Below are 57,671 nucleotides of genomic sequence, written 5' to 3' on the forward strand. Positions count from 1 at the left end.
ACACTCGATGCGCAGGGTTTCGTCGATCTCGGACCGGCCCGGGTCGAACGCCACGGACGGGCGGCGCATCTGCTCAGCAGCAACCCGCGCTATCTGAACGCCGAGGACCAGGGCACCATCGATGCAATGGAAATCGCGGTGGACGTCGCGACGCTGGACCCCGGCACCGATATCGCGGTGCTGCGCGGCCAGCCGGTTGGAAACGCCAAATACGCCGGCCGCCGCATCTTCGGCGCTGGGATCAACCTGACGCACCTGTATCACGGCACCATTCCCTATTTGTGGTACCTGCAGCGCGACCTCGGCTTCGTACACAAATTCCTGCGCGGCATCGCCACCCCCGGTGTGCTGCCCGACGACGTGAACGGCGCCGGCACCGAGAAACCGTGGATCGCAGCCCTCGAGGGTTTCGCGATCGGCGGCCATTGCCAGATCCTGCTGACCATGGACTACGTTCTGGCGGCCGAGGACGCGTTCATGACGTTGCCCGCGCGCAAGGAGGGCATCATCCCGGGCGCCGCCAACCTCCGGCTGCCGCGCTTCACCGGCGAACGGTTGGCAAGGCAACTGATCCACGCGGAACGCCGGCTGCTGTGCGACAGCCCGGAGGGTCGTTTGATTTGCGACGAAATCGTACCGCCGGCCGACATGGACACAGCGATCGAGCGGGCCGTCGCCATGCTGACCAGTGCCGGTTCGGTCGGCGCGATCGGCAACCGGCGCGCGTTCCGGGTCGCCGCCGAACCATTGGACCTTTTCCGCCGCTACTGCGCCGTCTACGCGCGCGAACAGGCCGCGTGCCATTTCAGTCCGGCATTGATACGAAACCTCGAGCAGAACTGGGGTGCCGGCAGCAGGGCAACGTAGCCCGACAATCCCGGCGATACCGTATGATGCGCCGACGCCCGATTCGCGGCCATCGCAAAAGTTCCCATCGCCAAGTTTCCTCGGGGCAGGACCGGAAGCAGAATGATCGCCCAACTGACCGGACGGGTGGACGCGCTATCCGATGGCACCTGCGTCATCGATGTGGGTGGCGTCGGCTATCTTGTGCAGGCATCCTCGCGCACGCTGTCGGCCCTGCCGCAACCTCCGGCCGCCGCCAAGCTGCTGGTCGAAACGCATGTGCGCGAGGACGCCATCGTGCTGTACGGTTTCGCCGATGCGGCCGAACGCGATTGGTTCCGCCTGCTGACCACGGTTCAGGGGGTCGGCGGCCGGGTGGCACTGGCCATCCTGTCGTCGCTGTCGCCGCGTGACCTGATCGCCGCGATCGCCGCCGGCGACAAGGCCAGCCTGACCCGAGCGCAGGGCGTTGGGCCGCGGCTGGCGGTTCGGCTGCTGACAGAATTGAAGGACAAGACCGGCACCATGCCGGCACCGACCGGTGTCGTCTACGCCCCGGTCACCGCTGCGACTCCGGCCGACGACGCGCTGTCGGCATTGCTCAACCTGGGATATCGGCGCGCGGAAGCGCAACAGACCGTTGCCCGCGTGCTAGAAAAGCTGGGCGAAACCGCGACACTGGACGCTCTGATCCGTGACAGCCTGAAGGAACTGGCGCAGAGATCCGCCGGATGAGTGACACCGACGACCGAGAGGTTTCCGCCGCCCGCCAGCCGGACGATGCGCCCGAGGCGTCGCTGCGGCCGCAGACCTTGGCCGATTTCACCGGCCAACAGGCGTCGCGTGAAAACCTGGCGGTGTTCATCCAGGCCGCCAAGGCGCGCGGCGAGTCGCTGGATCACGTGCTGCTGCATGGGCCGCCTGGACTGGGCAAGACCACCTTGGCACAGATCGTGGCGCGCGAACTCGGTGTCGGTTTTCGCGCGACCTCGGGTCCGGTGATCGCCAAGGCCGGCGACCTGGCGGCAATCCTGACCAACCTGCAGCCCAGGGACGTGCTGTTCATCGACGAGATCCACCGGTTGCAGCCGGCGATCGAGGAAGTGCTCTACCCGGCGATGGAGGATTTCCAGCTCGACCTGATCATCGGCGAAGGGCCGGCCGCGCGCAGCGTGCGCATCGATCTGCCGCCGTTCACCCTGGTCGGCGCGACGACACGCTCCGGGCTGCTGGCCACGCCGTTGCGCGACCGCTTCGGCATTCCGCTTCGACTGGTGTTCTACACGCCGGAAGAACTGCGCCAGATCATCGTCCGCGGCGCCCGCCTGCTCGGCCTGCACCTGACGGATGCGGGTGCGGCCGAGATCGCCGGCCGCTCGCGGGGCACGCCGCGCATCGCCGGGCGGTTGCTGCGCCGAGTGCGCGATTTCGCCGTGGTGCAGGGTGATACCCCGGTCGATCGTGCCGTCGCCGATGCCGCGCTGAACCGGCTGGAGGTCGATCGGCTGGGCCTGGATGCGATGGACCGGCGGTATCTGCGCCGGATCGCCGAACATCACAGCGGCGGCCCGGTCGGGGTCGAAACCCTGGCCGCCGCCCTGGCCGAGGCCCGCGATACGCTGGAGGACGTGGTCGAACCCTATCTTATCCAGGAGGGTCTGATACTCCGCACCAGCCGAGGCCGAATGTTGGGGGAACCCGGCTGGAAGCACCTCGACTTGAAGCCACCGCGCTCGGCCACGCCGTTGTTCGATATCCCCGAGAGCTAACCCTTGTCCTGCCGCGCCAGCCCGAGACCAGGCCCAACCGTTCAGGCGTACGCCGGCTCGGCGTCGGCCATCCCGGACGCGGGCTGCTCCGGCGCGTGCAACGGATGCGCCGGGCGGTTCTGGCGCAGCGTGGACGCCCCGTCCGCGACGATTTGCCACACCGCCTGAGCCACCGCCTTGCGATCGCCGAAGCTGGCCGGGTCCAGCGGCGCGTGCAGCAATACCGTCGCGCGTAGCCCGGTGTACTGCGCCAGGCGCCAGAAATGCGAGGCGATGTCCATGTCGCCATACCACGCGAACACCGGACGACAGGCTCGCCCGGCCGGCAATCCGCCCAGCCGGTCATACACCACCGACACCGGCTGGATCATCGGCACGCTGCCAGGATCTTCGCCCGCCGAAGCCGCGGCAACGGCAAAGAACGCGGTGCGGAACGGCAGCACCCGTGACCCGTCCGAACTGGTTCCCTCGGGGAACAGGATCAGGTTGTCGCCTGCCGTCAGCGCCAGCCGCATCGCATCGAGTTCCTTGATGGTGGATGCACGCGATCTCGAAACGAACACGGTCCGCCCAAGCCGCGCGATGGTGCCGATGACCGGCCAGCCCGCGACGTCACCCTTGGCGACAAAGCGCGCCTTCAGCGTGCCACCGAGCACTGGGATGTCGATCCATGACGAGTGGCATGAAACATACATCACGGCGCGGCCGTCGGCCCGGTTAGCGGCGGTGCCGATAACGCGGACCTTGATCCCGATCAGGCGGGCCAGAATCGCCCAAAAGAAACGGGCGAAGGCCACTTTCGCGTGGCCTGGCAACACCAGACACACGGCTTGGATCAACATCGCGGGAAGCGTCCAGACCAAGACCGCCAGGCTGCGTCGAACGCAGCGCACTCGACGGGCAAGCAGCCATCCCTCGCGACCGTTTGGCAGTTGCAGCAGATAACCCGGTATGCGATCTGGATCGGGTAGCAGGCTCGATCGCCGGTCCAGGCGGCTTGGCCGTTCGCTTCGATCAAGCTCCGACTGGTTGACCATGTCGATTGGCATAGCCTCGCGGGGGCGCCGGAACAATGGCGCAGGCGTGACCGACGAACGAAACCCGGCGCGAAGGTTTATGGGGTAGAGCTGGGTTCATGCACCGCCTTCGGATACAGATGCCCGCTGCCGTGCGGTGGCTTGCCCTGTTTGTCGTCATCTCGACCGCGATCGCGGCAACCAGACGCTCTGAAGGCGCCGATCCACAACCTTACACAGTGACGCTGAAGCCGACCGGCGACAGCGCCCTCGACGCCGCGCTGCAGGGCAGTTCGACCCTGATCTCATTGCAGAAATCCGCGCCGGTCGCAGGCTTCGCGCTAACCGAACGGGCCCGTCAGGACGCCGCTCGGTTCGAGACCGCACTGAACAGCTTCGGCTACTACAAGGCCAAGGTCAGCACCACGATCGCGGAGCACCGGTTGGATGATCCAGGGCTCGCCGCAGTGATCGATAGCGCTCCAGCGAAGCCGCCTCTACAGGTAGCGGTGTCCTTCGACCTCGGCCCGCGCTTCAAGCTGGGATCGGTGACGGTTTCCACCAAGGTGCCGCCCGATATTCCGCCACAACTCGATCTCATACCCGGCCAGCCGGCGATGGCGGCGCAGATCCTTGCTGGCCAGGGCCGGCTGCTGGATGCGCTGCGGTCCGACGGTTACCCGCTGGCCAAGGTTCCGGTGCCGATCGCCACCCTGCATCCCGATCAGAATCTGCTGGATGTGGATTTCCGGCCCGACGCCGGTCCCAAAGCCGATATCGGCCCGATCGACTTCAGCGGCCTGAAGCATATGAACGAGTCTTTTGTGCGCAAGCGTCTGTTGCTGCACCAAGGCGATGAGTTCAGCCCGCAGGCGATCGAGCGGGCACGCACCGACCTTTCCTCGATCGGGGTATTCTCGGTGGTGCGGGCCGTACCTGCATCAGCGCTGGATGCCGACGGACAACTGCCGATCAAGTTCGACCTGACCGAGCGGCCGTTGCACGCGGTGGATGCGGGGGTCGCCTACTCGACCGATCTGGGTATCAACTTTTCAGCCGGCTGGCACGACCGCAACCTGTTCGGCAACGCGGAGCAACTCAACCTGACCGCCTCCTACCAGGCGGGCGGCGACGCGATCAAACGGCCGGGCTACGCCGCCGGGGCGCAGTTCCTCAAGCCCGACTTCCTGCGTCGTGACCAGACGCTGGAGATTGACCTGAACGCCATCAAGCAAAGCCTGCAGGCCTACGACCAGACCGCGCTGCTGGAGAAGATCGCCATCAACCGCAAACTCTCGCAGTATTGGACCGCCAGTCTGGGCTTGTCCGGAGAACAGGAGTCGATCCTGCAAGAGGGTGTGACGCAGCACTATAATCTGGTCGGCATCCCGGCCAGCCTGAAATACGACAGCACGAATAACCTGCTGGACCCCACCCAGGGTATCCGCGCCCTGCTGTCGATCACCCCGACCTACTCGATCGGGACGCCGAGCGCGGCGTTCCTGATCGGCCAATTGGCTGGCTCGACCTATCTCGACGTGTTCAACGACGGACGCAGCATTCTGGCCCTGCGCGGCCTGGTTGGCCAGGTAGCCGGCGCCGGCATCTTCGCCGTGCCGGCGGACCAGCGCTTCTACGCCGGCGGTAGCGCAACGGTACGCGGCTACCGCTATCAGACGCTGGGGCCGCAATTTCCCGACCGGATCCCAAGCGGGGGCAACGCCATCTCGACCGGAACCGTAGAGCTGCGGCAGCGTATTCTCAGCAGCTATGGTGTCGTGGGGTTCATGGACGTGGGTCAGGTCAGCGCCAACGGCGCGCCGTTCGCCGGCAACTGGCACGCCGGGGCTGGCGTCGGAGCCCGCTACTACACGCCGATCGGGCCGATCCGGCTGGATTTCGCGGTTCCGCTGAACAAGCTGCCGGGCGGTGACTCCTTCGAGGTCTATATCGGCATCGGACAGGCGTTTTGACCCGCCGCATATTGAAATGGCTGTTCGGAATCGTCCTGGTTCTGCTGGCGCTGCCGGTTGTCCTCGTCGCCCTTGTCCTGCTGATCGCCAACATCGATCCCGGACGTCGGCTGATCGAGAACCAGGCGGCCAGCCTGACCGGCGGCATGGTGCGGCTGCAGGGTCTGGCCGGGCGTTTTCCGGATGCGCTGCGCGTCGGCCAGATCCAGGTGTCGGATGCCAAAGGCCCCTATGTCACGGTTTCGAACGTTGTGCTCGACTGGTCGCCGCTGAAGCTGCTGCAGCGGACCGCTCAGGTCGATCGGCTGCGGGCCGACCGGGTGGACTTCACCCGACTGCCGCAGTCTGAAAGCAAGACCTCCAGCAGCGGTGGCTCGTTCAGTTTGCCGATACGGGTCGATGTGCGCCACTTGCACGTCGATCAAGCGGAGATCGGTGCCCCGGTCGCCGGCGTGGCCGCCACGCTGGCAGTGGACGGGGCGGCCGACCTGCCGACCTTGACGCAGGGCACGGTGCAACTCGATGTCCGGCGGCTGGACAGTCCGGGCCAGTATGCGGTCAACGCATCGGTGACCCCGGACAACATTCGTGCCACGGTCAAAGCCAATGAACCCGCCAAGGGGCTGATTTCCAGCGCCGCGCATCTGCCCGACCTCGGTGCGATCAAGATCGAGGCCTCGGTCAACGGCCCGCGCGATGCCTTGGGCACGCAGGTGGGGATCACCGCCGGGCAGCTTGCCGCATCGGCCTCGGGTACGGTCGATCTGAACCACCAGGCGGCGGATCTGGCGGTCAAGGCGCAGGCTCCAGCGATGGCGCCGGCACCCGGGATTTCATGGCAATCGGTTCTGTTGGACGCGAAGGTGCATGGACCGTTCGCCAAGCCGGACGCGAACGGCACGGTCAAAATCGATGCGCTCGAGGCCGGCGGCGCGCGCATTGGTTCGCTGGCGGCCGATGTCGCCGGCAATGCAGGCGCGGTCGGGCTGCACGCAACGGTGCGGGACTTGCATGTGCCGGGGCCGAAGCCGGACCTGTTCGCGGCGGACCCGGTGGTCCTGGACGCGTCGGCCCGGCTGGATGAGGCGGATCGACCGGTGACGTTCAAAATGCGCCACGCCTTGGTCGCGCTGGACGGAACCGCGAAGACCGCGGGCGCGCAACAGGTTCAGGCGCATCTGGTGCTGCCCGATCTGGCGCCCCTCGCGGCAGCCGCGGGCACCGCTATCGCCGGACACACCGACCTCGATATCCAGGCAGCGATGCAGGGGGGCACCACCACGGCGGCGGTGAAGGGACTGGTCGCAATCACCGGCGGCCAGGCTCCCATACCGGCGCTGGTCGGTGACAACGCCAGCATCGATCTGGCGGCATCGATGCATGGGCAGGACATCACGCTGTCCCGGCTGGCGGTGAACGGCAAGGCGCTGGCGGTGACCGCCCAAGGCGGATTGTCCGATCAGACGCTAAACGCCGACTGGACGGTGGCGCTGGCCGACCTTGATGCTGTCATGCCCAGTGGTGCCACGCCCAGTGGTGCCACGCCCAGTGGTGTCACGCCCAGTCTGGCGGGCCGGGTCGACGCCAAGGGGCATGCCGGCGGAAAGCTCAACGATCTGGCGGTGCAAGCCGATATCGCCGCCGATCTGGCGGCGAAGGGCTACCCGCCGGGGCATATCAGCGCCAAGGTCGATGCGACCGGACTGCCCAGTCGGCCGCATGCCAAGGTGGATGCCGACGGCACGCTGCTGGATGCGCCGTTGACCCTGGCTCTGACCGCCGACGAGGCCAACGGGGCGGCCAAGGTGGACATCGCCAAGGCGTCCTGGAAATCGCTGCAGGCTTCCGGGACCGCCAGCCTGACCCCTCCGGCGGTGGTGCCCACCGGAAACCTCAAGCTGGAGCTCGGCCGGCTGGCAGACCTGCAGCCGCTGCTGGGCCGGAAGCTGACCGGGCAGGCCAACGCGACGCTCGATTCCGACGACAACCGGGCGAAACTGCTGCTGACGGTGCGCGACGCGGCGCTGCCGGGAACGGCGGCGATCAGCCGAGCGATGCTGAACGCCACGGTGATCGATCCGAACGGACATCCGGCCATCGACGGAACGTTCACCGCCGACGGCGTGTCCGCCGGAGCCGCCCGGTCGATGTCGGCGAAAGCCACCGCCAAAGGCCCGATCGACGGGGTCGGCCTCACCCTCGCCGCCGATGCGCCGGACCTGGCTGGCGGTCCGGCGAAACTGACCACCGCCGGCACCCTCGATGCCACCGGCAAGACCCTGGCCCTGGCGCGGATGGAGGCAAGCTGGAAGCAGCAGGCACTGCGGCTGCTCGCTCCGGCGAAATTCGCCTTTGCCGACGGTGTTGCGATCGATCGCCTGCGCCTCGGCTTTCGCCAGGCGGTGTTGACGGTGGCGGGTAGCGCCGGGTCCAAGCTCGACCTGACCGCCTCGCTGCGCAATTTGCCGGCCGATATCGGCACCATCATCGATCCAGCCTATGCCGCCGATGGCGTGATCGCAGCTGATGCCAGAGTGACCGGCACCAGCGCACGCCCGGAAGGCAGCATCAAGCTCACCGCGACCGGCGTGCGGCAGCGCCAGGGGCCCGGGCAGGCGTTGCCGGCCGCTAACCTGTTGGCAAAGGCCGACCTTCGCGGCACTTCGGCTTTGCTCGACACGAAACTGACGGCGGGGCCATCGCACTTCTCGCTCACCGGGTCGGCGCCGTTGGCCCAAAGCGGGGCCCAAGGTGGGGCACAGGGTGGCGCGCTCGATCTGAAGACCGACGGCCATGTCGATCTGGCAATGCTCAATCCGCTGCTGACCGCGCAAGGGCGGCGAGCCCGCGGCGAGATCAATCTGAATGCCACGGTGAGCGGAACCCCGGCCGCGCCACGGGTCAACGGAACCGCCCAACTCAGCAACGGCGACGTAACGGACTATGCGTTGGGCGCCCATGTCACCAACCTGGTGGCGCTGGTTCAGGCGACTGGAGACACCATCCGGCTGAGCCGGTTCAGCGGCAAGGCCGGCCCCGGCACGCTGGGCGGCAACGGCTCGATCAGCCTGGCGGGAGCCATGCCGGTCGATCTGCATTTCACCGCCGATAATGCACGCCCGCTGTCCAGCGATCTGATTACCGCGCTGATCGATGCCAATCTGACAGTGCAGGGCGAGGTCAAAGGCGATCTGCAAGCTGGCGGCACGGTGCATGTCCGGCGCGCCGATATCCGCGTTCCCGACAAGCTGCCACCCAGCGTCGCGGTTCTGCCGGTGCGAGACGCCAATACGCCACCGCCGCCACAGTCGGAAGCCGAATCGCAGTCCAGGATCGCGCTCAACCTGACCTTGGATGCGCCGGAGCAGGTGTTCATCCGTGGCCGCGGCCTGGATGCCGAGCTTGGCGGGGTCATCCACATCCGCGGCACTGCGGCGAAACCGGTTCCTGATGGCGGGCTGCACCTGCGGCGAGGCACGCTGAGCGTGATCGGCACCACGTTGACCTTCACCGAGGGCACCATCGACTTCAGCGGCGACGGCCTCGCCGATCCATCGGTCCATTTCGTGGCGAATTCGACCACCGCGACGATCGTCGCCACCCTCACGGTCAGCGGCACCGCCAAGGATCCGAAAATCACCTTGTCGAGCGTGCCCGACATGCCGCAGGACGAGATCCTGTCGCAGCTTCTGTTCGGTACCAGCACCTCGAAACTAAGCCCGCTGCAGCTTGCCCAGATTGCCGCCGCCTTGGCCTCGCTGTCGGGGGCAGGCTCGGGGTTCGATCCGCTGGAAAGCTTGCGCACCACCTTCGGCCTCGATCGGCTGTCGGTCGGCAGCAGCAGCACCGGAAGCCCGACGCTGGAGGCGGGACGTTATCTCACCCGTGGCGTCTATCTGGGCGCCAAGCAGAGTGCGTCGGGAAGTGGCACGCAGGCGACCGTGCAGGTCGATATCACCAAGGGCCTGAAGCTGGAGACAACGGCGGGTTCCGGTTCGGCTTCGGCGACCGGCGCGACCAGCAGCGCCGATGCCGCCAGCGTCGGGCTGACCTACCAGTTCGAATATTAAATCCGCGGCGACAAACAAAACCCGGGAACAAAGAGAGATCGGCTGCGTTGAGCCGTCATGAGCGAAAACCCAAAACCCACCACCGATCCCGCGACCCCGTCCAACACGGAGAAAGACCCCGATGACTGGACCACGGGGTCGGAGACCATGACCGGCGCGCAGGCCTCTTACTTGAAGACCCTGTGCGAGGAGGCTGGCGCATCGTTCGACCCCGCCCTGAACAAGGCCGAGGCGTCCAAGATGATCGATGCGCTTCAGGCCAAGACGGGTCGGGGCCGCACTCGCTGAGCCAGCGCGGTTGCTGACGCGGCGCGGTTGCTGACTCGGCGCGGTTGCCGTCCCGGCATCGCCAACCGCCGAAACCTGCGCCCCAGTAACCGTCAACTCGGCCAACTGGCGCTATTCGTCCATCCTCGATGGGTAACGTCCAAAGCGCCGGACGCTGGATGATGGGAGAACCAGAGCAACACTAACCAGGAGTGTCCCGGCCCCGACGCAGAGTACTTTTTCCGCTCCGAAGAACTGTGCAGCATAGCCTGACATCGCAAAGCCGATCGGGCCAAGGCCCATGGCAGCAAGACTATAAATTGAAGTGACACGGGACAACACGGCGTTGGGTATGCTCTCCTGTAAAGACGTCTGGACGAGGATGTTGACGACCGCCAGGGCGACGCCGAACACGCCGCTTCCGAAAATAAGCAGCATCACTGACGCGTGAAGCGCCAGAAGTATGAGCGGCGTAGCCAGCAACGCGATCGCAAGCTGGACAACCAGGATCGGCCTTGGAGCATGAACGCGTAAGACCAGCAGGCCACCCACAATGCCGCCCACTCCGGTCGCCGATGCAATAAATCCCCACGTCCGGGCTCCATTATGGACGGAAGCAAATAGCAACGGTCCCAGGACAAAAAACGGCGCGAACGCGAGCAAATTGAGCACGCCCTGCTGAATGGTGACGAGTTGCAGCCAGCGATGGCGGTTGAACTCGCTCCAGCCGAACTTGAGGTCGTCCAGCAATGACGATCGGCGCGCTTCGCTTTGATGCGCGATGCGGACCAGTGAAATACAAGTCGCACTAACCGCGTAAGATGCGGCGTCTAGCCCGATTGCAACTGAGGCTCCGCCAAAGCCAACCAGGACGCCACCGAGCGCAGGGCCGATGATCGCCATCAGCGAGGCTGAAAGGCTCAGAACGCTGTTCGCACGTTTCAGCCGATCCATACCCGCGAGTTGCGGAAGAACGCCGCTCTCCGCCGGTCCGTAGAAGGCTGTCCCGACCCCGCCACAGGCCGCAAGACTGAGAAGAACAGGAAGGCTTGGATGCCCGACGGACAGTAACGCAGCGAGCGTGGATTGTGTGCAGCACCGGAGAAGATCAGCAGCAATCATCAGGTGCCGCCGCGCCCATCGATCCCCGACAACTCCACCAGCCAGCATGAGGAGCACGATCGGCGCGGTCTGTGCGCCGATCACCAGTCCCACGGCGGAAGCTGGGTACCCCGCGCTGAGGAGCGCGAACGTGATGGCGACCGGGATCGTCGCCGTTCCCAGCGTCGAAACGCTGAAGGCGGAGAAGAACAGCAGGAAATTCCGATCTTGCAACAACGGCAACGGGCGATTGGCTGTCGAGCCTTCGCAGGAACCGGCCGAAATTTGCGACATTCGACATCCGTGCAAGCAGGTTGAGGGGCGGGCTAAACCTTGCAACGTTCATACCAGGCCGGCGTTCCAGCCTGTAATCGGGAAGCGGCGCAATGTCGGATACGAAAAGCAAATCACCAGCGCCATCCTCGCCGCGCAGCAGGATGAAGCAGCGCGTCCTCCAACGAATACGCGATTACGCTGACCGCTCTCTCAAAATTCACCAAGACGATGACGACGCGATCCTGACATCTGCAACGGTGGGTGGTGAGGATGCCATGTGGCGCGCTGTCCTACATTCCCCTCGAGAAGGCCGGCTGGTCGAGAAGGCCGGCTGGTCGATAGTGCCTGGGCCTGATCCATAGATTGTGCGTTTAAACCGGTGTCCTCTCCGGCACCTGGGTCCTCCCCCGAGCCCGGCCCGGTTCACTCTTTGCCGCCAGAACATTTGCGCCGCCAGAAAATTAGGCGACCTACTTACGCTACGGAATTGCCATTAACCTCGAGGACAGGCCCCAGTCCTATTTCCGCACGCATACGAGCGGCAAATTTCGACGCGTCACCTGAAAAGGAATCCATTTGCCTTAAGAACGCCGCTTGACGATCCCGCCAATTTCGAACATAACAAGAACATGACGACCTCCCATTCTCTGGCTTCGGCGCTTCCAGTCATGGACAAGCTAGCCATCCTGGCCGACGCGGCGAAATACGACGCCTCTTGCGCGTCGTCGGCCGCGCCGAAGCGAAACTCTCGCGACGGCGCGGGTATGGGATCGAGCACTGGAAACGGTATCTGCCATTCCTATACGCCTGATGGGCGGTGTGTTTCGTTGCTCAAGATTTTGCTGACCAACGCCTGTGTGTATGACTGCGCGTATTGCATCAACCGACGATCCTCGAACGTGCGGCGGACCCGCTTCACCGTAGGCGAGGTCGTCAACCTGACGCTTGCGTTCTATCAGCGTAATTACATCGAAGGCCTGTTTCTCTCGTCCGGGATAATTCGTTCCTCGGATTATACCATGGAAAGTCTGGTCCGTGTCGCTCGAACCCTGCGCGAGACACATTCGTTCCGGGGCTACATTCACCTCAAGACCATCCCGGACGCCAGCGCCGACCTGATCCGACAGGCCGGGCTTTATGCGGATCGGCTGTCGATCAATCTCGAGATGCCGACCACCGACGCTCTGCGGCGCTTCGCACCGGAAAAGCAGGCGCCGTCGATCCACCGCACGATGAACGATCTCAGCCACCAAATCGCCGATGCCAAGATGGAGCCAAGGGCCCCGCGATTTTCGCCGGCGGGCCAAACCACCCAGATCATCGTCGGCGCCGACAACAGCAGCGACGCCGTTGTCCTGACCGCGGCCAACAGCCTGTACGTCAAGTATCGTTTGAAACGTATCTACTATTCCGCATTCTCCCCGATTCCCGATGCCAGCCAGGCGCTGCCTGCCCGCGCGGCACCGCTGGAACGCGAACATCGGCTGTACCAGGCCGATTGGCTCATGCGGTTCTACGGATATTCCGCAGCCGAAATACTGGCCGGAACCAGTGACAACATGCTGGACCAGGACATCGACCCGAAACTCGCATGGGCGTTGCGCAACCGCGACCGTTTCCCGATTGACGTCAACACCGCGGATCGGGAGATGCTGCTGCGGATCCCAGGGCTGGGTGTCCGCTCAGTCGGACGACTGATCAGCGCTAGAGCCCACTGTCGATTGCGCTTGGCCGACCTGAAGCGACTTGCCGGCTCGGTCCAGCGCCTGCTCCCCTTCGTCGTGACCGCCGACCACCGACCGCTACGGCTGCTCGACCGGGCCGGGCTGCCCGCGATCATGGCGGCACGGCCGGCACAGCTTTCGCTGTTCGGATGATCTACCCCGCGATCATTCAGCGCCCCGACGATCTGGACGAATTCCGCACCATCGCGCGGCAGCTTCTGGCCGCCGGAGCCGCACCCGCCGACGTCGCATGGAGCAACGGGCCGACGCAATCGTTGTTTCAGCAGGCACTGCCCCAGGGCGAACGGGTCGCCGCCGTCCCGCGCTCCTTTATTACGCTTGCGTCGGCCGTCATCTGCCATCGCGACGACCAGCGCTGGTCCCTGCTGTATCAGGCGTTGTGGCGTCTGGATCGCGGCGAATCGGCGCTGATGCACCAGGTTGCCGATCCGCTGATGCATCGGCTTGCGCGGATGGCGGACGCGGTCAAGCACGATCAGCACCGGATGACGGCGTTCCTCCGGTTTCGCATGGTGCGGGAAAGCGACGACGAATTGTATATCGCGTGGTATCAGCCGCGGCACCGTATCCTGCGCCGCACCTCGGCCTTCTTCATCGACCGCTTCACCAACATGCGGTTTTCCATTCTGACGCCGGATCTGACGCTGCACTGGGACCGCCACTCCGAGCGCTTCGCACCCGGATTGCGACGCGAGGACGCATCGTCGAAAGACGCGGTGGAGGACTGGTGGCGACGCTATTACGCCGCCATCTTCAACCCGGCGCGGTCGAACGCTCGGCTGTTGCAAAGGCACATGCCCAAGCAGTTCTGGCGCGACCTTCCCGAGGCTTCGCTCATCACGCAATTGATCGCCGAAGCGGGCGGCCGAACCGATCAGATGATCCGAAACTCCGCGGACCAGTCCTTGCCGTAAGCCAATCACGCCGGCGCGGTCTGCGCCATGCCGTGGTTCTGGGCGAACGCCTCATGCCAGGCGGACAACTTCGCATGCCCATTGCGCCATTCGTCGGAAGCAAAACGAAAGTCCAGATACCCAAGCGCGCAGGCGACCGTAATCGATCCGATATCGATGTGTTTGTGCGGCGGATCCGCCTCCAGCGTATCGACCGTTCGGCTGATCGCCTGCTTGTAGCGGGCAATCTGGGCATCACGAGCCGCCTCCCGCGGCCTGCCCTGCTCACCCCGGCACGGCACCGCGGCATCCAGGATGCCGTCGCCCAGCGACTGGAACATCAAGGCTCGCCAGCGCGGAGCACCATGAGCGGGAAACAGCGGCAGTTCCTCACCCAGGCTGTCCAGATATTCGCAGATCACCTGACTGCCAAACAGCGACAATCCGTCATCGGTGATCAGGCAGGGCACCTTCGACAACGGATTGTCCGCGACCAGGTCGGCCGGCGACGCATGCGGATTACTGGTGTGCTTATCGATCCGGCCATCCAAGCCACGGAATATGGCACACGCGACGACTTTCCTGACATATGGACTGGTCGGTGAGTAGTAAAGCTTCACAGCCGATCGACTCCCTAGACGTCCTGCCCACACAATTCGCCGCACCATGCGGCGGACCCAGGCAAAACCCACAGCAACCATCGAGCCGGTGGCGCCGCGCCCGCCCCGACGAACGTCAGACCTGGCCCATTAAAAACTATCCTTCTTCGCTCGTAAGGCCGCGAAACTTGCAGCATCGGGTGCCAGAAGAAAAGGATTTGCCTTCATTTCATCGCCAAGCATCGACGGCACGCTGGGCTGGCCGGCGGCGCGCAACTGCTCCACCTTGGCGACGAAATCGTGCAGCGAGGCGTTGTTCGGATCGACCGCCAGGGCAAACCGAGCATTGCTTTCGGTGTACTCGTGACCGCAGCAGACCTTGGTGTCGGGCGGCAACGCGGCCAGCTTGCGCAGACTGGCATACATCTCCTGCGGCGTGCCCTCGATCAGGCGTCCGCAACCCAGGCTGAACAACGTATCGCCCGACAACAGGATATCGCCGTCCGGGAAAAAGTAATTGATCTGGCCACGCGTGTGGCCCGGTGTATCGATCACTTGCGCGGTGGCATCGCCCAGCCGGACAGTGTCGCCCTCGCGCAGCGCCTCATCCAGTTTCGGCAACCTGTGCTGGTCCGCCGCGGCGCCGACAACCGGGCAGTTGAATTTGGCGCGGACCACATCGACGCCGGCGATGTGGTCGTCGTGATGGTGCGTCAACAGGATCATGTCCAACCGCCCGCCGGCTTTTTCCAGCGCCTCCATGATCGGCCGGGCGTCAGCCGGATCGACGATCGCAGTGGCGCCCGTGCCGCTGTCGCGCAGCAGCCAGGCATAGTTGTCTTTCAGGATGGGGACCGGGGATGCTGTGATTGTCATGCTGAAACCCTAGCACTCGTTCATTCGATCGAAAACCGCTGGACGTGTTATAGTCCGGAGATGACAGCGGATGCACATCTTGCCGCGGAGTTCTACGGCTCAGCCCGTGGCGCGGTCACCGCGCGGGTATTGCGCGAGCGGCTGCTGGCGATGTGGCCGGCCGCTCCGCACGATGCTGTGCTAGGTATCGGATACGCCATGCCTTACCTGCGGCTGTGGCGCGACCAGGCGGCCCGTTGCGTCGCGCTGACGCCGGCGCAAATGGGCGCCGCCCGATGGCCGCCGGGCATGCCCAACCTGTCCTGCGCGGCCGAGGAAGACTGTCTGCCGTTCGGTGACCTGACATTCGACCGGATCTTGCTCGTTCATGGGTTGGAAATGGCCGAGAATGCCCGCCGACTGCTTCGCGAAGCCTGGCGGGTGCTGAAAGACGACGGACGGCTGTTGATCGTGGTGCCGAATCGCAGCGGCATGTGGGCCTACAGGGAAAGCACGCCGTTCGGCCACGGCCTGCCATATTCCACCGGCCAACTCGGCCGCCTGCTGGCCGGCGGCCTGTTCCGGGTCGAACGGCGTGACGCAGCGTTGTGGATGCCGCCATCACGATTGCGTGTGGTCCTCCGGAGCAGCCCGCTGTTCGAGCGCGCCGGGCGGAAAATGGTGCCTGGCTTTGCTGGCGTCACCCTGACCGAGGCGGTCAAGGACGTCTACGCGGCGATGCCCCTGCAAGCGGTGCCGCGCCGGCGATTGGTGCTCGCGGAGGCAGCATAGCCTTAAAACCACCGTCCTTGATCGGAAAGGCTCTGCCCTAATATTTTTTGTTCATGCCAATCTCGCCCGAGCAAATCCGTGCTGCCCGTGCTCTTCTCCTTCTCGAGCAGAACGATCTGGCTCAACGAGCGGAGGTCTCTGTCATCACCATCCGCCGCCTCGAGGCAGCACTCGGAGCTTCGCGCATCACACCGGCTAACCTCGAGGCTGTGCGACAGGTGCTGGAAAATGCCGGAGCGGAATTCATTTCCGACGGAGTTCGCCGACGTCGCGTCGCCCCGCCCGATACGCACACCCTCTATCAGGATCTCCGCGCCATCAGTCTGCGCAGCGGCGCGCGCCTGCGGAAGCAAGAGTAACTGACGGACGCCGATCTATATGACGAGAGCGGATTGCCCGAGGGATTGTCGACAGTTCGGCATTGGTCGCCGTCCTGCGTCGCGAACCGGAGGTGGACGATTTCCTTCGGATTTATCGCCGCGGCCGATGGCTGTCTGTTGTCGTCGGTCAGCTTGCTCGAGACCAGCATGGTGCTGGCTGAGCGCACAGGGGACGCCGCTTCCTGGGCAAATCTTGATGCGCTGATCGCCCGAGCGGCGGTTCAGGTGGTCGCACAGGACGCAAGTCTGGCGAAGCTGGCAAGAGATGCCTTCCCGCGCTATGGCAAGGGTCGCCATGCAGCCGCACTCAACCTCGGTGACTGCGCGTCCTATGCAGTCGCCAAGGGGAATAGCCTGCCGCTGCTGTTCAAGGGCGATGACTTCGCCCAGACCGACCTGATAGCGGCGGCCTGATCCGCTACTGCCCACTTACGTTTCGTCAAGCCGTTTAATCCGGCCGACCCTACCGTGGCCGGATCAGCACGTAGTGCATCGTAAAATTGAAGTCGATCGGCTCCTTGGTGCCGTACGGCAACGCCGGGATCATCTGGTCCCGGAACAAGGACAACAGAGCCAGATCCAACCACATCGACCCCGACTTTCCGATCAGCTCGACCATTTTGACGCGCCCATTTGGATCGGCGACGACGCGGACCTTCGAATCGCCCTCTTCGCCGTCCCGCCGCGCCTCCGTCGGATAATACGCATGTTCGGCGACCCATCGGCTCAGCGCGTTGCGCCAGTCGGCACCCTCGCGATCCTTATCGCGGTCCGAGAACGGCGTGTCGTCGGCCGAACCCCGGGCCGCCGACCCTAGCGACATGTCGATGGTGCCGGGGATGTGCGGTGCCGGGGGCGAGCGACCCGGCGCGCGCAATGCCAACTGCGGCTTGCCGAAACTGAAATTCATCGGCGCCGGAAAATCGGGCGGCTTTTGCGGCGTCGCCTGCCGCGGCGGCGGTCGGACTGGGAGCGCCTTCGGCATCGGCGGCGGCCGGACCGCGGGCGGTGCGGCCGGGGATGGCGGTGCCGGCTCAAGGGCCGGCGGCGATGGAGCCGGAGCCGGTTCAGGCGCTGACTGCGGCGGCGGAACCGGAGGCGTCGGGGCCGGCGGCACGGAAGCAGGCGGCGCCTGGGCCGACGGCGTCGGAACCGCAGACGTCGGTGCCGGAGGCGGTGCCGGCCCAGGCGGTGCCGGCGCAGGCGGCGCAGGCGCCGCAGGTTCCGGCGGCGGCGGCTCCGGAGGCACCGGCAACGGCGGCGGAGATTGCTCAGGAGCCGCGTTCGACGGAGTCGATGGCTTGGCCTGAAGCTGCGGGTTCGGCAGTGTCGGGCCGGTCTTGCGTCCGGTGTCGAACAGCATCGTCACCGCCGCGGGCGGCGGCAGCATTTCCGACTTCTCTTCCCGCCGCACGGTCACCAGCAGCAGCACACCGATCACGACGTGGATCAGCAGCGAGATCAGCACCGCGAGCCGAATGCGCCGAGACCGCCGCCGCGGTGGCCGGGACGCCAGCGCGTCCATTCGCCGCGACCCGATCAGCGGCATACCAAGGTCCCTATCGGTGCCTCAGCAGAAACACGCCCTGCTCCCCGAACAGGTTGGCGAGCCAGGAGAACCGGCGCCACGGCAAGCGCCGCCCACCATCGTCGGCGGCGAGCCAGGCTTCGACGACATAGCCCTCTTCCTCGCACAGCACGAAGAAGTCGCGGATCGTACAGGGGTGGATGTTCGGGGTTTCGTGCCACGGCCGGTCCCAGGTCGCGGTCATCGGCATCCGGCCGGTGGACAGCAACTGCCAGCGCACCAGCCAATGGCCGAAATTCGGGAAGCTGACCACCGCGCGGGTGCCGATGCGCAACATCTGGCCCAACACCGCGCGCGGCTTTTCCACCGCTTGCAACGCCCGCGACAGCACGACGTAGTCGAACAGACCATCGGGATAATGCGCCAAATCTACATCGGCGTCGCCCTGCATCACCGGCAGGCCATGCGCCACCGCGCGGGTCACCTCGGCCATGTCGATCTCGATGCCGCGGGCGTCACAGCCTTTGGTCTGGAACAGATGGTCGATCAGTGTTCCGTCGCCGCAGCCGATGTCCAGCACGCGCGCACCCGGAGCGATCATGCCGGCGATCAGCGCGAGATCGACCCGCATGTTCTTGGCCAGGAACCGAATCGGATCCAGCGTGCTCATTCCGCCGCGGCCAACCCGGCATGGATCGCGCATCCGCGCAGGAAGCCAGCCAGCGTGCGATGGAAGTCCGGCTCCTCCAGCAGGAACGCGTCGTGCCCCTTGTCGGTAGGAAACTCCACGAACGACACGTTGGCGCCGGCGCGGTTCAGCGCCCGCGCCGCGGATCGGCTCTCCTCGGTCGGGAACAGCCAGTCGGAGCTGAACGACGCCAGCAGGAACCGGGTGCGCGACCCTTTGAACGCGGCGGCCAGATCACCGCCGACGTCGGCGCCGAGGTCGAAATAGTCCATCGCTCGGGTAAGCGTCAGATAGCTGTTGGCGTCGAAGCGCTGCACGAAGGTGCTGCCCTGGTGACGCAGGTAGCTCTCGACTTCGAACATCTCGCCGAACAGGTTGATCGCCTCGGTGCTGTCCTTGGGAGCATTCTGCAGTCGGCGGCCGAACTTGCGGCTCAGCGCCTCCTCGGACAGATAGGTGATATGCGCGCACATCCTGGCGACCGCCAGCCCACGAGCAGGAATTTGGCCGGTCCGCCAATATTGCCCGTTCTGCCAGTCCGGATCGGCGAAGATCGCCTGCCGCCCGACCTCATTGAAGGCGATGTTTTGCGCCGAGTGGTAGGATGCGGTGGCGATCGGCAGGGCAGCGAACACCGCATCGGGATACAGCGCCGCCCATTGCAGCACCTGCATGCCGCCCATCGACCCGCCGATTACCGCGAACAGCCGCTCGATCCCCAGATGCTCGATCAGGCGTTTCTGCGCGCGCACCATGTCGCGGATCGTCACCGGGGGGAACTCGGTGCCCCAGGGTTCATCGGCCGCGGTTCCGTCCGCCAGTTCGCGATAGCTCAGCGGCCCGGTGCTGCCCATGCAGCCGCCGAGCACATTGGGGCAGATGACAAACAGGCGGTTGGTGTCCAGCGGCCGCCCGGGACCGACCACGCTATCCCACCAGCCCGGTTTCCCGGTGATCGGATGTTCCTCGGCGACGTATTGGTCCAACGTCAAAGCGTGACACACCAGGACCGCGTTCGAGCGTGCCGCGTTCAGTGTGCCGTAAGTGCGGTAAGCGATAGTATGATGGCGCAGCGTCGTGCCGCACTCCAGCATGATCCCATCATCGAATGTGACGTGGCTGTGACGGGCGGTTTCCGCCGGGTCCGCGCGGGTGGTTGGCTGATCCATCGCGGCGATTGCATAGGACCTGCCGACGCCGCTCGCAACCGGGCACCGGTGGCCGTCGCCGAATGGGTTTGCAGACCGATCCGCATCCGCTAGACCGTCGGCTGCCCGACCGCGCGCGCTGACCCTGGTCCAGCAACATGTTCGATCGCACGATCCTCCGCGCGCACGTTCCGTTCGGCGCGATCGTGCGCTAAGTAGGCCACCCTCCTTAACGGCGAGAATAATGTCCAGTTCCGTATCGACCGCCGATATTTCGCCCGCCGCGTCTGACCCGGCTGCCGCCGACGCCGCGGAACCCGCTCCGGTGGACGGCTGGCGCAGCGGTGATCTGCCGGCACTGCGGGCCGAACTCGACCGTATCGACGACGCGCTGCACGACTTGCTGATGCAGCGCGCCGGGATCGTGGAATACGTCGCCCGCTCGGCCAAACCGGCGGCGTTCCGGCCGGGACGCGAAGCCTCTATCATCCGGCGGTTGCTGGGCCGCCATCATGGCGCACTGCCGTCCGCCGCCGTGGTGCGGATCTGGCGCGAGTTGCTGGCCGGCACAACCGCCATGCAGGGCGGATTCTCGCTTTCCGTCTGCGACGGTGATCAAGCAGCTCAATTGACCCAACTGGCGCGCGAGCACTTCGGCGCGCTAACACCTTTGCGCGCACGCGCAACCGCTGATGAAGCCCTGCAGGATGTCAGCCAGCGGACTGCCTCGGTGGCGGTGCTGCCATATCCGTCCGCAACCGAAACCTGGTGGCTGGCGCTGCTGCATCGGCAATCGCCAGCGCACATCATCGGCCGCCTGCCGTTCTGGGCGCCGCGCCCGGATGGAGCACCCTCGGGGCAAGCCTTGGTGGTAGCCGCGACTCCGGCCGACGCCAGCGGCGCGGATCGCTCTTTTGTCGGCTTGCAATGCGATGACGACCTCACCCCGGCTGGTTTATCCAGCGCAATGTCGAAGGCAGGATTGGCGCAGCGGTCGATGCTGGTGCTCCGCCGCCCAGGATCACCGATCGCCGATGTCCTGGTCGAGGTCGAAGGTTACCTGGGCGACGATGATCCTCGGCTGACGCATTTGCGCCCGCTGCCGCGGCATCCGATCGTGCTCGGATGTTACGCGCTGCCGGTTGGGACACCGGTTCGGTGAACAGCCCAGCCCCGCGCGCGGAAATCCTGCGCATCCAGCCCTATATCGCCGGCGAATCCGAACTGCCGGGCGCCAATCGAACGCTTAAACTGTCATCGAACGAGGGTGCGTTCGGCGTGCCGCCCGCGGCCCAAGCGGCGATCGTCGCTGCGGCGGCCGAGGCCTACCGTTATCCCGATGGGGGCGCCGACTCCCTGCGGGCGGCGCTTGGAAAGAGATGGGGACTGGACCCGGCCAGGATCGTCTGTGGCGCCGGGTCCGACGACCTGTTGTACCAGTTCTGCCTGTCCTATGGCGGTCCGGGACGCGACATCATCATGTCGGCGCATGGCTTTGCCATCTATCACATCGCCGGGACCTACGCCGGCAGCCGAGTGATAAAAGTCCCGGAGCGTAATCTGACCGCCGACCTGGATGCCATGCTGGCCGCGGTCTCCCCGGCGACGCGGTTGATCTTACTGGCCAATCCGAACAATCCGACCGGATCGATGGTGCCGGCCGAGGACGTCGCCCGGTTCCGAGCCGCGCTGCCGCCCGAGGTGTTGCTGGTGCTCGACGCGGCGTACGCCGAATACGTCACCCATCCCGCATACGACGCCGGCATCAAGCTGGTGGACTCCACCGCCAACACGGTGATGACCCGCACGTTCTCAAAGGTTTTCGGCCTGGGTGGGATGCGCATCGGTTGGTGCTACGCGCCGCCGGCCATCGTCGACGTGCTCAACCGGGTGCGGGGACCGTTCAACGTCTCCATCGCCGCGCAGGCCGCCGCGATCGCCGCGCTGGGCGAACCGGGTTGGGTCGAGAAAGGCTGCGCGCACAACGCCGAATACCGGCCGAAACTGGCCGCCGGGATCGAGGCTGCTGGGCTGAAGGTGTGGCCCAGCGAAGCCAATTTCGTCCTGGTCGATCTGGCGACCACCCAGGCCGCGGACGCGGCCGATGCATTCCTGCGCACCAACGGCATCATCGTGCGCAAGGTCGGCGGCTATGGATTGCCCCACTGTCTGCGGGTGACCGTCGGCACCGCCGAGGAAGTCGACCTCGTGGTCGATGCCTTCACCGAATTTACCCGGCAAGCCCGTGGCTGATCCGGTCTTCAAGCGGCTCACATTGCTGGGCGTGGGGCTGATCGGATCCTCGATCGCCCGCATCGCGCGGCTGCGCGGCGACATCGCGGCCGAGATCGTCGTCAACGCCCGCACCCGCCAGACGCTGGACCGGGTGTTGCAGCTTGGCATCGCCGATCGGGTGGAACTGGATCCGGCCGCGGCGGTCCAGGGTGCGGACTGCGTCATGCTGTGCGCTCCGGTCGGCGCCTTCGCCGACCTGGCGGCTCGGATTGCGCCGCATCTGGCGCCGGGGGCGGTGCTGACCGATGTGGGATCGACCAAGCAATCGGTGATCCGCGATGTCGGCCCGCTGGTGCCGGCCGGGGTGCATTTCGTGCCCGCCCACCCGATCGCCGGCACCGAACATTCCGGCCCCGATTCAGGTTTCGTCGAACTGTTCCAGGGCCGCTGGACCTTGCTGACCCCGGTTCCCGGCACCGACGAGGCCGCGATCGCCAGGATCGAGGACCTGTGGCGGCGCTGCGGGGCGCAAACCGAACGGATGGAACCCGCCCACCACGACCGGGTGCTGGCGATCGTTTCGCACCTGCCGCATCTGATCGCATTCACCATCTGCGGCACCGCCGACGATCTGGCGGATGAAAGCCGCCAGGAAGTGGTGAACTTCGCCGCTTCCGGGTTCCGCGACTTCACCCGCATCGCCGCCTCCGACCCGGTGATGTGGCGCGATGTGTTCCTCAACAATCGCGAGGCGCTGCTTGAAATGCTGCAGCGCTTCATGGAGGACGCGCAGGCCATGGCCCGCGCGGTGCGCTGGGGCGATGCCGCCTATATCGAGGACAAGGTCGAACGCGGCCGCAAGATCCGCCGCAGCCTGATCGAGCGCAAGCAGGCCTGACATCCGACCCGCGGCAACGCCAGCCACACCTTGGGACGGTAGTCTGTCATTTTGGATTTCGCTTCCGACCCATACAGGCGATAGCGCACTTGGACAGCAAATGATGGAAACCAGCGTAAGGAAGCTCTTCAAGAGATACGAGCGCGTTTCCAACCGGTCCCTCGGAAGCGACATAGACATGGATGAGGTCGAGGCGCTATATGCTGCGGAGTTCATAGCGGCCTCGCCTGCTGGGATGATGACCGGAAAGAACGACGATCAATTCAAGCAGGTCATGGCGCGAGGCTATGCGCACTATCGAGCAATAGGGACGAAAGAAATGCGGATACGCAATGTCCGCCTCTCTCCGATAGATGACCATCATTGCATGGCCAGCGTTGCTTGGACGGCAACTTATGCCCGCAAGGATCAGCGGGACGTAGCGATAGACTTCGATGTTCACTACCTCGACCAGAAGCTGGAGGGGGCGCCGAAGGTTTTCTGTTGGGTGTCGGGTGATGAGCAGGCGCTTCTGAGGAAGCACGGCATCATCTGAAGTCCGCTTTGCACCTGACCGGAAATTTAAACTGCGCACCACCCTTGCGACGGCTAACTTGCCCTACGCCCGAACGGTGAGGCACACTCGATGGTCGATAATAATCCAGGGAGCCGAAGCCATGACGGTGAAGAGCAAGGGGTTTCTACGCCACGTCGCGCTGAGCGTCGCGGACCCGTGGGAAACGGCGGAATACTACAAAGCCACGGTCGGGCTTGAAGAAGTCGCGGAAATCGACGGCCCCTTGGCCGAGGGCGTGTTCCTGACCGACGGCGTCGTCAACTTGGCAATTCTGCACTTCAAGTCGGACGAAGCCTCACAAGGAACCGGCGTCGACTTCGTCGGCATCCACCACATCGGGTTCTGGGTCGATGACGTCATCGTGTCCGGTGAACAGGCCCGCGCCGCCGGCGGCAAGTGGATCATGGGCGATCCGAACAATCCGCACGGCTACGAGGTCAAGCACACCGACCTTTCCAACATCATTTTCGACATCGCCGCGCACGGCTGGGCCGGCAGCCAGAAACGGCCCGGCGAGGCGGAAAACGAAACCCATCCCAACCCCCGCCGCCGGCTCGCCAAGTTCGACGATCGCCGCGAGGCCGCTCGGCGCAAGATCGAGGCGAACAAGATGGCGGAAGCGGTGTAAGCTGGCATCGCCCCGCGCACCTCTGGGTCGGCACGAACCGACCGAACCCAGCGGTGCTCCCATCAACAGGTGAGCCGATGCAGACCTACAAGGCGCCGCTTCGTGACATGCGATTCGTCCTGCACGAATTGCACGACAGCAGCGCACTGACGAAACTGGCGGGGCTGCAGGACGTGTCCGCCGAACTGATGGACAGCATCCTGGACGAAGCCGCCAAGGTGGCCGAGCAGGTCTTGCTGCCCACGAACGCACCCGGCGACGAAATCGGCTGCGTGCTGGAAAACGGCGTCGTCCGCACCCCGGACGGCTTCCGCGAAGCCTACGACACCTTCCGCCAAGGCGGCTGGACTGCGCTCGCCGCCGACCCGCGATACGGCGGCCAGGGCCTACCGGAAAGCCTGAACAAGCTGGTCGAGGAGATGATCTGCTCCGCCAACCTCGCGTTCAGCCTGTACCCGGGTTTGACCCACGGCGCCTATCAGGCGATCGCCAGTCACGCCTCGGACGAACTCAAGAACACCTACCTGCCGAAGCTGGTGGACGGCACCTGGTCGGGGACGATGTGCCTGACCGAGGCCCATTGCGGCACCGACCTGGGCCTGCTGCGCACCCGCGCCGAACCGCGACCGGACGGCAGCTACACGATCAGCGGCACGAAAATCTTCATCAGCGCCGGTGAGCACGACCTGACCGAGAACATCATCCACCTGGTGCTGGCCCGGCTGCCCGACGCACCCGGCGGCAGCCGCGGCATCAGCCTGTTCCTGGTGCCCAAGTTCCTGCCCACCGCGGATGGCCGCGCCGGCGCGCGCAACGGTGTCACCTGCACCGCGCTGGAGCACAAGATGGGGATCAAGGGCTCCGCCACCTGCCAACTCACGTTCGAGGACGCCACCGGCTGGCTGGTCGGCACCCCAAACACGGGCCTGGCGACAATGTTCACCATGATGAACAGTGAGCGTCTGTCGGTCGGCATCCAGGGCCTCGGCGTCGCGGAGACCAGCTACCAAAGCGCGGTTGCCTACGCCCGCGATCGCATCCAGGGCCGCGGCCTCGGCGGCGTCAAGACACCCGACCAGGCGGCCGACCCGATCATCGTCCACCCCGACGTCCGCCGCATGCTGCTGACCATCCGCGGCTACACCGAAGGCTGCCGCGCACTCGGTGGCTGGGTCGCTCGGCAACTCGACGAACTACAGCGCTCCGACGACCCGCAGGCACGCCAGCGGGCCGAGGATTTCACCGCGCTGATGACGCCGGTGGTCAAGGCGCTATTCACCGATCTCGGGTTCGAAGCGACCAATATCGGCATGCAGGTCTATGGCGGCCACGGCTACATCCGCGACAACGGCATGGAACAACTGGTCCGCGACGCCCGCATCTCGATGATCTACGAAGGCACCAACGGCATCCAGGCGCTGGATCTGGTCGGCCGCAAGCTGCCGCAAGGGGCCGGACGGATGCTGCGAACTTTCTTCCACCCGGTCAACGAGTTCATCGAGACCCACAGCGCCCACCCGCAACTCGGCGACATGGTCAAGGGCTTTGCCAAGGCATTCGGCGCCCTGCAACTCGCCACCGGTCAGATCGCCGCAACCGGTGCGGCCGATCCCGAGGAAGCCGGCGCCGCCGCCACCGACTATCTGCGCCTGTTCGGCCTGGTGGCGCTTGGCTTCATGTGGCTTCGATCGGCGGTGGTCGCGGCCGGGAAACTGAGCCGGCCGGATAGCGACGCCGCCTTCTACAAGGCCAAGCTCACCACCGCCCGGTTTTACATGGAGCGCATCCTGCCGCAGGTCGGCGGCCTGCTGGTCACCATCAAAGCCGGCAAGAGCGCGATGATGGAAATGGACGAAGCGGCGTTCTGATCACGATCGTCCGCGCCCACCGAGCCGTTTCGATCAGATGCTCCGATCAGCCTCGGCAGTCCTCATGACGCGCACGCTGCGGAAGGACTGTATAGACCGGTCCGTGCCAAGGGCCGCTCCGGTTGAACAATGATTGCGCGATCCCCCGTGCAACGCGGTCGGGTCTGTTTGCTTCTCGACACGTCGGTGCCGCGCGCTGAAATCAGGCCGTGCCGCGCTGAAACCAGAAGGAGCACCGCATGCCGCAGTTCGAAGCGACCATCAAGCACATCAAGGACGGGGTGAAAAACTTCACCATTTCCGCCGCCGTCAAGAACATCGAGGGATGGGAAGCGACGCTGGAAAAAGTCGAGGTCAGCGGTACCAAAACCATCGTCAAGGACCTGGAGAGCCTCAAGCACCACCTGCACGCCAAGGAGATCGACGGCGAGGCGGTCAAGAAGCTCATCGCCAAGCTGGGTAAGGAGACTGTCACCATCGCCGGCCGCGCGGACGGCAAGACCGCCGAGAAGATCAAGTCGCTTGGCGAGGCGCTGACCGAGGCGTCTTCTTCCACAGCGTAATGTGTCCGCGGGACCCGATAAGGGCCGGGTTCCGCGCTTCGGCAGAATATGCCGCACGGCGGCTTGGTGTCGTGAGACGACCCGGAGCGCTTCAGCACCGGCGGGTGCGCTGCAAAATTTCACGTCTTGCAATAGCCGCCAAAATCGGGCGTTTCAATTTCCAACCGGCTCGAGCCGAGTCGGCTGCCATGATAGCGCCCGAGGCCGACCACGCCAATGCCAACACCGTTCTCGTCACAAGACCTCGGGCGCATCTTCGATGACCGGATCCTGACCCGGGGTCGCGGTCTTGGTGTCGCCGACAACGTGGATGTGCGGCTTGAGGGCGAGACCATCGCCTCCCTGGTGCAAGATAACGGAGTCGTCCACAGCGTAACCATCACGCCCGCGCTGCTCGGGCGCCGAGTGATATTCGACCAGCGATGCAGTTGTGGTGTCCCCGGCTGCGTCCATCAGGCGGCGACCGCGTTCGCCGCGCTCGACCGGTTCGCTGTCCTGCGCAAGCCGGAACAGCAGACCTTCCTCGACACGTTGACCACCGCCGCGCCGGAGAAAGAGCGCCAGCGACTGGTTTTCGGGTTGGCCGCCGCCGAACCGCCGGACGCCTGCATGGTCACGACGCTGCTCATTGGCCAACGCACCGGCATCGCTGCCCCGACGACGCCGCGCCAGATCGCCGGCGACGAACGAGCCGAGGCGAAGCTGCGCGATCTCGCCTACTTGCTGGGCGAGGGCAACACACCGCGCACCGGGGTAGCGGCGACCTTGGTCGACGACGTGCTGGAGGCGCTGATTGAAAGCGGACAGGCCCGCTGGCACGCTGGCGGCCGGCGCCTTGTCAGGGGCGAGACCCGGGTGTTCGACTCCGCCGCTACCGCCTCGCTGCCGCCCCGCTCAGGGGTCGTCGTCTCCGCTTCGGGGCCATGGTACGTCGATGCCTCGACCGGCGCGATCGCCCGCTTCCGCATCCGGCCGCCGGCGCCCCCACCCAGGCCAGCGTTTGCGTCATCCACGCCCCCCCGCGTCGATCGCCCGAGCCGTCGGCTTCCGAACGCGGAGGTCGGCGCGCAGGTGATCGTCGATCGGCCGGCAACGCCGGTGCTGCGCTTGACCCGCTTCCCCTGCCCCGACGAGTTCGGCCACATCCAGCAACTCGACGCGCTGCTGCTTGAATTCGATTATGCCGGCGCCCTGGTCGCTTTCGACGACGACCGCCAGTTCATCCGAACCAGCGACCCCGGCAACCCGGGAACCGACCTGTTCGTGCGCCGCGATCGCAACGCAGAGGCCGCCGCTCAGGACGTCCTGCGCCAGGACGGCTTTGTGCGGATGCGGATGGCCACCGGCCAGACCGAAAAAGGCCGGCAAGTGTTCGCCTTCCGCGGCCGCGACGCCGCCGAGGCCTGGCAGGGGTTCATTGCCGACCGGCTCGGGGCACTACAGGCGCTTGGCTGGCGCCAACGCATCGACACCGATTTCGGGCCACGAATGGTGCAATCGGTCGGTCTCTGCGACCTGCGCGTCGCCGACGCCCCGCTAGGCGCCTTCTCGCTGGACTTCGGCATCGAGATCGACGGCACCCGCCATCCGCTGTTGCCGATCCTGACGAGGCTGCGCGATCACGGCGGCATGGCAACGGCGCGGATCATCGACGGCGAAATCGTCACCAGCCTCGACGACGGCCGCATCCTGAAGCTGCCCGCCGACCGCATCGCGTGCCTGCTCACCGTGATGGAGGACCTGATCGAAGCCGCCGGCCGCGACGTCGGCGACACCATGGTGCTGGACGCCGCCGCCGCCCCCAGCGTGCTCGATATCGAGGATCTGGTGACCACGCGCTGGCAGGACGGCGCCATGATCATCGAGCACGTCGCCCGCTTCCGCCCGGTCGGCGACATGCCACCCGCGCCCATACCGGCGCAGTTCAAAGCCAGCCTGCGGCCGTACCAGCAGCAGGGCGTCAACTGGCTGCAACACCTCGCAGCGAACCGCCAGGGCGGCCTGCTGGCCGACGACATGGGATTGGGCAAGACCGCGCAAACCATCGCCCACATCGTCATCGAGCAAGCCGCCGGCCGGCTCGATCGACCTGCCTTGGTGGTGGTGCCGACCAGCCTGGTGACCAACTGGACAGCGGAACTCGCCCGCTTCGCGCCACATCTGCGTGTGGTGGTGCTGCACGGCCTGGACCGGCACGAAAAACGCCGCGACCTGGCCGGCACCCATATCGCAATCACCACCTACACCGTGCTGGCACGCGATATCGAGGACATGGCGAGCCTGAACTGGCACATGGTCGTGCTGGATGAAGCGCAGGCGATCAAAAGCTCGACCGCCAAGGCGACCCACGCGGTATGCCGGCTCGACACCAGCCACCGCCTATGCCTGTCCGGCACCCCGATCGAGAACAACCTCGGCGAGCTGTGGTCCCAGTTCGCCTTCCTGATGCCCGGCCTGCTCGGTCCGCGCAAAAGCTTCAACCGACGCTTCCGCACGCCGATCGAGAAAGATGCCGATCCGGTCAGGCGCGGCCAATTGGCGACCCGCATCCGCCCGTTCATCCTGCGTCGGACCAAATCGGCGGTGGCGAGCGAACTGCCGCCGAAACACACCATTCTGCGTCGCATCACGCTGGCTCCCGATCAACGCGAACTCTACGAAACCATCCGCGCCACGATGCATGAACGGGTAACGCAGGGCATCGCCGCGAACGGCGTGGCGCGCAGCCACATGCTGGTGCTGGACGCGCTGCTGAAGCTGCGCCAGGTCTGCTGCGACCCGCGGCTGGTCAAACTCGCCTCGGCCCGCTTGACCGGGTCATCCAGCAAACTGGCCGACCTGCTGGAGATGGTCTGCGAAATGATCGCCGAAGGCCGGCGCATCCTGCTGTTCTCGCAGTTCACCTCGATGCTCGACCTGATCAAGCCGGCGTTGGCCGCCGCCGACATCGGCTTTGTCGAGTTGCGCGGCGATACCGTCGACCGAGCCAAGCCGGTTGCCGCGTTTCAGGCCGGCGAGGTGCCGCTGTTCCTGGTCAGCCTCAAGGCCGGCGGCCGCGGACTGAACCTGACCGCGGCCGACACCGTGATCCACTACGACCCATGGTGGAATCCGGCGGTGGAAGACCAGGCCTCCGACCGCGCACACCGCATCGGCCAGACCCGATCGGTGTTCATCTACAAATTGATCGCGGCCGACACGGTGGAGGAACGCATCGTGCAATTGCAAGAGCGCAAGGCCGCGCTGGCGACCCTGGCACTCAGCGAGGACGGCACGGCGCTGCCCACCATGGATGCCGAGGACATCGACTTCCTGTTCGGCGCCACCCCCGATCGGCTAGCCGCCTGATCGAAACGCCCGCGGCGAAGCCCATTCGGCAGCCACAGGTGACCGGATCAGCCCGGACCTTTCGATCCCCCGTATTGGCCAACCCGGCGATCCCGACATCAACCAACGGCCCGCCGCCGCGCGCAACCACTCGGGCCTCCATGTACCGCACGGAGTGTCCAACGGGGGAATTGACCGCACCCCCTGCCAGTGTTAGCGAACTGCAACTGCGAGGCGCTTGCATATAGCGGGTGCCTCGCTGCCACCCGGCCTCGCCGCTATGCCAAAGGGTTTCCGCCATGCAGTCTCGCCGCCGCTCGCTGTCCCGTCGCGAATTCGCGCGCCTTACCGGCCTGGCCGCCGCCGGCCTGCTGGGCTCGGCCGCCGCCATGCCGGGCGTCCCCGCCCCGGCCGCGACTTCCACGAACACGACGCTGACGCTGTACAGCGCGCAGCATCAGCAGGCGGTGGACATGATCATCAACGCCTTCACCAAGGCGACCGGCATCAAGGTCCGCAGCCATCATGGCGAAGCCCCCGAGATCGCCGCACAGATCATCCGTGAGGGCGCCCATTCCCCCGCCGATGTCTACTTCACCGAGAACTCGCCGGAACTGGTGCTGCTGGCCGAAAAGGGTCTGCTGTCGAAGCTCGACCCCAAGACCCTGGCACAAGTGCCGGCGAAATACAGCGCTCCCGGCGGCGACTGGATCGGCGTCTTGGCACGTGAAAACGTGCTCGCGGTCAACCCGAAAATGATCCAGCCGGCCGACCTCCCGGCCTCGCTGATGGATCTCGCGCAGCCCGCCTGGAAGGGCAAGATCGCCATCGCCCCGAGCGACGCCGACTTCCTGCCGCTGGTCAAGGCGGTCGCCGAGATCAAGGGCAAGCCGGCCGCGCTGGACTGGCTCAAGGGCCTCAAGGCCAACGCCCAGATCTTCGACGATGACGAGGGTGTGGTTGCGGCGGTGGAGCGTGGCGCGGTCGCCACCGGCGTGATCAACAACTACTACTGGGCCCGGCTGCGCACCGAGCAAGGCGCCGACAAGACCGTCAGCCAGATCCATCATTTCGGCAACGGCGACGTGGGCGCGCTGATCAACGTTTCCGGCGCCGGGATATTGAAGTCCTCCCGCAACCAGCCGGCGGCACAGCGTTTCGTTGCCTTTCTGGTGAGCAAGCCGATGCAGGAAATGCTCGCCCGCTCCGACATCGACTTTGAGTATCCGCTGGCCGAGGGGGTCGCCCCCAATCAACTGCTGAAGCCATTCGACCAGTTGCAGCCGCCAGCGCTGACCGTCGCTCAGCTCGGCGACGATCGCGAATCCGCCCAGTTGCTGCGTCAAGCCGGACTGCTCTGAGCGTCAGCAGCCTCTTCGTGCCCCGCCGCACCCGCATCCCCGTTGGTCTGCTGGCCGCCGGTCTCACGGTTGCGGCGCTGGTCCTGCTGCCGCTGAGCTACACGATAAACGAAGCACTGCAGGTCGATCGGCAAGATGCCATCGACCTGGTATTCCGCCCCCTGGTCGGCGAACTGCTGCTGAACACCTTGTCGCTGGTGCTGGCGACCACGCTGCTGTCGGCGCTCCTGGCCACCGCCGCGGCCTGGTGCGTCGAGCGGACCGACCTTCCGGGACGCCACGTCTGGGGCGTTCTGGCAGCCGTGCCACTGGCGATTCCCGCCTTCGTTTCAAGCTTCGCCTGGATCTCGCTCAGCCTCCGACTGCAGGATTTCGCCGGCGCCGTGGTGGTCGTCACCTGCTCGTACTACCCGCTGGTCTACCTGCCGGTCGCCGCCGCATTGCGCGGCATGGACCCGGCGCTGGAGGAGACCGCGCGCGCCCTGGGCGAAACCGGCTGGGGCAGTTTCCGCCGCGTCGTGCTGCCGCAACTGCGCCCCGCCTTGCTCGGCGGCATGCTGCTGGTGGCGCTGGATACCCTGGTCGAATTCGGCGCCCTCTCGCTGCTCCGCTTCCGCACCTTCACCACCGAGATCTACGCCGAATACCGCACCGGTTTCGACTCCTCCGAGATCGCCCTGCTGGCAATGATCCTGCTGGCGTTGTGCCTGGTCTGCCTCGCCGCGGAGCTGTGGGTGCGCGGACGCTCACGCTACGCCAGGGTCGGGCGCGGCACCCGCCGAGCCTCGCCGCCACACCGCCTCGGCCGCGCCCGATATCCGGTGCTGGCCGGCTTCGCACTGCTGGTGGCGGCGACACTCGGCGTCCCGCTCGGCATGATCATCTATTGGCTGACGCAGCACGGTTCGGCCGCGATCACGCCCGAAGCGGTCAGCGCCCCGGCGCTGCTGAGCGCAACATTGTCCTCACTGCAATTTGGCGCCGCCGGCGCCGCCGCCTCGCTGTTGCTGGCGTTTCCGCTCGCCGTGCTCGCCACGCAACACGATAGCCGCCTGGTCACGCTGATCGAACGCAGCGCCTATCTTGCCCAAGGCACGCCAGGCATCGTGGTCGCGTTGGCGCTGGTTTCCCTGACGGTACAGCGGCTCCAGCCATTGTATCAGAGCGCTGCATTGCTGATCATCGCCTACGCCATCCTGTTTCTGCCGCTTGCGCTGGTCAGCACACGCGCCGCGCTCGCCCAGCTACAGCGCGGGCTGCAGGACGCCGGACGATCACTCGGACTGGGCTGGATGGCGGTGCTGTGGCGGGTGTTGTTGCCGCTCGCCGGGCCAGGCCTCGGGGCTGCGGCGGCAATGGTGTTCGTTTCCGTCATGACCGAGCTGACCGCCACCCTGCTGCTGGCGCCGATCGGCACCCGCACGCTGGCGACACAGGTCTGGGCCAACACCTCGTCATTGGCCTTTGCCGCCGCTTCCCCCTATGCCGCTTTGATGACCTTGATATCGCTGCTCTCCGCCTGGCTGCTGGCGCGACGCTTCGGCGCCACCGCGTTGTCCGCGACGCGCTGATGGCGGCCCTGTCGATCAGCGGCCTGACCAAGAGCTTCGCCGACCAGCCGGTGCTGCGCGGCCTCGACCTCGACGTGCCGACCGGCCAACTGGTAGCCATTCTCGGCGCCTCGGGCAGCGGCAAGACCACGCTGCTGCGCCTGCTGTGCGGGTTCGAACGGGCGGATTCCGGCAGCATCGTGCTCGACGGACGCACGGTCGCCGGTCCCAGGCGCCACCTGCCGCCCGAGCGCCGCCGGATCGGATACGTGGCGCAGGAAGGCGCATTGTTCCCGCACCTCTCCGTCGCCGCCAACGTGCTGTTCGGCCTGCCCAGGCGCGAGCGCCGCGACCACGACCGAGCCCTGGCCCTGCTGCGCGGGGTCGGATTGCCGGCGTCCTACGCCGCGCGCGGCCCGCATCAGCTATCCGGCGGCGAACAGCAGCGCGTGGCGTTAGCACGCGCCTTGGCCCCAGCCCCAAGCCTGGTGCTGCTGGACGAGCCGTTCTCCGCGCTTGACGCCGCGTTGCGCGCCGAAACCCGACAGGCCGTGGCGGCCGCGCTGTCCGCCGCCGGCGCGACATCCCTGCTGGTGACCCACGACCAGGCCGAGGCGCTGTCGATGGGCCACCAGGTCGCCGTGCTGCGCGACGGCCGGCTGGTCCAGGTGGCGACGCCGCAGACGCTGTATCGCCGTCCGATCGATGCCGACCTGGCCCGCTTCGTCGGCGACGCGATCATCCTGCCCGGGAGGGCCAGCAACGGCACCGTCGCCTGCGCCTTGGGCACGCTGACCCTCGCTGACGACATGCCAACCGGTAACGTCGATGTGCTGATACGCCCCGAGCAGGTCCGACTGGATCCCACGGCGACGCGGCGGGTCCGGGTGTCGAACGTCACCTATTACGGCCACGACGCCAGCATCCGGTTGGACCTGCCGACCCCTGATTCGCCAACCCCTGATTCGCCAACCCCTGATTTGCCAGTCGCCGACCCGCTCGCGCTCAGCGCCCGGGTGCATGGCCACGCCGCGCCCAAGCCGGGAGACGAAACCGGTTTGCTGGTGGATGGCCCGGTTGTCACGTGGCCGCGCAAGATCAACCCTGCGTCAGCACCGCACTGAAGCCCCTCTGCTTGGCCCGGAGACGAGACTCTGCGCTGGTCAAACGCGAATGACTCGCATTATCATTCGCAACAACAGCCCGACCATTGGCGTCCCTGGGCTGAGTGACCCCGCAGACCTGGAGATCCCGGATGAACGCCGACCGCCTCGACGACGACCCCGGCCAGCGCCCTCGGCCGCGCCTGGCCGGGCACAAAGCAGCGCTGTCGATCCTGCTGCTGGCACTCGCGGTGCCGAAAGCCGCCCACTCACAAGCTCTCGGAACCCCGTCCGCGCCGGCCGACTCGGTCGAGCCAGGATTTGATACCGGGCTGTGGACCCGCCCCAATCTGCTCGGCGACGCCGGCGGCCTGCGCACCGTTCTCGGCAATTACGGCATCACCATCGGCCTGCAGGAGACTAGCGAGGTGCTCGGCAACGTGACCGGGGGCACTCATACCGGCTTCGCTTACGACGGGCTGACCCTGTTCGGTGTCGGCGTCGATACCCAGAAGGCCTTCGGCCTGGAAGGCGGCACGTTCAACATCAGCGGATTGCAGATCCACGGCCGCAACCTCAGCACCGACAATCTGCAGACCCTGCAGACCGCTAGCGGTATCGAGGCTCAGGACACCACAAGATTGTGGGAACTATGGTATCAGCAATCCTTCCTGGATGGCCGGTTCGATGTGAAGATCGGTCAGCAGAGCGTGGACCAGGAATTCCTCACCAGCGCCGGCTCCAGCCTGTTCATCAACACCACGATGGGCTGGCCGATTCTGCCCTCGGTTGATCTCTACGCCGGAGGCCCGGCTTATCCGCTGTCCTCGCTGGGCGTGCGCCTGCGCGCCAACTCGATCGGTCCGTTCACCATGTTGGCCGGCGTATTCGACGACAACCCGCCCGGCGGCCCATTCAACGACGACAGCCAGTTGCGCGGCGCCGAACGCACCGGCACCCGGTTCAACCTCGGCACCGGCGCGCTGTTCATCGCCGAGGTGCAGTATGCCTTGAACCAGCCCGCCAATGGCGACATGGACATCGGCAACAAGCCCAGCGGTCTTCCCGGCACCTACAAACTCGGCGCCTGGTTCGATACCGCATCCTTTCCCGACCAGCGATTTGACGCCGACGGCATTTCTCTCGCCAACCCGCTCAGCAGCGGCGACCCGCGCATGCGCCGGCGCAACTACAGCCTATACGGCGTGTTCGACCAGGCGATCTGGCGGCCAGATCCGGCCGCGGCCCGCACCATCGGCGTGTTCGCCCGGATCATGGGGGCGCCCGGCGACCGCAACCTGATCTCGTTCAGCGTCAATGCCGGTATCACGATGAAGGCGCCGCTGCCCGGCCGCGACGACGACACGTTTGGAGTTGGCTGGGGTATCGCCAAGGTCGGCGCCAGGGCCACCGACCTCGATCGCGACACCAATGCCTTCAGCGGTGACAGCCCGATCCGCACGAACGAGAGCTTCATCGAGGTCACCTACCAATACCAGGCCGCCGGCTGGTGGCAGATCCAGCCCGACTTCCAGTACACCTTCATGCCTGGCGGCGGCATCGCCAACCCGCTCAATCCGACCCAGCGCATCGCCAACGAGGCGGTGCTCGGCGTGCGCACGAACATCAGTTTCTGATCGGCTTTCGCGACATCTCCGCCGGTCACGATCCGGTCCGGCTCCCTTGAACTCAAGCCTGAAGGTTGCTTACATGCGACTTACTCGCATTCTCTCAACGCTTGGATCACATGAGGCCCGCATGCGGCTCGCTCGGTTTGTTTTGATCGCCGCCACGATCGGTGTCGCTTGCCCGGTTGCCGCCCACGCCACCGATGAGGCCGGCTATCTGGGCACCATTCGCCGCCATAGCCTGGTCACCTCGACGGTGCCGTCGAACGGCGACCAGAACCCCTACGCGGTCGTCATTTCGCCGGTGACGTCCGGCAAACTTCGCCAGGGCGACGTGATGGTCGATAATTTCAACGACAAACACAACCTGCAGGGCCTGGGCACCACCATCGTCTCGATCGATCCGAAGACGAAGAATCTGTCGCAGTTTGCCTCGATCCCTCGCCATCTGCCGTCCTGCCCCGGCGGCGTCGGGCTGACGACGGCAATGGCCGTGCTGAAATCCGGCTGGGTCATCGTCGGCAGCCTGCCCAGTCAGGACGGCACCACCAGCACCAAGGGGCCCGGCTGCCTGATCGTGCTGAACAATCAGGGTGAGGTTGCCGGCACCATCGCCGGGCCGAAAATCAACGGGCCGTGGGGCAACATGGCGGTGATCGACAACGGCGATAGCGCGACGCTGTTCGTCAGCATGACCGGCTTCGGCGTCGGCTCCGCCGACGACACTCCACCGGTGGTCAACCAGGCGACGGTGCTGCGCATCGGGCTGTCGATTCCGCCCGGCAAACCACCGGTCGTCACCAGCCAGACCGATATCGCCAACAGGTTGGGCGAGCAGGCCGATAAGGATGTGTTCATCATCGGCCCCACCGGCCTTTGCCTGATCGGCACCACGCTCTACGTGTCGGATGCCATCGGCAACCGCATCGCCGCGATTGCCGACGCGCCGACGCGCCCCACCAGCGCCGGTCTGGGCCAGGAAGTCACCAAGGATGGCTTGCTGAAGCGTCCGCTGGCGATGACCAAGGCGGCCAACGGCCATCTGTTGGTGATCAACGGACTGAACGGCCAGGTGGTGGAGATCGATCCGGCCTCCGGCAAGCAGATCTACGCCCGCTGGATCGATGCCAACAAGGCGCAGACCCCGCCCGGCAGCGGCGACCTGTTCGGCATCGCCATGACCCCCGGGGGTGACGGTTTCTATTTCGTGCAGGACGAGACCAACACGCTCGTTCTGGCCCACTGAGGATGGTGATGTGACCGGCAAATGTCCGTTCTCCTCTCGCCGCGGCTTTCTCGCCGTCGCGGGCGGCCTGGCGGCGGCGGCTCCGATGACCGCGCTGCGCGGCCAGACAGCGCCCCAAAAGGGCATCACCCCGGCGGGGCAAGGACCCGGCCGCGGCCTCACCGAACCGTTCTACGCCTCACGCCAGGGCGGCATCGTCACCGCGTTGCAGAACCATACCTTCTTTGCCGCGTTCGACCTGACCGCCGAAACCAGTGACCAGGTCGTCACCATGCTGAAGGCATGGACCGAAGCCGCCGCCCGCATGACCCAAGGACTCCCCGCCCAACCGATGGACGCCTACGGCCAAGGCGACGACAAGCCTGCCGGCGACAGCGGCGAGGCGATCGGACTCGCACCTGCACGGCTCACCATCACGTTCGGCTTCGGTCCCGGCCTGTTCGTCAAGCATGGCAAGGACCGCTACCGCCTGGCCGACCGCCGGCCCGAAGCCTTCGTCGATCTGCCCACCTTCAACGGCGAGCAACTGGTCGAGGCGCACACCGGAGGCGACCTCTCGGTGCAAGCCTGCGCCGACGACCCCCAGGTCGCCTTCCACGCGATCCGCCAACTCGCCCGCATCGCCTACGGCACCGCCGAGATGAAGTGGACGCAAACCGGTTTCATGTCGAACTATGCCGCCGAGGACACGCCGCGCAACCTGATGGGTTTCAAGGACGGCACGCAAAATCCCACCGCCACGCGTCCGGAAGCAACCTCCGGCGGTTCGCCAAGCGCCGGACTGAATGAGGTTGTCTGGGTCGCCGCCGAAGGCCCAGCCTGGATGCAGGGCGGCAGCTATCTGGTCGCCCGCCGCATCCGGATTGCGCTGGAGCATTGGGACCGCACCGAGATCTCGTTCCAGGAAGAAGTGATCGGGCGGCACAAACATTCCGGCGCGCCGATCGGCAAGAAAAATGAGTTCGATCCATTGGACCTCGACCGCACCGACAAGGATGGCAATCCGCTCATCGCCGACACCGCCCATGTCCGCCTGGGCGCGCCGGAAAGCAACGGCGGCGCACAGATCCTGCGCCGCTCCTACTCGTACAACGATGGCTCCAACTTCACCGCGGAACGCTGGCCGCCGTGGCGCCAAGGCATCGAGTTTGATGCCGGGCTGCTGTTCATCTGCTACCAGCGCGATCCGCGTGCCGGCTTCATCAGGATCTTCGATCGGATGTCGAAGCTGGACGCGATGAACCAATACACCACCCATGTCGGTGGCGGCATGTTTGCCTGCCCGCCGGGACCGACCCAGGGCGGCTACATCGGACAAAAGCTGTTCGAAGCAGCCTGAACCATGATCGCGACTTGGGCGGAACGTTCGAAGCGCCTGACCCACGCGTCAAGGCAACCGGCTGTAAAGTCAGTCCCGAACCGCCCTGGGCAAAACGGATTGCCCCGGTTCCCGCCTACGGGCGTAGCGAACCAAGCCCGACCCGCCGGTTGTAGCCAGCCCGCTTGACCGCCGCCATGGACACCGCGTCGAGCTACGACCTGGCGATCATCGGTGGCGGCATCAACGGCTGTGGTATCGCCCGCGACGCCGCCGGCCGCGGCTGGCGCGTGCTGCTGTGCGACAAGGCCGACCTCGGCTCCGGCACGTCGAGCGCCTCCACCAAGCTGATCCATGGCGGCTTGCGCTACCTTGAACACGGTGAATTCCGTCTGGTGCGCGAGGCCCTCCAAGAGCGCGAGGTGCTGTGGGCCATCGCGCCGCATATCATCTGGCCGCTGCGGTTCGTGCTGCCGTACCACCGCCGGCTGCGCCCGGCCTGGCTGCTGCGGCTGGGTCTGCTGCTCTACGACCATCTCGGCGGTCGCAAGCACCTGCCGCCGACGCGCACGCTGAACCTGCGCACCGACCCGGCCGGCGTCCCGCTGAAACCCGAGTTCACCCGTGGCTTCGCCTATTCGGACTGCTGGGTGGAGGATTCGCGCCTGGTCATGCTGAACGCCCGCGATGCCGCCGATCGCGGAGCGACAATCGCTCCGCGCACCACCTGCGTATCCGCCGAACGGGTCGACCGGCGCTGGGCCGTCACCCTGCACGACGAGACCACCAACCGGCACCGCGTCATCCAGGCCAACGCGCTGATCAACGCCAGCGGCCCCTGGGTGGCCCAGGTCGCCGGATCGGTGATCCGCGCCAACGCGCCGGCCGCGGTCCGGCTGGTGCAAGGCAGCCACGTGGTGGTGCGGCGATTATATGACCACGACGCCTGCTACATCTTCCAGAACACCGACAGCCGGGTGTTCTTCCTGATCCCCTATCAACGCGACTTCACCCTGATCGGCACCACCGACCAGGATTTCACCGGCGACCCCGCCGGCGTGCACGCCACCCAGGCCGACATCGCCTACCTGTGCCACGCGGCGAGCGCCTACCTGCGCAACCCGGTGACACCGGACATGGTGGTCTGGTCATACGCCGGCGTGCGGCCACTCTACGACGACGGCTCCACCGCGCCGCAGCAGGCCACCCGCGATTATGTGCTGAAACTGGATGCGCCGCCCCAGGCGCCGGCCCTGCTGTCGGTCATCGGCGGCAAGATCACCACCTATCGCCGGCTTGCCGAGGCGTCGCTGGCGCTGCTGCGCCCCCATCTGCCCGATGTATGCGGCCAGACCGCCGGCTGGACCGCGCACCAACCGCTGCCCGGCGGCGACTTCGCGACGGATGGTTTCGACCAGCTTGTGGCCGCAGCCGCCACGCGCTTCGCCTTCCTTCCCGAACCGACCCTGCGTCGGCTGCTGCGAGCCTATGGCACCCGGATCGACCGGCTGATCGGCGACGCCACATGCCAGGCCGATCTCGGCCCGGTCTTCGGCGCCGACCTGACCGAGGCGGAACTGCGCTATCTGGTGACCGCCGAATGGGCACGCACCGCCGCCGACGTCCTCTGGCGCCGCGGCAAGCTTGGCCTGCGCCTCTCAGCCGATCAGATCGCCGCGGTCGAGGACGCGATGCAACGGATCGTGCGGGAGACCGGCGTCATGGCATGACCGTGGTGCCTCGGCCGCTCCGGGTCCGGTCCAGATCAAACGCGGCCGCCAGCCCGGCGAAGGCATGGTCTCGGCCGCGATTCTTCGTCATGGTGGCGATTATCCGGGTCCGACAGCCGGGCAATGGCCCGCATGAGCAAGGAAAACGACCGCCATGGGCGCGATCGTCGTTTGGGTTTCGCAGCGCCTTGGTCAAGCAGTGGCATAGTTGGATGGTTTGTAGAACCATAGTACCCGACAACCGACCAACCGATTAACTGAGATCGGAGAAGGGCATGAGCGAGTACGATGCCGATATTCTCGTCTGGTCCGAGCACCAGGCCGAGCTGCTGCGCCGCCGCGCCGCCGGCGAATTGGTCAACGAGGCAGATCTCGACTGGACCAACATCGCTGAGGAGATTGAAGACGCGGGGCGCAGCGAGCGGAGCGCGGTCGAGTCCCATCTGATGTTGGCCCTGCTGCACGATCTCAAGGCCGAGGCCTGGCCACCGGCGACGGCAGTCTCGGGCTGGCGGGCGGAAGCGCGATTGCACAGACGCCTCGCGCGACGCAGGTTTACCCCAGGCATGCGCCAACGTCTCGACCTGGCCAGCCTCTATGCCGATGCCATCGCCGGCCTGCCAGACACGATCGACGGGCAACCTCCCTTGCCCCTGCCGGAGGTCTGCCCGGTAACGCTCGACGGACTGTTGAGTGATGGGCCATGACTTGACCGCAACGGCGCCACATATCCTCGTCATCGACCAGGGCACGACATCCACCCGAAGCATCGTCTTCGACGCCACGACCACACCGGTGGCGATCGCACAGCAGGAATTCGCCCAGCTCTACCCAAGGCCCGGCTGGGTCGAGCACGACCCCGAACAGATCTGGGCAACCGTGCTCGACACCGTTCGGCGGGCCATCTCCGCCGCCCGACTGACCGCCGCCGACATCGCCGCCATCGGCATCGCCAATCAGCGGGAGACCGCGGTGGTCTGGGACCGCCGCACCGGCAAGCCGATCCATCACGCCATCGTCTGGCAGGACCGTCGCACCGCCGACCGCTGTGAGCGACTGGAGCACGCCGGGCATGCCGCGCTGGTCGCGGCCCGTTCCGGCCTGCTGCTGGACCCCTACTTCTCGGCCACCAAGATCGCCTGGCTGCTGGACAATGTCGCAGGCGCACGCGCCGCCGCCGAGGCCGGGTCGCTGGCGTTCGGCACGGTGGACAGTTTCCTGCTGTGGCGGCTGACCGGCGGCGCGGTGCATGCCACCGATGCCACCAACGCCGCCCGCACCCTGCTGTTCGACATCCATCGCGGCGAATGGGATGACGATCTGCTGGCATTGTTCGGCATTCCCCGACCCATGCTTCCCCAGGTGCTGGACAGCGCCGCCAGCTTCGGCACCACCCCGGCGGACCTGTTCGGCGGCGCCATCGCCATCCGCGGCGTCGCGGGCGATCAGCACGCCGCGCTGATCGGCCAGGCCTGTTTCCGCCCGGGCATGGTCAAATCCACCTATGGCACCGGCTGCTTCGCCCTGCTTAACACCGGAACCAAGGCGATCCCCAGCACCCACCGCCTGGTCACCACCATCGCCTACCAGTTGAACGGCGTGCGCAGCTATGCGCTGGAAGGGTCGATCTTCGTCGCCGGCGCCGCCGTGCAGTGGCTGCGCGACGGTCTAGGGCTGATCGCGACCGCGGCGGAAACCGGCACGCTGGCGGCCGAAGCCGACCCGGCGCAGGCGGTCTACATGGTGCCCGCCTTCGTCGGCCTCGGCGCGCCGCACTGGGACAGTGACGCCCGCGCGCTGCTGACCGGCATGACCCGAGGCACCACGCGCCGCGAACTGGCGCGGGCCGTGCTTGAATGCGTGGCCTACCAGACCCGCGACCTGCTGGAGGCGATGCGCGCCGATCTCGGGTCCGAATGGTCCGCCGATACCGTCATCCGGGTGGACGGCGGCATGAGCGTCAGCGACTGGACGATGCAGTTCCTCGCCGACATCCTGGCCGCGCCGGTCGACCGGCCGGCGCTGTCCGAAACCACCGCGCTCGGTGCCGGCTACCTGGCCGGCATGGCGGCCGGCGTGTATCCGGACATCGAAACGTTCGCGGCAAGCTGGACGGCCGAACGGCGCTTCCAGCCAGCGATGGCAGAGCCCGAGCGGGCCGAAAAGTATCGCGGTTGGCGGGACGCGGTGGCACGCACCCTGCTGCGCCCCTGACCGCCGGCTTCCCTGACCGCCTGCCTGGCAATTACGCCTTCCGCCAACTACCGCCAGGCGGACCCCGTCGCCCGACCCATTAGACGAACGCCACGCGAAACCCCAGGCGCATGCACGACGGTCCTTGGCGGAACGCCAGCCGAATTGCTACACTGGCAGGTGCGATTCGCCTGCTTCCTCGCCGTGCGGGGGTCAGAAGCGGCGGCCCGACCTGAGTTAGGAACCGATCATGAAGCTCAAGGCCGACCGCGCCACCTTGATCAAGGCGCTGGCCCACGTCCAGAGCGTGGTGGAGCGCCGCAACACGATCCCCATCCTGGCCAACGTCATGATCGCCGTGCGCGACGGCAAGCTGACGCTGACCGCCACCGACATGGAAATCGCCATCGTCGAGGATGTGCCTGCCGCATCGTCGCGCAACGGCGCCTGCACCGCTCCGGCCGCGACGCTGTATGAGATCGTCCGCAAGCTGCCGGACGGCGCCGAGGTCGAGCTCGATCATCCCGGCGGCGATGCCCAGCTTTCGCTGCGGGCCGGACGATACGACACCAAGCTGACGGTGCTGCCGGTCGAGGATTTTCCCTCGATGACCGCCGGCAGCCTGCCGCACAAATTCGGCATGACGGCGCACATCTTGCGCGCCTTGATCGACCGCACCCGGTTCGCCATCAGCACCGAGGAAACCCGCTACTATCTCAACGGCATCTACCTGCACCACGCCGACAGCGACGGCACCCCGGTGCTGCGCGCGGTCGCCACCGACGGCCACCGGCTGGCCCGGGTGGAGGAACCGCTGCCCGACGGCGCCACATCCATGCCGGGCGTCATCATCCCGCGCAAGACCGTCAACGAGCTGCGCAAACTGCTCGATGAGGTGACCGGCAACGTGGAGGTCGCGCTGTCCGACACCCGCATCCAGTTCCGCGCCGACCAGATGCTGCTGACCAGCAAGCTGATCGACGGCACCTTCCCCGAATACGAGCGGGTGATACCGCGCGGCAACGACAAGGTGCTGCGCGTCGGCAAGAAGGATTTCGCCGACGCCGTCGGGCGCGTGGCGGCGATCTCGGCGGAACGGTCGCGCCCGGTGAAGCTATCGCTGGCCCGCGATCTGCTGGTGCTGTCGGCCTCCAGCCCCGAACAGGGCACCGCCACCGAGGAACTCGACGCCGAGCGCGTGAAATACGATGCCGGCCCGCTCGAGATCGGCTTTCAGGCGCGCTACCTGAACGACATCACCGACCAAATCCCCGAGCAGGTGGAATTCCGTTTTTCCGACGGTTCGGCGCCAACGGTGGTGCAGGACGCCGGCGATGCCAGTGCGCTGTATGTGCTGATGCCGATGCGGGTTTAGCGCGACCGGTGATCGCGCGCATTCGCTCACAATTCTGCGCATTGATCGTAAGGCAAAATCGCCTTACATTCCGACCATCGCAGGATGGAGGGTATCATGACCATGTTGACCATCACCGCCAAGGGTCAGGTGACCTTGCGCAAGGACGTGCTGGCTCATCTCGACGTTCGGCCAGGCGATAAGATCAGCGTGGACAAACTTCCCGACGGTCGGATCGAAGTCAAATCGGCGCGGCCGACCGGCCGGATTTCTGAGCTCTTCGGCTTATTGAAGCGCGAAAACGGCCCGTCCCTCTCGATCGATGAGATGAACCAGATCAGCGCCGAGGGCTGGGCCGGCAAACGGTGAAGCTGACCGCTGACACCAATGTGCTGGTTCGCGCCATCACCGATGATCACCCGCGGCAAAGCCGGATCGCCAAGCTCGAACTGGCGTAAGCCGAGACAATTGCCCTCGCTCTCCCCGCCCTATGCGAATTGGTCTGGGTGTTATTGAGAGGCTACCGCCTCCCGCTGCAAGAAATCGCCGAGGCGACCCGCCGCTTGATCAGCGTCGCCAATGTTGTGGTTGACCGTCCGACCGTCGAAGCCGGGCTGGCGGTGATGGACGCCGGTGGCGACTTCGCCGATGGCGTCATCGAGTATGAAGGCCGCCGCCTGGGCGCGGAAAGTTTCATTTCCTTCGACCGCCACGCGGTCACGCTGACCCGGGCGAACGGCGCCGCCGCTCGACTGCTGTCGTGACTGGACGGGTGCTTACGGCAACCATTTACACTTGAGCCCGGAGCAACGCGCAGTTGCGGAAACCGTTACCGCTCGTGCTCCGCAACACGAACTGTCACACCCGTCGCGCGATCGGCACAAATGGCGGCCCACCGCCGTCCAGAGCCTGCGACGAGATCGGCGCCCGCACCACGGTCTGCAGGATCACCGCGCCCAGTATGGTAATTCCCGCCCCGATCGCCAGCGCCACGACGAACGACCCGGTCAGATCGACCACCATCCCAGTGACCAGAGGCGAAACCGTGCCGCCGATATAGCCGCCAAAATTCTGGATGCCGGCAACCGAGGTGCAATACGATTGCGGCGCCACCGCGGTGATCAGCGTCCACTTCCCGGCAATCCCCAGCGACAGGAAGAACATCGAGGCGGAGATGAAAATCACCGCCGTCGTCGCATTGCCGGCCGTCGTTGCGAAGATGGTGAACAGCCCCGACGCCAGCAGCCCCAGGATCGCCGGTAACCGCCGGCTGGCGACGAGTTCCATCCCGCCGCGGGCAAAGCGGTCACTGACCCAGCCGCCCGCCAACGCGCCAAGCACCGAGAACACCAGCGGAATCATCGCCACGAACCCGGTCTTGCCGATGCTGATATGCTGCTGCATCTCAAGATACGCCGGCAGCCAGGTCTGATACATCCACACCGCGTAGCCGGCGCAGAACGCCGCCAGGGTCAGCCCCCACATCGAGCGGAAACGGAACAGGCGGCCCCAGTTGCGCAACGCCACCGGCGCCTCGGCGGCGCGGTTTTCGGCTAGGTAAGCCTCGTCCTGCGGCGCCAGCACGGCACGCGCCGGATCGCGATACACCATGAACCAGACCAGCGCGCCAACCAGCCCGGCTGCGCCCATGACGACGAACATCGTGCGCCAGCCGAACGCCAGCATCAGTCCGGTCAGCAGCGGCGGGGCAATCGCCGGACCGATGCTGCCGCCCGAATTATAGACCCCGGTCGGGGTACCCCGGTCCTTGACGTGGAACCAGTCGCTGGTGACCCGGACCGCGCCCGGGAAGGCCGGGCTCTCGGTGGCACCCAGCGCGATCCGCGCCCACATCAATTGAAGATAACTGCCGGCCAGCCCGCCGGCGGCCTGCGCCGCCGACCAGGCCACCAGCGCCAACCCGACCAGATAGCGCGGCCCCAGCCGATCCAGCAGGAAGCCGACCGGAATCTGGCAGCAGGCATAGGTCAGCGACCAGAACGATTGCAGCGCGCCAATGGCGGTGGCGCTGATGCCGAATTCCCGCCGGATCGTCAGGTTGCCGATCGCCAACGTCGAGCGATCGACGTAATTCAGCGCGATGGCCGCGGTCGCCAACCCGACGGCGATCCATTGCATCCGCCGCATCCTCGATGAAACCCTGGGTGAAGCCGCCCCGACCGCCATGTTTCCCCCCCGTCGGTTTGTCCGCTGACCGGTCTTGCCCGGTTATGGGTTCCCTGAGCGACGATCCCGACACGGTCCGACAGTGCTGACAAGAGCGACGCCTTCACGCTGAGGCGCGCTATCGCCATGTTCCCGCTGTGCTCCGCCTCAGTCGCCTCACCCTGACCGATTTCCGCAACTACACCGCGCTGACCTGGCGCCCGGCGACGCGGATCAGCGTGCTGTACGGCCCGAACGGCAGCGGCAAGACCAACCTGCTGGAGGCGCTATCCCTACTGGTGCCCGGCCGCGGCCTGCGCGGCGCACGCCACGCCGAACTGGCGCGCCAAGGTGGCCCCGGCGGTTGGGCGGTCAACGCCCGCTTCCAAACCCGCAACGCCGAGACCGCCCCCGGCAACGCCGAGACCGCCCCCGGCAATGGCGATACCAGCCCGCGCAACCACCAGGCCAGCCCCGACAACCGCGAGATCAACATCGGCACCGGCTCGGACGCCGACACCGACCGCCGGGTGTTTCGCCTGGACGGCAGCAACCCACGCAGCCAGGCCGACATCGCCCGCCTGATCGCCGCGGTCTGGCTGACGCCGCAGATGGACCGATTGTTCCAGGATGGCCTGCCGGGCCGCCGCCGCTTCCTCGACCGCCTAGTGTGGGCGCTGGAGCCCGGCCACGCCCGCGAAATAGCGGCCCATGACACCGCCGTCCACAGCCGCAACCGCCTGCTGGCGCAGCGTGGCCCCGGAAGCGGGCCAACAAGCGGGCTTTTGGGCGGATCAGCGGACGGCCCAGGGGCCGCCGTCAGGGGTCCCCAGCACGGCTCCTGGCTGGCCGGCCTGGAAGACTCGATCGCCCGCCACGCCGTCGCCGCCTCCGCTGCCCGCCTCGACCTGGTGACCCGGCTCAACGCCCAGATCGAGTTCAGCCTCGCCACGGCATTCCCACCCAGCCACATCAGCCTGGCCTGCCCGATCGCCGAACGGCTGGCATCTCAGCCGGCATTGGCGGTGGAAGACTGGCTGCGCGCCGGCCTGGAGGCTGATCGGGCGCGCGACGCAGCGGCCGCGACGACCGCTCTCGGAGCGCACCGTTGCGACATGCGGCTGACCGATGTCGCCACCGGCACACCGGCCGCGCTGGCCAGCACCGGCCAGCAGAAGGCGCTGCTGATCGGCATCGTGCTGGCGCATGCCGGCCTGATCGCCTCGGCGCGCGGCTTTGCCCCGCTGCTGCTGCTGGATGAACCGGCAGTTCACCTGGACGCCGCCCGGCGCGCCGCGCTTTGGAACGTTCTGCTCGCGTTGCCGGCGCAGGCCATCGTCACCGGCACCGATGCCGACACCTTCCTGCCGCTGGCGGCGCACGCCGAGGCGCTGCTGACCGGCGATGGCGGCCTGCTCGCCGACAGTCGTTTTATTCGGTCCGAAACCGATCGAACCCCTGTCCCCGCAACCCGCTAGATGCTATCTATCTGGTGTCCTGATCCAGAAGTTCGCCGCACTTTGCGGCGGAGGTAGGGGATCAGCAGGCCACTGAAAAAAGCCAGGGTCGCGAGACTGATGTTCGCCAGATACGGCGAACGTCGGACTCGGGAAACTAGAGTATCAACCCAACCGCATGGAGTCGTCCCCCCGGCATGTCCGACAACGCCGCGCCGCCCCCCGATTCCGACCCCGAAGCCTATGACGCCGCCTCGATTTCGGTGCTCAAAGGCCTCGACGCCGTGCGCCGCCGCCCCGGCATGTATATCGGCGACACCGACGACGGTTCGGGGCTGCATCACATGGCGTTCGAAATCATCGACAACGCCGTCGATGAGGTCCAGGCCGGCTTCGCCTCTCGCGTCGAACTGACCCTGAACGGCGACGGCAGTGTTACCGTGCGCGACGACGGGCGCGGCATCCCGACAGACATCCACCTGGAAGAAGGCATTTCCGCCGCCGAGGTCGTGCTGACCCGCCTGCACGCCGGGGGCAAATTCAACCAGAACTCCTACAAGGTATCCGGCGGGTTGCACGGCGTTGGTGCCGCGGTGGTGAACGCGCTGTCGGAATGGATGGAGGTGCGGATCTGGCGCCTCGGCCAGGAACACCGCATCCGCTTCCAGCACGGCGATCCCGATGGCCCGCTGGAAATCGTCGGTCAGGCCGATCGCGGCAGCGGCACCGAGGTAACCTTCAAGCCAAGCCCCGGCACCTTCACCAAGACCGAGTTCGACTACACCCTGCTGGAACGCCGGTTGCGCGAACTCGCCTTCCTGAACTCCGGCATGACCATCGTGCTGCGCGACGAGCGCCACACTCCAGCGGTGGAAACCGAGATGCGATACGACGGCGGCCTGGTGGCCTTCGTCGAATGGCTGGATCGATCCAAGGTGGCGGTCTTTACCCCCCCGATCAGCCTGCGCACCGCTGATGATCAACTGGGAATCCGAGCGGAATTCGCGCTGTCATGGAATGATAGTTTCCACGAGACCATGCTGTGCTTCACCAACAATATCCCCCAGCGCGACGGCGGCTCCCACCTCGCCGGCTTCCGCCAGGCGCTGACCCGCGTGGTTACCAAATACGCCCAGAGCATGGGCAAGAAGGATTCGCTGGAACTGGTCGGCGAAGACATGCGCGAAGGCATGACCGCGGTGCTGTCGGTCAAGGTACCGGACCCGAAGTTTTCCTCCCAGACCAAGGACAAGCTGGTGTCGTCCGAGGTTCAGCCGGTTGTCCAGGCTGCGGTCGCCGATGCCGTGTCGCACTGGTTCGAGACCCACCCGAAGGAAGCCAAGGGCATCATCCAGAAGGTGATGGACGCCGCCGCCGCGCGCGAGGCCGCCCGCAAAGCCCGCGAACTGACGCGGCGCAAGGGCGTGCTGGATGTCTCCACGCTGCCCGGCAAGCTGGCCGACTGCCAGGAACGCGACCCCGCCAAGTGCGAGATCTTCATCGTCGAGGGTGACAGCGCCGGCGGCTCCGCCAAACAGGGTCGCGACCGCAAGTTCCAGGCGATCCTGCCGCTGAAGGGCAAGATCCTCAACGTCGAGCGCGCCCGCTTCGACCGCATGCTCGGCAGCCAGGAAATCGGCACCCTGATCACCGCGCTGGGCACCGGAATCGGTCCCGGCGCGGTCGAACAGGGCGGCTTCGACGCCGCCAAGCTGCGCTACCATCGTATCGTCATCATGACCGACGCCGACGTCGACGGATCGCATATCCGCACCTTGCTGCTGACCTTCTTCTTCCGCCAGATGCGCGACCTGATCGAGCGCGGCCACCTCTATATCGCCCAGCCCCCGCTATACCGCGCCAAGCGCGGCAACGACGAGCGCTACCTGAAGGACGATAACGCGCTGGAATCCTTCCTGCTCGACAAGGCCCTGGCAGACGCGCGCCTGACCTACGCCAACGGCGACGTGCATGAAAAGCAGGACCTGCGACGCGAGGTCAACCTGCTGCGCGAGGCGTCCAATAACCTGAAGCGGCTGTCCTCGGTGATACCGGTCGCGCTGCTGGAGCAGGCAGCGATCGCCGGCGTGCTGACCCCCGACGCGGTCCGCGCCACCGCCGCCGCGCCGGAATTCGCCACCCGCCTGAATGCGGTCTCGCTGCCGACCGAACAGGGCTGGGTGGTCAGCGCCGATAACGGCCTGACGCTGTCGCGCACCGTGCGCGGCGTGGCCGAACGCTACACCCTGGAACCGTCCGCCCTGCGCAGCGCCGAGGCCCGCTGGCTGGCGGAACGCACCACCGCACTGGCGCAGCGCTTCAGCGTCCCGGCCAAGCTGAAGCTGGATTCGCAGGAACCGACGGTGGCCGGCCCGGCCACGACCTATGACCGCATCATCGCGCACGGCAGGCGCGGCTTGTCGGTGCAGCGGTTCAAGGGGTTGGGTGAGATGAACCCCGACCAGCTCTGGCAGACCACGCTGGACCCTCGGGTGCGCACCCTGTTGCAGGTGAAGGTCGGGGATTCGGAGGACGCCGCGGAGGTGTTCAGCACATTGATGGGCGATGTGGTGGAGCCGCGGCGAGATTTCATTGTCGGGAACGCGTTGAAGGTGGCGAATTTGGATGTCTAGGATTGAGACTATCGGGCCCTGAATATGCATTGATCGCCGGCTTCGACCGAGCCCGAGCATGATGGCGATGCTATCGGGTGACATCTATGAACCTCCCGACAAAGCCGTGCCAAGGATTGGCCGACAGAACGTCCATTCCTTAGGTGAAACACTCCCCAGCCGGCCCGGTCTTGCTTTTCCTTCGCCGCACCGCGAGGTTCTGCTGCCGAAGGAAGGATTGCCACGCATGCCGACTGCTTCCGCGCGCCCCGGCGCGAAAATCTTCATTGACGGCGAGTCAGGCACCACCGGGCTTGGCATCCGTGACCGCCTGGCGGCGATGCCTGGGGTCAAGCTGGAAAGCCTGCCGTTCGAGCTGCGCCGCGACGTAGCCGCCCGGCGCGACATCATGGCGGCGGTGGATCTGGTGGTGCTGTGCCTGCCCGACGATGCGGCGCGCGAGGCGGCAGCGATGGCGGCCTCGCTGGGCGCCGGCGCGCCCAAGCTGCTGGACGCCAGCACGGCGCACCGGGTCGCGCCAGACTGGGTGTATGGGTTCGCCGAAATGGAACCGGACCAGGCCGGGCGGATCAGCGCGGCGCACAAAGTGGCCAATCCGGGCTGCTATCCGACCGGCGCCATCGGACTGCTGCGCCCGCTGCTGGATGCCGGCCTGATCCCGCCGGATTATCCGATCACGATCAACGCGGTGTCGGGCTACTCCGGCGGCGGCAAGGCGATGATCGAGGCGCACCGAACGGCGCACGGGCCGGCCTTCGAACTCTACGGTTTAAATCTCGAGCACAAGCATATCGGCGAAACCGAACGCTATGGCGGGCTGACCCGGCGGCCGATCTTCGTGCCCGCGGTCGGGCACTATCTGAAGGGCATGCTGGTGTCGATCCCGCTGCACCTCGATACGCTGCCCGGCAAGCCGCGCGGCGCCGATCTCGACGCCGTGCTGGCCGAACGGTATCGCGGCTGCGACCTGGTGCGCGTGGTAGACGCCGCGGCCGACGGCAAGCTGGAGCCGGAGGCGCTGAACGACACCGACCGGCTGGAACTCCGCGTGCATGCCAACGAAAAACACCGCCAGGCAGTGCTGGTGGCGCGGCTCGACAACCTGGGCAAGGGCGCCTCCGGGGCCGCCGTGCAGAACCTCGCCCTGATGCTCGGTCTGCATACCGGGGTCGGGGCGCGGGAGATGGCGGATGCCTGAGCGCTATGGCAGCATTTTCTCATTGCACGGGGTCACGCCGAGCATCGCCGACGATGCCTGGATCGCGCCGACCGCGGCGGTGATCGGGGATGTGGTGATCGGATCGCAGAGCGGGATATGGTTCCACTGCCTGGTGCGCGGCGACATGGGCATCATTCGCATCGGCGCGCGCACCAACATCCAGGACGGCACCGTCATCCACATCGATTCCGGCGGCATGGACACTCATATCGGCGACGATGTCACCGTCGGCCACAACGCGGTGATCCACGCCTGCACGCTGAAGCACCGAGCCTTCGTCGGCATCAGCGCCACCGTGCTGGACGGCGCGGTGATCGAGGAAGGCGGCATGCTGGCCGCCGGAGGCCTGCTGACGCCGGGCAAGGTGATCGGGCCGAACGAGATGTGGACCGGGTCACCGGCCAAGCTGCGCAGGGTGATGGACGCCGAGGAACGCGCCAGGTTCGACCGCAACGCGGTGGTCTATCGGGATCTGGCGAAGCAGTTCCTGTCCGGACTGAAGGTCGTCGCCTGAACCGCCCGGCGCATCCGGCCGGCCGCGGCGGTCACGGCATTGCACTGCGTGCGGGCCGCAACCCCGAAGCCAGCGGCAGCGCGAAGGCGCACAGCGCCGCCATCACCCAGAAGCCGGCGGCGCCAAAGTCGGCATACAGCGTGCCCGAAGCCACCGTCAGCAGCGCGGTCGCCGCGCCGACGGCGACCGTGCTGTAGAACGCCTGGGCGGTCGCGGCCAGTTCCGCCGGCACCAGGGCGCCGATCAGCCGCATGCAGGCCAGGTGCTGCAGGGCGAAGGTCAGCCCGTGCAGCGGCTCGACCAGCGCCGACGCCAGGGTCGAAGTGGTCTCGGCCAGCACCGCCCAGCGCAGGATTCCGGCGGCGGCGGCCAGCATCGACGCGGTCGCCGGGGTCAACCGGTCGAGCAGCCAGGGGCCGATGAACAGGAACACCACGACCTCGGCGGCGACCGATTCGGACCACAGCAGGCTGATGGTGGCATCGCCGATGCCCAGGCTTTCCCAGTGGATGACGATGAAGCCGTCGTGCATCGCGTGGCTGCCCTGGATCAGCGCCGCCACCAGCATCAACCGGCGGAATGCCGGCAGCCGCAGCAGCAGCCGGACTCCGCCGGACCGAGCCGGCGGCGCGAACATTGGGGTTGGCGCGGGATTGGGCAGGCGATGCGCCCACCAGGCGGCGAGGCCGAGCAGCAGGCCGTTGAGCCAGATGATGGCGTTCAGCCCGAAGCGGGCGACGGCGGGGCCGGACAGCAGCGTGCCCAGTATGAACGCTGCCGATCCGGCACCCCGCACCCAGCCGTATTCGAAGCGACGGGTTTCGGGGTCGGGCATGGCCGCTGGGGGAATTTGATCGTCGATTGCCTGCGCGGTCGGGCGGCCGATCGCGGCGCGCAGCGTCAGGGCGTCGGCGATCGGATTGATCGGCGCCAGCACTGACGCGTGTGCCACGCTGACCAGCAGCAGCAGCCAGACGCCCTGCGCCGGCAGGTAGAGAAACGCGATGCCACAGGCGCCGGCGATGAAACCCACCAGCACAAGCCGCGGGGCGGCCAGCCGATCGGCCAGGCGAGCGCCGAGTGGGCCGGCGAGCAGGCGCATCGCGGTACCCGCGGCCAGTACCACGCCGATCGCCTCCGGCCGCAGTGCTCGGCCGGCGAGGAACGCGGCGAAGAACGGCGAGGCCACTCCGAACGCGGCGAACAGCGCGGCATACAACGCCAGGAAGCGCGGCAAGGCCCGAGCCTGGGTGGTCATGGCGGCTGGATTGTCATGCGGCCTGGATGGTCATGCCGGCGGCCGGCGCAGCCGGTGCGAAGCCGCCATTGATTTCGCGGCGCCGTCCACTGACATAAGGGGGCGAAAACGGAGATCGCCTGCATGAACTTCGCCGCCACCGGAAATGTCTTCACCGCGTCCGACACCGCCGCCCGCCTGGCCCGGCTGCGTCGCCTGGCGTGGCTGATCGACGGCGCCTTCGGATTGCCGGGCACGCGGTTCCGGTTCGGCCTGAACAGCGTGATCGGGCTGCTGCCGGTGGGCGGCGACGCGGTGCTGGGGGCACTGTCGCTCTACATCATCTACGAAGCCGCCAAGCTTGGCCTGCCGAAGCACCAGCTGGGCCGGATGCTGGCCAACGTCGGCATCGAGGTGCTGGGCGGCAGCGTGCCGATCGTCGGCGACCTGTTCGACATGGCGCTGAAGGCAAATCTGCGCAATCTGGCGATCATCGAGGACCACCTGCGCGGATCGAACTGGCGCTGACGCAAGCGGACTGTCAGGAGGCCTTTCGTGCCGCCTTTTCGCCGTTCTCGCCATACCTCATGCCCTCCAGCTTGAGGCCGTCGGGGTCGAGGAAGAACACCGCATAGTAATCCTCGTAGTATTCCCCGGCCGGGTCGACGATCTCGGCCTTGAGGTCGTTGCGCAGGAACGCATCCAGGTCGTCGACGTCCTTCCGGCTGCGCAGCCGGAAGGCGTAGTGATGCAGGCCGACCTCACCGAGCTGATACCTCCGGTTGCCAGCCCGGGGCTCGGCCTGGCCGATCCAGAACAGCGTGTGGCCATTGCTCCATCCAGTGGCTCCGGGATAGTCCGCCTCGACCTTGAAGCCGAGGAACGTCAGCAGCTTTCCGTAAAACAGCTTCGACTTTTCGTAGTCGCTGACCCTGATCGACAGGTGATCGATTCCGACGACGCGTGCCATGTTCTGCCCCTTGCGGTTTGTGCAGGCACAACGCGTAACCCAGCCGTCTGTTGCCGTGCCCCGATCACGCCACCACCGGCACGATCAGGCGCAACAGGTGTCGGCGCTATGCGTGTCCGGCGGCCACCACCGTCTCGCGTTCGCCGGTCAGTCGCCCGACCAGTTCCTCGAGTTGGTAAAGGTCGCGGAATTGGATGCTGAGCTCGCCGCCGCCCCGGCGTGTGGTGCTGATGGTGACCCGGCTGCCAATCGCTTCGCTGACCCGATGCTCCAGCGCGGCGACGTCGAGCTTCTTGGGCGGCGGCTGGCGCGGTTGGCCGCGGGCGACGACGGACTTGTTGACCAGCGCCTCGGTCTGGCGCACCGACATGCCGCGCTTGCGCACCTGCTCGGCCAGCGCCTCGGGGTTCGGGGCGTTGATCAACGCCCGTGCGTGACCCGATGACAGCGACCCCGATCGGACGTCGCGGACCACCGGTTCCGGCAGGCGAAGCAGCCGAATGGTGTTGCCGATATGGCTGCGCGACTTGCTGACCGCCAGACCCAGCGCTTCATGCGTGAGGCCGAAATCCACCAGCAGGCGCTGATAGCCTTCGGCTTCCTCGATGGCGTTCAGGTCCTGGCGCTGCAGGTTTTCCACCAGCGCCACCACCGCGGTATCGCTGTCGTCCATATCGCGTGCAATCGCCGGAATCTCGTTCAATCCGGCCTGTGTCGCGGCACGGAACCGGCGCTCGCCGGCGACGATCTGATAACGATTCGGTTCGCTCGGATGGGAGCGCACCAGGATCGGCTGCAAGACGCCCTGCACGCGGATCGATTCGGCCAGGCTTTCAAGCTCGTCAGGATTGAAGTCGGTGCGAGGTTGGAATGGATTGGCATCGATCTGGTCGATCGGAATGGTGGCGACCGAGACGGACTTTTCGCCATTCATCGGCATCGAAACATCGCCCAGCAACGCGGCCAGGCCGCGACCCAGCCTTGGCGGTGTGTTCTTGCTAGCCATCAGTGCCCACCTGGTCCGGCATTGCGATTTTTTCTTTCCTCAAAATCTCGGCGCCCAGGGCTGTATAGGATAGCGCGCCCGCCGACTTCGGATCGTAAACGATGACCGGAAGCCCGTGGCTCGGAGCCTCCGAGACCCGGATGTTGCGCGGCACCGTGGTGTCGAACACCCAGTCACCGAAATGGTCACGCGCATCTTTTTCCACAAGGCCGGACAGGCTATTGCGGCGGTCGAACATGGTCAGCAGGATGCCCGACAGCCGCAGGCCTGGATTGAACCGCCGGCGCACCGCCTCGATCGTGTGCATCAGGCTGCTGATCCCCTCCAGCGCGTAGAATTCACACTGCAACGGAACGATGACGCCGCCCGAGGCGACCAGCGCGTTCAGCGTCAGCAAACCGAGTCCCGGCGGGCAATCCAGTAGGATGACCTGAAACGGCGCGAATGCCGGCAGCGTGGTCAGCGCGGCCTTGAGGCGAAACTCGCGCTTTTGTTCCGGAACCAGTTCGATTTCCGCTCCGGCCAGGTCGGAATCCGAAGCGATCAGCGACAGGTTGGGCAGCACCGTCGGCAGCAGCGCATGGTCAGCAAGTTCGCCTTCCATCAGCAGGTTGTAGGTTCCGCCGTGTCGCTCCGTTCGGCTGATGCCGAGCCCGGTGGAGGCGTTGCCTTGCGGGTCCATGTCGATCAGCAGGACGGCCAGCCCGGCATCAGCCAGCGCGGCCGCCAGGTTGACCGCCGTCGTGGTCTTGCCCACGCCGCCCTTCTGATTGGCCACGGCAAGAACGAGCGGTTTGGTGGTGACGGCACCGGAAGTATTCAGCGCATTGGTGTCCCGAGTCTGAGGTCGTACCGATTCGATGGCGGCGACGCGGCAGTCATAGCGCAATTTCGCGCGCTTCACCACGCGTCGCCTCCGTGCGGTTGAGCCTCCCTACGGTTGAGCCTCCGCGTGGTTGAGCCTCCGCGCGGATTGGCCGTCGCGGTTAGTCGGCTGTGCCGACCACCGCGCCGGCTTGCAGCAGGGCGGCAATCTCGGACGGCGAATATCCGGCCTCGGCCAACACCTGCTGCGAATGTTCGCCGAGGCGCGGCGACTGTCGGTGGATGCCGCCACGCGCGCGATCGGGCCCAAACTCGATCGGCAGCGCCGGCAGGCCGACCTTCTTGCCTTCGGCGCCGCCGATGCGGGAGATGAAGACGTCGAGCAATCCGCCGGTCGCCAGCAGATGCGGGTCGGTGAACAGATCGCCCGGCTGACCGACCCTGGCCCAGGACACGTTGGCTCGCTGGCAGCGATCTTCGACGTCGGATTGGGGGATTTCCGCCAGCACCTGGCGCAACGCCGGGATCAGCCAGGCGCGTTCTCCCAGGCGCGCCAGGTTGGTGCCCAGCCGCGGATCGGCGGCCAGTTCATGCAGCGAGAATTGCTCGATGAAGCGCACCCATTGCTGATCCGACGTCACGCCGATGAACAGTTGGCCGCCACCGGCGGTGCCGAACACCTCATAGATCGCCCAGGCACCGCGCCGAGCCGGCATCGGTCGGGCCTCCAGGCCGGTTGCGGTCATGCCGGCCATATGGGTGCTCATCAGGAACGCCGCGCTCTCGAACAACGCGCTGCCGACGCGTTGCCCCTTGCCGGTCTGTTCACGCTCACGCAGCGCGGCCTGGGCGGCGACCACGCCGAATACCGCGCCCAGGATGTCGATCACCGACGCGCCGGCGCGCAGCGGCTGACCGACCGGGCCGGTCATGAATGCAAGCCCGCTCTGGAATTGCACCACCTCGTCAAGCGCCGGGCGATTCTCGTACGGACCGGCGAGATAGCCTTTCAGCGCCAGGTAGATCAGCCGCGGATTCAGCGGCGCGAGCTGGTCATAGCCGCAGCCCAGCCGTTCCATGGTGCCGGGTCCATAGTTTTCCAGCACCAAATCGACCCCGGGCACCAGTCGGTGGATCACCGCCTGCCCGTCCGGGTGCTTCAGGTCCACCGCCAGGCTGCGCTTGTTGCGGCTGAACGCCGCGAAGAACCCGGCCGCGAAGCCGCCCAGGCCGCGGGTGTGGTCGCCGTTCGGCGCCGGCTCGACCTTGATCACGTCGGCGCCGAGTTCGGCGAAGATCAGACCGGCGGTCGGGCCCATCACCGTGTGGCTGAATTCAAGCACGCGGAGTCCCGCGAGCGGCGCTGCCGGCATCACGCCGGGTTCGTAACGATACCGCAGGCTGAATCAGCCATCGTCGTCCTCCTGTGCCGCGGCCGGTGACCGGCGGACCCCGGATGGCGGATACGGTTCAATCGGCAGGAAAATACCGGTTCGGCGGTCTTGGCAAGCCGAGGTTCTCCCGCAGGGTGCGGCCTTCGTACTCCTTGCGGAACAGACCGCGGCGCTGCAGTTCGGGCACGACAAGGTTGACGAAGTCGTCCAGGCCGCCGGGAACATAGGGGAACATCACGTTGAAACCGTCGCAGGCGCCGGTGTCCAGCCATTCCTGCATCTGATCGGCGATCGATGCGGCGGTGCCGGTGAAAGCAAGTCCGCCATAGCCGCCGGCGATCTGGGCGAGCTGGCGCACCGTCAGGTTGTCGCGCCTGGCGCGATCGATCACCCGCTGGCGGCCGCTCTTGCTCTGGTTGGTTTCCGGGATCTCCGGCAACGGGCCGTCGAGGTCGAAGCGCGACGCATCGACACCGAGGGCGATCGACAAGGATCCCATGCCGCTGTCGGGATGCACCAGGCTGTCCAGCAGGTCACGCTTGCGCTGCGCCTCGGCCATGGTGTCGCCGACGACGACAAGCGCGCCGGGCAGGATCTTGATGTGGTCGGGGTCGCGGCCGACGGCTCGCGCGCGAGCCTTGACGTCGGCATGGAAGGCTTGCGCGTCCGCCATTGGACCGCCGGCGGCGAACACCATTTCGGCGGTCTCGGCGGCGATCTGGCGGCCGGCCTCGGACGCGCCGGCC

At 66.3% G+C, this 57,671-nt stretch carries 50 protein-coding genes (2 of these 50 cut by a window edge); 36 read left to right on the top strand and 14 right to left on the bottom strand.

What is annotated here, in order from left to right; genetic code table 11:
* From ACQY4T_RS21050 to ruvB, 3 genes are all read left to right on the top strand, one after another.
* A protein-coding gene (locus tag ACQY4T_RS21050; protein ID WP_428534676.1) for an enoyl-CoA hydratase/isomerase family protein crosses the window boundary here: on the top strand, positions 1 to 867 show its 3' portion. It extends 315 nt beyond the left edge of the window; the window shows 867 of its 1,182 coding nt (coding positions 316–1,182); its start codon lies off the left edge, out of view; the stop codon is at positions 865 to 867.
* Positions 868 to 969: 102 nt separating this feature from the next.
* A complete protein-coding gene (gene ruvA, locus ACQY4T_RS21055) occupies positions 970 to 1,581 on the top strand; it encodes a Holliday junction branch migration protein RuvA (protein WP_428534679.1) in 612 nt (203 codons plus the stop codon).
* Positions 1,578 to 2,615, top strand: a complete 1,038-nt coding sequence (gene ruvB, locus ACQY4T_RS21060) for a Holliday junction branch migration DNA helicase RuvB (protein ID WP_428534681.1) — start codon at positions 1,578 to 1,580, stop codon at positions 2,613 to 2,615. The genes ruvA and ruvB overlap by 4 nt, the downstream gene beginning before the upstream one ends.
* Before the next feature lie 41 nt (positions 2,616 to 2,656).
* Here the strand turns inward: ruvB and ACQY4T_RS21065 are convergent, their stop codons facing one another.
* On the bottom strand, positions 2,657 to 3,457 hold the full coding sequence (locus tag ACQY4T_RS21065) for a lysophospholipid acyltransferase family protein (RefSeq protein ID WP_428534683.1): 801 nt from the start codon (positions 3,455 to 3,457) through the stop codon (positions 2,657 to 2,659).
* A gap of 314 nt (positions 3,458 to 3,771) precedes the next feature.
* On the opposite strand from ACQY4T_RS21065, the gene ACQY4T_RS21070 reads away from it, so the two are divergent.
* Genes ACQY4T_RS21070 through ACQY4T_RS21080 form a run of 3 tightly spaced genes read left to right on the top strand, consistent with a single transcriptional unit; the run spans position 3,772 to position 9,962 of the window.
* Positions 3,772 to 5,604, top strand: a complete 1,833-nt coding sequence (locus tag ACQY4T_RS21070) for an autotransporter assembly complex protein TamA (RefSeq protein ID WP_428534685.1) — start codon at positions 3,772 to 3,774, stop codon at positions 5,602 to 5,604.
* On the top strand, positions 5,601 to 9,674 hold the full coding sequence (locus ACQY4T_RS21075) for a translocation/assembly module TamB domain-containing protein (protein WP_428534687.1): 4,074 nt from the start codon (positions 5,601 to 5,603) through the stop codon (positions 9,672 to 9,674). The genes ACQY4T_RS21070 and ACQY4T_RS21075 overlap by 4 nt, the downstream gene beginning before the upstream one ends.
* A gap of 57 nt (positions 9,675 to 9,731) precedes the next feature.
* Positions 9,732 to 9,962 (top strand): DUF3072 domain-containing protein, encoded by a 231-nt coding sequence (locus ACQY4T_RS21080; RefSeq protein WP_428534689.1) that lies wholly within the window; start codon positions 9,732 to 9,734, stop codon positions 9,960 to 9,962.
* Between the two features lie 111 nt (positions 9,963 to 10,073).
* Here the strand turns inward: ACQY4T_RS21080 and ACQY4T_RS21085 are convergent, their stop codons facing one another.
* Positions 10,074 to 11,336 carry an MFS transporter gene (locus ACQY4T_RS21085; RefSeq protein ID WP_428534691.1) on the bottom strand — a complete coding sequence of 421 codons (1,263 nt, stop codon included), beginning with the start codon at positions 11,334 to 11,336 and terminating at the stop codon, positions 10,074 to 10,076.
* Between the two features lie 650 nt (positions 11,337 to 11,986).
* Here ACQY4T_RS21085 and ACQY4T_RS21090 point away from each other — a divergent pair.
* Together ACQY4T_RS21090 and ACQY4T_RS21095 are read left to right on the top strand one after the other, a co-directional pair.
* The gene (locus ACQY4T_RS21090) at positions 11,987 to 13,195 is read left to right on the top strand and encodes a putative DNA modification/repair radical SAM protein (protein WP_428534693.1); all 1,209 of its coding nucleotides are present in this window, start codon (positions 11,987 to 11,989) and stop codon (positions 13,193 to 13,195) included.
* Complete coding sequence (locus tag ACQY4T_RS21095; RefSeq protein ID WP_428534695.1) at positions 13,192 to 13,977, top strand: TIGR03915 family putative DNA repair protein; 786 nt, start codon at positions 13,192 to 13,194, stop codon at positions 13,975 to 13,977. Before ACQY4T_RS21090 ends, ACQY4T_RS21095 begins: the two co-directional genes overlap by 4 nt.
* A 5-nt stretch (positions 13,978 to 13,982) precedes the next feature.
* On the opposite strand, the gene ACQY4T_RS21100 is transcribed toward ACQY4T_RS21095, so the two are convergent.
* Both ACQY4T_RS21100 and gloB read right to left on the bottom strand, forming a co-directional pair.
* A complete protein-coding gene (locus tag ACQY4T_RS21100; protein WP_428534697.1) occupies positions 13,983 to 14,576 on the bottom strand; it encodes a glutathione S-transferase N-terminal domain-containing protein in 594 nt (197 codons plus the stop codon).
* A gap of 129 nt (positions 14,577 to 14,705) precedes the next feature.
* Entirely contained in the window at positions 14,706 to 15,431 is a 726-nt protein-coding gene (gloB, locus tag ACQY4T_RS21105; protein ID WP_428534699.1) for a hydroxyacylglutathione hydrolase, read from the bottom strand.
* A gap of 60 nt (positions 15,432 to 15,491) precedes the next feature.
* Here gloB and ACQY4T_RS21110 point away from each other — a divergent pair, with 60 nt between their 5' ends.
* From ACQY4T_RS21110 to ACQY4T_RS21120, 3 genes are all read left to right on the top strand, one after another.
* Positions 15,492 to 16,202: a class I SAM-dependent methyltransferase gene (locus tag ACQY4T_RS21110; protein WP_428534701.1), complete on the top strand. Its 711-nt coding sequence runs from the start codon at positions 15,492 to 15,494 to the stop codon at positions 16,200 to 16,202.
* Positions 16,203 to 16,255: 53 nt separating this feature from the next.
* Entirely contained in the window at positions 16,256 to 16,561 is a 306-nt protein-coding gene (locus ACQY4T_RS21115; RefSeq protein ID WP_428534703.1) for a helix-turn-helix domain-containing protein, read from the top strand.
* A 168-nt stretch (positions 16,562 to 16,729) separates the two neighbouring features.
* Positions 16,730 to 16,996, top strand: coding sequence for a type II toxin-antitoxin system VapC family toxin (locus ACQY4T_RS21120; protein WP_428534705.1), 267 nt, complete (start codon positions 16,730 to 16,732; stop codon positions 16,994 to 16,996).
* 49 nt (positions 16,997 to 17,045) lie between these two features.
* Here ACQY4T_RS21120 and ACQY4T_RS21125 read toward each other — a convergent pair whose 3' ends face one another.
* The 3 genes from ACQY4T_RS21125 to metX are packed head-to-tail and all read right to left on the bottom strand — an operon-like array spanning position 17,046 to position 19,967.
* A complete protein-coding gene (locus ACQY4T_RS21125; RefSeq protein ID WP_428534707.1) occupies positions 17,046 to 18,131 on the bottom strand; it encodes a TonB family protein in 1,086 nt (361 codons plus the stop codon).
* 10 nt (positions 18,132 to 18,141) lie between these two features.
* Complete coding sequence (metW, locus tag ACQY4T_RS21130; RefSeq protein ID WP_428543019.1) at positions 18,142 to 18,741, bottom strand: methionine biosynthesis protein MetW; 600 nt, start codon at positions 18,739 to 18,741, stop codon at positions 18,142 to 18,144.
* A gap of 35 nt (positions 18,742 to 18,776) precedes the next feature.
* Positions 18,777 to 19,967, bottom strand: coding sequence for a homoserine O-acetyltransferase MetX (gene metX, locus ACQY4T_RS21135; RefSeq protein WP_428534709.1), 1,191 nt, complete (start codon positions 19,965 to 19,967; stop codon positions 18,777 to 18,779).
* Between the two features lie 223 nt (positions 19,968 to 20,190).
* Here metX and ACQY4T_RS21140 point away from each other — a divergent pair, with 223 nt between their 5' ends.
* The 20 genes from ACQY4T_RS21140 to ACQY4T_RS21235 all read left to right on the top strand — a co-directional run bounded on the left by ACQY4T_RS21140 (position 20,191) and on the right by ACQY4T_RS21235 (position 44,268).
* Entirely contained in the window at positions 20,191 to 21,108 is a 918-nt protein-coding gene (locus ACQY4T_RS21140) for a chorismate mutase (protein ID WP_428534711.1), read from the top strand.
* Positions 21,105 to 22,199, top strand: a complete 1,095-nt coding sequence (gene hisC, locus ACQY4T_RS21145; RefSeq protein ID WP_428534713.1) for a histidinol-phosphate transaminase — start codon at positions 21,105 to 21,107, stop codon at positions 22,197 to 22,199. The genes ACQY4T_RS21140 and hisC overlap by 4 nt, the downstream gene beginning before the upstream one ends.
* A complete protein-coding gene (locus ACQY4T_RS21150; RefSeq protein ID WP_428534715.1) occupies positions 22,162 to 23,079 on the top strand; it encodes a prephenate/arogenate dehydrogenase family protein in 918 nt (305 codons plus the stop codon). The genes hisC and ACQY4T_RS21150 overlap by 38 nt, the downstream gene beginning before the upstream one ends.
* A gap of 178 nt (positions 23,080 to 23,257) precedes the next feature.
* Positions 23,258 to 23,614, top strand: a complete 357-nt coding sequence (locus tag ACQY4T_RS21155; RefSeq protein ID WP_428534717.1) for a hypothetical protein — start codon at positions 23,258 to 23,260, stop codon at positions 23,612 to 23,614.
* 121 nt (positions 23,615 to 23,735) lie between these two features.
* On the top strand, positions 23,736 to 24,263 hold the full coding sequence (locus ACQY4T_RS21160; protein WP_428534719.1) for a VOC family protein: 528 nt from the start codon (positions 23,736 to 23,738) through the stop codon (positions 24,261 to 24,263).
* A gap of 77 nt (positions 24,264 to 24,340) precedes the next feature.
* Positions 24,341 to 26,131 carry an acyl-CoA dehydrogenase C-terminal domain-containing protein gene (locus ACQY4T_RS21165; protein WP_428534721.1) on the top strand — a complete coding sequence of 597 codons (1,791 nt, stop codon included), beginning with the start codon at positions 24,341 to 24,343 and terminating at the stop codon, positions 26,129 to 26,131.
* Between the two features lie 239 nt (positions 26,132 to 26,370).
* Positions 26,371 to 26,694, top strand: coding sequence for a hypothetical protein (locus ACQY4T_RS21170; protein ID WP_428534723.1), 324 nt, complete (start codon positions 26,371 to 26,373; stop codon positions 26,692 to 26,694).
* A 216-nt stretch (positions 26,695 to 26,910) separates the two neighbouring features.
* On the top strand, positions 26,911 to 30,042 hold the full coding sequence (locus tag ACQY4T_RS21175) for an SNF2-related protein (protein ID WP_428534725.1): 3,132 nt from the start codon (positions 26,911 to 26,913) through the stop codon (positions 30,040 to 30,042).
* Between the two features lie 278 nt (positions 30,043 to 30,320).
* Positions 30,321 to 31,382 (top strand): iron ABC transporter substrate-binding protein, encoded by a 1,062-nt coding sequence (locus tag ACQY4T_RS21180; RefSeq protein ID WP_428534727.1) that lies wholly within the window; start codon positions 30,321 to 30,323, stop codon positions 31,380 to 31,382.
* 17 nt (positions 31,383 to 31,399) lie between these two features.
* Positions 31,400 to 32,953 carry an ABC transporter permease gene (locus ACQY4T_RS21185; RefSeq protein ID WP_428534729.1) on the top strand — a complete coding sequence of 518 codons (1,554 nt, stop codon included), beginning with the start codon at positions 31,400 to 31,402 and terminating at the stop codon, positions 32,951 to 32,953.
* Positions 32,953 to 34,056 (top strand): ABC transporter ATP-binding protein, encoded by a 1,104-nt coding sequence (locus tag ACQY4T_RS21190; RefSeq protein WP_428534731.1) that lies wholly within the window; start codon positions 32,953 to 32,955, stop codon positions 34,054 to 34,056. Before ACQY4T_RS21185 ends, ACQY4T_RS21190 begins: the two co-directional genes overlap by 1 nt.
* A 131-nt stretch (positions 34,057 to 34,187) precedes the next feature.
* Positions 34,188 to 35,672 (top strand): carbohydrate porin, encoded by a 1,485-nt coding sequence (locus tag ACQY4T_RS21195; protein ID WP_428534733.1) that lies wholly within the window; start codon positions 34,188 to 34,190, stop codon positions 35,670 to 35,672.
* A 121-nt stretch (positions 35,673 to 35,793) separates the two neighbouring features.
* A complete protein-coding gene (locus ACQY4T_RS21200) occupies positions 35,794 to 36,909 on the top strand; it encodes a hypothetical protein (RefSeq protein ID WP_428534735.1) in 1,116 nt (371 codons plus the stop codon).
* Between the two features lie 10 nt (positions 36,910 to 36,919).
* A complete protein-coding gene (locus tag ACQY4T_RS21205) occupies positions 36,920 to 38,248 on the top strand; it encodes a Dyp-type peroxidase (RefSeq protein ID WP_428534737.1) in 1,329 nt (442 codons plus the stop codon).
* Between the two features lie 176 nt (positions 38,249 to 38,424).
* Positions 38,425 to 39,957, top strand: coding sequence for a glycerol-3-phosphate dehydrogenase (gene glpD / locus ACQY4T_RS21210; protein ID WP_428534739.1), 1,533 nt, complete (start codon positions 38,425 to 38,427; stop codon positions 39,955 to 39,957).
* Positions 39,958 to 40,232: 275 nt separating this feature from the next.
* Positions 40,233 to 40,664: a DUF29 domain-containing protein gene (locus ACQY4T_RS21215; protein ID WP_428534741.1), complete on the top strand. Its 432-nt coding sequence runs from the start codon at positions 40,233 to 40,235 to the stop codon at positions 40,662 to 40,664.
* On the top strand, positions 40,654 to 42,171 hold the full coding sequence (gene glpK, locus ACQY4T_RS21220; protein WP_428543022.1) for a glycerol kinase GlpK: 1,518 nt from the start codon (positions 40,654 to 40,656) through the stop codon (positions 42,169 to 42,171). Before ACQY4T_RS21215 ends, glpK begins: the two co-directional genes overlap by 11 nt.
* 229 nt (positions 42,172 to 42,400) lie before the next feature.
* Positions 42,401 to 43,525, top strand: a complete 1,125-nt coding sequence (gene dnaN / locus ACQY4T_RS21225; RefSeq protein WP_428534743.1) for a DNA polymerase III subunit beta — start codon at positions 42,401 to 42,403, stop codon at positions 43,523 to 43,525.
* 96 nt (positions 43,526 to 43,621) lie between these two features.
* Positions 43,622 to 43,873 carry an AbrB/MazE/SpoVT family DNA-binding domain-containing protein gene (locus tag ACQY4T_RS21230; protein ID WP_428534745.1) on the top strand — a complete coding sequence of 84 codons (252 nt, stop codon included), beginning with the start codon at positions 43,622 to 43,624 and terminating at the stop codon, positions 43,871 to 43,873.
* Between the two features lie 143 nt (positions 43,874 to 44,016).
* The gene (locus ACQY4T_RS21235) at positions 44,017 to 44,268 is read left to right on the top strand and encodes a hypothetical protein (RefSeq protein WP_428534747.1); all 252 of its coding nucleotides are present in this window, start codon (positions 44,017 to 44,019) and stop codon (positions 44,266 to 44,268) included.
* 94 nt (positions 44,269 to 44,362) lie between these two features.
* Here the strand turns inward: ACQY4T_RS21235 and ACQY4T_RS21240 are convergent, their stop codons facing one another.
* Positions 44,363 to 45,643, bottom strand: a complete 1,281-nt coding sequence (locus ACQY4T_RS21240; protein ID WP_428534749.1) for an MFS transporter — start codon at positions 45,641 to 45,643, stop codon at positions 44,363 to 44,365.
* A gap of 185 nt (positions 45,644 to 45,828) precedes the next feature.
* Here ACQY4T_RS21240 and recF point away from each other — a divergent pair, with 185 nt between their 5' ends.
* From recF to ACQY4T_RS21260, 4 genes are all read left to right on the top strand, one after another.
* A complete protein-coding gene (gene recF, locus ACQY4T_RS21245; RefSeq protein ID WP_428534751.1) occupies positions 45,829 to 47,148 on the top strand; it encodes a DNA replication/repair protein RecF in 1,320 nt (439 codons plus the stop codon).
* A gap of 176 nt (positions 47,149 to 47,324) precedes the next feature.
* Entirely contained in the window at positions 47,325 to 49,760 is a 2,436-nt protein-coding gene (gene gyrB / locus ACQY4T_RS21250; protein WP_428534754.1) for a DNA topoisomerase (ATP-hydrolyzing) subunit B, read from the top strand.
* Positions 49,761 to 49,986: 226 nt separating this feature from the next.
* Positions 49,987 to 50,958, top strand: coding sequence for an N-acetyl-gamma-glutamyl-phosphate reductase (gene argC / locus ACQY4T_RS21255; protein ID WP_428534756.1), 972 nt, complete (start codon positions 49,987 to 49,989; stop codon positions 50,956 to 50,958).
* Complete coding sequence (locus tag ACQY4T_RS21260) at positions 50,951 to 51,493, top strand: gamma carbonic anhydrase family protein (RefSeq protein WP_428534758.1); 543 nt, start codon at positions 50,951 to 50,953, stop codon at positions 51,491 to 51,493. The genes argC and ACQY4T_RS21260 overlap by 8 nt, the downstream gene beginning before the upstream one ends.
* A 31-nt stretch (positions 51,494 to 51,524) precedes the next feature.
* Here the strand turns inward: ACQY4T_RS21260 and ACQY4T_RS21265 are convergent, their stop codons facing one another.
* Complete coding sequence (locus tag ACQY4T_RS21265; RefSeq protein WP_428534760.1) at positions 51,525 to 52,751, bottom strand: MFS transporter; 1,227 nt, start codon at positions 52,749 to 52,751, stop codon at positions 51,525 to 51,527.
* A 123-nt stretch (positions 52,752 to 52,874) separates the two neighbouring features.
* Between ACQY4T_RS21265 and ACQY4T_RS21270 the strand changes: the two genes are divergently transcribed.
* A complete protein-coding gene (locus ACQY4T_RS21270) occupies positions 52,875 to 53,258 on the top strand; it encodes a DUF4112 domain-containing protein (protein WP_428534762.1) in 384 nt (127 codons plus the stop codon).
* A gap of 13 nt (positions 53,259 to 53,271) precedes the next feature.
* Here the strand turns inward: ACQY4T_RS21270 and ACQY4T_RS21275 are convergent, their stop codons facing one another.
* From ACQY4T_RS21275 to ACQY4T_RS21295, 5 genes are all read right to left on the bottom strand, one after another.
* The gene (locus ACQY4T_RS21275) at positions 53,272 to 53,700 is read right to left on the bottom strand and encodes a VOC family protein (RefSeq protein ID WP_428534764.1); all 429 of its coding nucleotides are present in this window, start codon (positions 53,698 to 53,700) and stop codon (positions 53,272 to 53,274) included.
* Between the two features lie 106 nt (positions 53,701 to 53,806).
* The gene (locus tag ACQY4T_RS21280; protein WP_428534766.1) at positions 53,807 to 54,706 is read right to left on the bottom strand and encodes a ParB/RepB/Spo0J family partition protein; all 900 of its coding nucleotides are present in this window, start codon (positions 54,704 to 54,706) and stop codon (positions 53,807 to 53,809) included.
* Positions 54,699 to 55,529 (bottom strand): ParA family protein, encoded by an 831-nt coding sequence (locus ACQY4T_RS21285; protein WP_428543025.1) that lies wholly within the window; start codon positions 55,527 to 55,529, stop codon positions 54,699 to 54,701. Before ACQY4T_RS21285 ends, ACQY4T_RS21280 begins: the two co-directional genes overlap by 8 nt.
* Before the next feature lie 163 nt (positions 55,530 to 55,692).
* Positions 55,693 to 56,904, bottom strand: coding sequence for a CaiB/BaiF CoA transferase family protein (locus ACQY4T_RS21290; RefSeq protein WP_428534768.1), 1,212 nt, complete (start codon positions 56,902 to 56,904; stop codon positions 55,693 to 55,695).
* Positions 56,905 to 57,001: 97 nt separating this feature from the next.
* A protein-coding gene (locus ACQY4T_RS21295) for an LLM class flavin-dependent oxidoreductase (RefSeq protein ID WP_428534770.1) crosses the window boundary here: on the bottom strand, positions 57,002 to 57,671 show its 3' portion. Its footprint extends 662 nt past the window's final position; 670 of the gene's 1,332 nt are visible here — the last part of the coding sequence; its start codon lies off the right edge, out of view; it ends in the stop codon at positions 57,002 to 57,004.

It is taken from the genome of Rhodopila sp. (assembly GCF_965277825.1).
Taxonomy (GTDB): domain Bacteria; phylum Pseudomonadota; class Alphaproteobacteria; order Acetobacterales; family Acetobacteraceae; genus Rhodopila.

Coding starts and splice junctions, on each gene's coding strand:
- ACQY4T_RS21190 (WP_428534731.1), top strand. CDS start 32,953: ATGGCGGCCCTGTCGATCAGCGGCCTGACCAAGAGCTTCGCCGACCAG.
- ACQY4T_RS21200 (WP_428534735.1), top strand. CDS start 35,794: ATGCGGCTCGCTCGGTTTGTTTTGATCGCCGCCACGATCGGTGTCGCT.
- ACQY4T_RS21095 (WP_428534695.1), top strand. CDS start 13,192: ATGATCTACCCCGCGATCATTCAGCGCCCCGACGATCTGGACGAATTC.
- ACQY4T_RS21240 (WP_428534749.1), bottom strand. CDS start 45,643: ATGCAATGGATCGCCGTCGGGTTGGCGACCGCGGCCATCGCGCTGAAT.
- ACQY4T_RS21120 (WP_428534705.1), top strand. CDS start 16,730: ATGGTGCTGGCTGAGCGCACAGGGGACGCCGCTTCCTGGGCAAATCTT.
- ACQY4T_RS21140 (WP_428534711.1), top strand. CDS start 20,191: ATGTCCAGTTCCGTATCGACCGCCGATATTTCGCCCGCCGCGTCTGAC.
- ACQY4T_RS21215 (WP_428534741.1), top strand. CDS start 40,233: ATGAGCGAGTACGATGCCGATATTCTCGTCTGGTCCGAGCACCAGGCC.
- ACQY4T_RS21175 (WP_428534725.1), top strand. CDS start 26,911: ATGCCAACACCGTTCTCGTCACAAGACCTCGGGCGCATCTTCGATGAC.
- argC (WP_428534756.1), top strand. CDS start 49,987: ATGCCGACTGCTTCCGCGCGCCCCGGCGCGAAAATCTTCATTGACGGC.
- ACQY4T_RS21110 (WP_428534701.1), top strand. CDS start 15,492: ATGACAGCGGATGCACATCTTGCCGCGGAGTTCTACGGCTCAGCCCGT.
- ACQY4T_RS21080 (WP_428534689.1), top strand. CDS start 9,732: ATGAGCGAAAACCCAAAACCCACCACCGATCCCGCGACCCCGTCCAAC.
- ACQY4T_RS21065 (WP_428534683.1), bottom strand. CDS start 3,457: ATGTTGATCCAAGCCGTGTGTCTGGTGTTGCCAGGCCACGCGAAAGTG.
- glpK (WP_428543022.1), top strand. CDS start 40,654: ATGGGCCATGACTTGACCGCAACGGCGCCACATATCCTCGTCATCGAC.
- ACQY4T_RS21265 (WP_428534760.1), bottom strand. CDS start 52,751: ATGACCACCCAGGCTCGGGCCTTGCCGCGCTTCCTGGCGTTGTATGCC.
- dnaN (WP_428534743.1), top strand. CDS start 42,401: ATGAAGCTCAAGGCCGACCGCGCCACCTTGATCAAGGCGCTGGCCCAC.
- ACQY4T_RS21170 (WP_428534723.1), top strand. CDS start 26,371: ATGCCGCAGTTCGAAGCGACCATCAAGCACATCAAGGACGGGGTGAAA.
- ACQY4T_RS21275 (WP_428534764.1), bottom strand. CDS start 53,700: ATGGCACGCGTCGTCGGAATCGATCACCTGTCGATCAGGGTCAGCGAC.
- ruvA (WP_428534679.1), top strand. CDS start 970: ATGATCGCCCAACTGACCGGACGGGTGGACGCGCTATCCGATGGCACC.
- ACQY4T_RS21155 (WP_428534717.1), top strand. CDS start 23,258: ATGGATGAGGTCGAGGCGCTATATGCTGCGGAGTTCATAGCGGCCTCG.
- ACQY4T_RS21115 (WP_428534703.1), top strand. CDS start 16,256: ATGCCAATCTCGCCCGAGCAAATCCGTGCTGCCCGTGCTCTTCTCCTT.
- ACQY4T_RS21260 (WP_428534758.1), top strand. CDS start 50,951: ATGCCTGAGCGCTATGGCAGCATTTTCTCATTGCACGGGGTCACGCCG.
- ACQY4T_RS21290 (WP_428534768.1), bottom strand. CDS start 56,904: ATGCCGGCAGCGCCGCTCGCGGGACTCCGCGTGCTTGAATTCAGCCAC.
- ACQY4T_RS21150 (WP_428534715.1), top strand. CDS start 22,162: ATGCCTTCACCGAATTTACCCGGCAAGCCCGTGGCTGATCCGGTCTTC.
- ACQY4T_RS21090 (WP_428534693.1), top strand. CDS start 11,987: ATGGACAAGCTAGCCATCCTGGCCGACGCGGCGAAATACGACGCCTCT.
- gloB (WP_428534699.1), bottom strand. CDS start 15,431: ATGACAATCACAGCATCCCCGGTCCCCATCCTGAAAGACAACTATGCC.
- metW (WP_428543019.1), bottom strand. CDS start 18,741: ATGCGGGTCGATCTCGCGCTGATCGCCGGCATGATCGCTCCGGGTGCG.
- metX (WP_428534709.1), bottom strand. CDS start 19,967: ATGGATCAGCCAACCACCCGCGCGGACCCGGCGGAAACCGCCCGTCAC.
- ACQY4T_RS21270 (WP_428534762.1), top strand. CDS start 52,875: ATGAACTTCGCCGCCACCGGAAATGTCTTCACCGCGTCCGACACCGCC.
- ACQY4T_RS21230 (WP_428534745.1), top strand. CDS start 43,622: ATGACCATGTTGACCATCACCGCCAAGGGTCAGGTGACCTTGCGCAAG.
- ACQY4T_RS21085 (WP_428534691.1), bottom strand. CDS start 11,336: ATGTCGCAAATTTCGGCCGGTTCCTGCGAAGGCTCGACAGCCAATCGC.
- ruvB (WP_428534681.1), top strand. CDS start 1,578: ATGAGTGACACCGACGACCGAGAGGTTTCCGCCGCCCGCCAGCCGGAC.
- ACQY4T_RS21160 (WP_428534719.1), top strand. CDS start 23,736: ATGACGGTGAAGAGCAAGGGGTTTCTACGCCACGTCGCGCTGAGCGTC.
- gyrB (WP_428534754.1), top strand. CDS start 47,325: ATGTCCGACAACGCCGCGCCGCCCCCCGATTCCGACCCCGAAGCCTAT.
- ACQY4T_RS21165 (WP_428534721.1), top strand. CDS start 24,341: ATGCAGACCTACAAGGCGCCGCTTCGTGACATGCGATTCGTCCTGCAC.
- ACQY4T_RS21070 (WP_428534685.1), top strand. CDS start 3,772: ATGCCCGCTGCCGTGCGGTGGCTTGCCCTGTTTGTCGTCATCTCGACC.
- ACQY4T_RS21195 (WP_428534733.1), top strand. CDS start 34,188: ATGAACGCCGACCGCCTCGACGACGACCCCGGCCAGCGCCCTCGGCCG.
- glpD (WP_428534739.1), top strand. CDS start 38,425: ATGGACACCGCGTCGAGCTACGACCTGGCGATCATCGGTGGCGGCATC.
- ACQY4T_RS21125 (WP_428534707.1), bottom strand. CDS start 18,131: ATGCCGCTGATCGGGTCGCGGCGAATGGACGCGCTGGCGTCCCGGCCA.
- ACQY4T_RS21280 (WP_428534766.1), bottom strand. CDS start 54,706: ATGGCTAGCAAGAACACACCGCCAAGGCTGGGTCGCGGCCTGGCCGCG.
- ACQY4T_RS21180 (WP_428534727.1), top strand. CDS start 30,321: ATGCAGTCTCGCCGCCGCTCGCTGTCCCGTCGCGAATTCGCGCGCCTT.